Source organism: Nocardiopsis sp. B62, assembly GCF_018070675.1.
GTDB lineage: Bacteria > Actinomycetota > Actinomycetes > Streptosporangiales > Streptosporangiaceae > Nocardiopsis > Nocardiopsis prasina.
Genome location: NZ_JAGPXK010000004.1, coordinates 229,397 through 287,067, shown reverse-complemented (window position 1 = coordinate 287,067; position 57,671 = coordinate 229,397). Strand labels below are relative to the sequence as shown.

Genomic DNA, 57,671 nt, shown 5'->3' with positions numbered 1-57,671 from the left:
GGCGACGACGTGGTCTTCCCCGACGGCATGAGCCAGCTCACCGACCACCTCGCCCGTGGGCTGGACGTCCGTCTGGAGCACGTGGTCCTGGCGGTGTCCCACGACGACGAGGGGGTCGGCGTGCGGGTGGACACCCCCGACGGCGAGGAGACCCTGACCGCGGACCGGGTCCTGGTCACCCTGCCCATCGGGGTCCTCCAGTCGGGCCAGGTCGACTTCACCCCGGAACTGCCGGAGGACAAACGCGACGCCGTGGCGCGGCTGGGCAACGGTCTGCTGGAGAAGCTGTTCCTGCGCTTCGACGACGTGTTCTGGGGTGACGCCGAGGTCCTGGTCCACCTGGGCACCGAGGAGGGCACCTGGTTCCACTGGTACGCCGGTCAGAACGTCTACGGCCAACCCATCCTGGTCAGCCGCAACGGCGGCAACGCGGCGCGGTTCCTCTCGGGCATGGGAGACGGGGACGTGGTCGAACACGCCATGGCCTCCCTGCGCGGCATGTTCAAGAAGGCCCCGGACCCGGTGGACCACTACCTCACGCACTGGATGGACGACCCCTTCGCGCGGGGCGGGTTCTCGTTCACCGCCGTCGGCGCCGGGGACGGGGACCGCGTTGCCCTGGGAGACCCGGTCGGCGACCGCCTCTTCTTCGCGGGCGAGGCCACCGAGATCGAGCACACCGCCACCGTGCACGGCGCCCTGCTTTCCGGGCGACGGGAGGCCGACCGCATCCTCGACCTCGGCTGAACCACCACCGGAGCGTGCGTCCGCGCAGGTCGCACCCGGGTCCCGGGCGAAGTCCGTACACGGTACGATCAGCGGGAGGCCGTCCGTCCGGGCACCCGGTTCCGGTGGGGCACGAGGTGGCGGGCAACGACGGCCCCGCCCGTTATCGTTGGCGGTATGGGGCGATCCGGCGAAGAAGGCAGACACGAGGCGGGGGGCAGCGTGGCCAGCCCGGTGGTCAGTGACCGCATCTGGACGGTTCCCAACCTGTTGAGCATGCTCCGGTTGTTGGGTGTGCCGCTGTTCCTCTGGCTCATCCTGGTGCCCCAGGCCGACTGGTGGGCACTGCTCGTGCTCGCCCTGGCCGGGCTCAGCGACTGGCTGGACGGCAAGATCGCCCGGGCCTGGAACCAGGCCACCAAACTCGGACAGATCCTCGACCCGCTCGCCGACCGCCTCTACATCTTCGCGGCCCTGCTCGGACTGGTCCTGCGCGGCATCATCCCCTGGTGGCTGATGGGCATCCTGGTGCTGCGCGACGTCCTCATCCTCGGCGCGCTCCCGCTGCTGCGCCACTTCGGCTACGGGCCGCTGCCGGTCAACTTCGCGGGCAAGGCCGCCACCCTCTGCCTGCTGTACTCCTTCCCTCTGCTGTTCATCGCCGGATACGCGTCCCTCGTCGGAGATGTGGCCCGGATTACAGGTTGGGCCTTCGCGCTGTGGGGAACGGCTCTGTACTGGTGGGCCGGACTGCTCTACGCCGTACAGGGACTGCGTCTGATCGACCAGACCCGCCGCGACGAACGCGCTGATCACACGGGTTCCCCCACGGGTACCCGGGACAGCGACCCCGCACGCGGCAACGGCGTGGACCGTCCCGATCCGTCCGCTCCGGCGTCCGCTGACGGCGCGCCCGGTGCGGAACCCGAGGGCCCGGACGGACCGGGCCTGCCGGACCAGGGCCAGGCCGCGCCCTGATCCACCGAACGAACCGGCGGACCGGCTCACCAGAGTCCTGTCGGATCGAAAGGGAGTGTCGTCTCCGCAATGAGAACATGTCCCACCGCGCACGACCGTGCGCGTTCCGAGAAACCATCCTTCGCTGCGTCTCCTGACGGCCCCGCCGTTCGGAGGTGCGCGCGATGACCGCACCCGACTCCGCGCCCGTTCCCCCGAACGAGGGCGCACCCACCGCACCCCCCATGAAGGCCGTGGTGATGGCGGGGGGCGAGGGCACACGCCTGCGCCCGATGACCGCCAACCAGCCCAAACCGCTCCTCCCGGTCGTCAACCGACCGATCATGGAGCACGTACTTCGCCTGCTGCGCAAGCACGGGTTCACCGAGACCGTGGTCACCGTCCAGTTCCTGGCCACACTCATCCGCAACTACTTCGGTGACGGCGAGGAGCTCGGCATGAAGCTCCACTACGTCGCCGAGGAGGTGCCGCTCGGCACCGCGGGCAGCGTCAAGAACGCCGAGGAGCACCTGCGCGGCGAACCGTTCATCGTCATCTCCGGTGACGCGCTCACCGACATCGACCTCACCGACATGGTCCGGTTCCACAAGGAGCGCGGCGCCAAGGTCACGATCGCCCTCAAGCGGGTGCCCAACCCGCTGGAGTTCGGGATCATCATCGTCGACGAGCAGGGGCGCATCCAGCGCTTCCTGGAGAAACCCACCTGGGGCCAGGTCTTCTCCGACACCGTCAACACCGGCATCTACATCATGGAACCGGAGGTGCTCGACCGCGTCGCCGAGGGCGAGGTGGTCGACTGGTCCGGTGACGTCTTCCCCGAACTGCTGGAGGAGGGCGCACCCCTGTACGGGTACGTCGCCGACGGCTACTGGGAGGACGTGGGCACCCACGAGAGCTACCTCAGCGCGCAGGCGGACGTGCTCTCGGGCAAGGTCGACGTCGAGATCGACGGCTTCGAGGTCTCGCCCGGAGTGTGGATCGGCGAGGGCGCCGAGGTCGACGCCAGCGCCGTGCTCAAGGGTCCCCTGTACGTCGGCGACTACGCCAAGGTCGAGGCCGGGGCGGAGCTGCGCGAGTACACCGTCGTCGGCAGCAACACGGTCGTGCGGGCGGAGGCCTTCTGCCACCGCACCGTGCTGCACGACAACGTCTTCATCGGCCGGGGCGCCAACCTGCGCGGCGCCGTGATCGGCAAGAACACCGACGTGATGGCGGCCGCCCGGATCGAGGAGGGCGCGGTCGTCGGCGAGGACTGCGTCATCGAGTCCGAGGCGTACGTGAGCAACGACGTCAAGGTCTACCCGTTCAAGACCATCGAGGCCGGCGCGGTGGTCAGCACCAACGTCGTCTGGGAGTCGCGCGGGCAGCGCTCGCTGTTCGGCCCCCGGGGCGTGTCCGGGCTGATCAACGTGGAGATCACCCCGGAGCTCGCGGTGCGACTGGCCAACGCCTACGCCACCACGCTCAAGAAGGGCGCGATCGTCACGACCTCCCGTGACGTCTCACGGGCGGCTCGCACGCTCAAACGGGCGGTCATCAGCGCGCTCACCGCGGCCGCCATCGAGGTGCGTGACCTGGAGGTGGTCCCGCTTCCGGTGGCGCGCTTCCACACCTCGCAGAGCGGGATCAGCGGCGGCATCACCGTGCGCACCAGTCCAGGGGACCCCGAGTCCGTGGACATCATCTTCCTGGACGGAGAGGGCGCGGACCTCTCCTCGGGGGCCCAGCGCAAGCTCGACCGGGTCTTCTCCCGGGCCGAGTACCGCCGGGCCTTCCCCGGGGAGATCGGCGAGCTGTCCTTCCCGTCGCGCAACGTGGAGAACTACTCCCACGAGCTGCTGCGATCCGTGGACACCTCAGGGGTGGCCGAGGCCGAACTCAAGGTCGTGGTCGACTGCGCGGGCGGGACGGGATCGCTCATCCTGCCCTCCCTGCTGGGCAGGATCGGCGTGGACGTGCTCACGGTCAACAACCGGCTGGACGAGGCGTCGCCCACCGACACCGTCGCGAAGAAGATGCGGGACCTGGAGAGGTTGGGCGAGCTGGTCGCCAACTCCGGTGCCGACTTCGGCGTGCGCTTCGACCCGGTGGCCGAGCGGCTGTCCATCGTGGACGAGAACGGCGAGCTGGTGGACGGCGACCGCGCGCTCCTGGTGGTCCTGGACCTGGTCGCCGCCGAACGCGGTGGCGGGCGGGTGGCCCTGCCGGTCACCACGACCCGCGTTGCGGAGAAGGTGGCGCGTTCCCACGGTGCCGAGGTGCTCTGGACGGCCACCGCCACGGACGAGCTGACCAAGGCGGTGCGTTCCGAGGGCGCGGAGATCGTCTTCGCCGGAGACGGCCGCGGCGGCTTCGTCGTCCCCGAGTTCAGTCCCACCAGTGACGCGATCGCCGCCTTCGTGCGGCTGCTCGGTCTGGTGGCCCGGACCCGGCGCTCGCTCGGCCAGATCGACCGTGCGATCCCTCAGGCGCACCTCCTGCGCCGTTCGGTACCCACCCCGTGGGCGGTCAAGGGGAGCGTGATGCGCGCGGTCGTGGAGGCCGCCGGAGAGCGCGAGCTGGACACCACGGACGGGGTGCGGGTGATCGAATCCGACGGCAGCTGGGCGCTGGTCCTGCCGGACACGGCGGAGGCCGTCACCCATCTTTGGGCGGAAGGTCCTGATTCGGACACGGTGCAGCGCCTGCTCGACGAGTGGGCCGCGGTGGTGGAGCGGGCCGAGAGCTAGGGCTTGTCCTCGGATGCCTTCGCCGGTGGCGGCGGAGCCGACCTCGATGCGAGCGGCCGTTTCCCCCGCTGTGCGCTGCTACGCGAGTTTCGCGTTCTCGCGCAGCGGGGGCCCCACCCGGGTTCGACTCTCCGAGCCTCATCGGCGCGGTGAGAGGCAGCCTGGTGGTAACGCGGGGACACGGCGCCGCAGGCGCCCGTTGAGGGCGGTGGCGGGCGACGGGGGAAGGAATCATCCGAAGGACACGGCGTGGCGGCCCGGTCCCCGGGGTGTGTGGGCGCGGACGGAAGGGACGTCCGCGCCCACACGGTGTGTCCGCCCGCTGCCCCGGGGTGTTCGCGTCCTTCGTCGGGTCCGGGGATAAAGTGGACGAAGTCGCAGGTCCGGGCAGGGGAGTGAAGTTCGCGGAAATCCACCTCGGGTGACCGAGAACCAAACGCCCGGGAAGGGCATCTGTTCCAGAACAGGTGTCGGTCTCCCACGAGGTCTGTCACCGGCCGTGGCGGGGCCCCAGGTTCCTACGCGGCCGAACCCCGCGTCACGGGCGCCCCAGTGGGGTGTTCGCGGCGGGCCTGGGGGAGCGAAACCCTGTCTGGACAGGGATATGGTTTAAAGTCGAGTGTTCCCTGAGGCACCGTGTCACCACCCGCCACGGGAATCCCGGCAACGGCGGACATCCAACGGGGGTGACAAGGAGTCCTACTTGGGGGATGAGACCTAGCGACCGACCGCGTGAGGCGACCACTGCCGCGACAGTGGACCGACTCACCGTGTTCCGGACGGTGAGTGGGCCCCTGGCCCGCCCGACGCCCGGAACGCGCCACCGATCAGCCGAATCAAGCACCGCCCCGTGCGGTAGGAGGCCGAGCCGACCTATGTCGAGCGTTTACTGCACGCAGTGCGGTCACGCCGTTGCGGATGATGCCCGTTTCTGCTCCCACTGTGGAACACCCGTCCGCAGGGCCGAACAGCAGAGTCCACGGCCCAACGCCGGCGGCGACTCCGCGGGAGATGTCACCTCGACCATCTCCATCTCCGGTATACAGGCGCTGGAGGAGGAGGAACAGGGCGATGAACTCGGCGGCGACGACCCCGCCAGCACCGACGCCCTTCCGCCCGGAACAGCCTTGCTGGTGGTCCGGCGGGGCCCCAACGCAGGGAGCCGGTTCCTGTTGGACAGCGACGTGACCACCGCTGGCCGACACCCCAACAGCGACATCTTCCTCGACGACGTCACCGTCTCCCGACGCCACGTGGAGTTCTTCCGCCGCGGCAACGGCTTCGGGGTCCGGGACGTCGGCAGCCTCAACGGCACCTACGTCAACCGCGAGCCGGTGGACGAGGCCGAACTGGGTGGCGGGGACGAGATCCAGATCGGCAAGTTCCGGATGGTTCTGCTGACCAAGCCGCGCCGATGACGGTGCGCTGACCACGGTCGACGGGGGCGGGTGTGCCGATGAGGTTTGCGGCCCCCCGCCTCCGGACAGCTTTGTAACGAAGGGTGCCGATTTCGCCCTCGGGTCCTGATCCGACGGGGAGCAGGGACGAGCGCCCATCCGGCATGACGACTCGTGGGACGGAGCCGCTGTGAAACACATGGAGGTCGTCGGCGTCCGGGTTGAGATGCCCTCGAACCAACCGATTGTCCTGCTCAAGGAATCCGAGGGGGACCGCTACCTGCCGATCTGGATCGGTGGGGTGGAGGCCTCCGCGATCGCGCTCGCCCAGCAGGGTGTCTCGCCCGCGCGCCCGCTCACCCACGACCTGTTCCGCGACGTCCTGGACGCGCTGGACACGGCGCTGGAGACGGTGAACATCACCGGCCTGAGTGATGGCATCTTCTATGCCGAGCTGGTCTTCAGCAACGGTGTGGAGGTCAGTGCCAGGCCCTCGGACTCCATTGCCCTGGCTCTGAGGACCGGCACCCCGATCTACGCCCACGAGGACGTGATCGAGGAGGCCGGGATGCCGATCCCGGACGAGCAGGAGGACCAGGTCGAGGCGTTTCGGGAGTTTCTGGACAACATCTCGCCGGAGGATTTCGGGCAACGTGGTGCCTGAGGCGGTCGGGGCTCGCCCTTTGCGGGCCCCGCTGCCTTTCTCGCGGCCGTGACCTGCGGGTTCGTCGGTCGCACTGGTGATAGATTAGGTGAACGGAATGGTCGTGGAGGGCGTAGCCGAAAACGGTCCGGCGGGTTTCGGCCCGGCGGGGTCCGGTACCGCGGCTCCATTGGCGTGCACACTTGGCGACGCGCCGCGCGCCTTCGTTGACGCTGCCCTGCGGTCGTCCTACCGTCAGTGCTGTGAAACCCACGGCGCGCCCGTTCCCTGAGTGGACTCCCCTGTCGATGCCGCCGTGGGACGAGAAGCCGGAGGTCGGCGTGGCGGTAGCGAGCGGCAAGCGGGATCACCATGGCAGGCGGTCCGCGCTGCGGCTAGCGGGGCAGCAGGGCCTACTGTGCGAAGAGGACGTGATGGCGCTGCCTACGGACGTCGGGTATCGGGGTCCAGCGGCGTGTACGGCCGCCGGGATCACCTATCGACAGCTGGACTACTGGGCCAGGACCGACCTGGTGGTGCCCAGCGTGCGCACGGGAGCCCACAACGCCCCGCTGTACAGCCTTCCTGACATCCTGATGCTGAAGGTGGCCAAGCGGCTCCTGGACACCGGGATATCGCTCCAGCAGATCCGCACCGCGGTGGACCACCTGCGTGGCCGTCCCGCCGTCGACCTGTCCCGCATCACCCTCATGAGCGACGGCGTCAGCGTCTACGAGTGCACCTCGCCCGAGGAGGTCGTCGATCTCATGCAGCGCGGCCAGGGCATGTTCGGTCTGGCGCTGGCCAACGTCTCCCGCGAACTGGAGGAGGCGCTCGGAGTGGTCCCGGCCGAGGAGAGAGCCGACCTTCCCGCCGCGGCGCCCCAGGCCGTGGACGAACTGGCACTGCGGCGCAGGGAGCGCCGCACCGGGTGAACCCGTGCCGACACTGGTGAGTCGGCCGTGGTGAAAGGTGTGCCCTGACTCGGTGTCACGGGCCCGGATCGAGTACGGTCGTAGTCACAACGGGGATGAAAACCGACATTCGCCCTGCTTGTACACACATACAGAGCGTCAGCAGGCCGCTGATACCGCGCGGGAGAGACCTCGGCAACGGGGCGCCGACGGGGCAATACTCCCCAGTAACCTCTCAGGCACCATGGACCGCGCGGAGGAGGCCGCTCTGAAGCCTGGGCGCGGTCGTGCCCGGTGACAGAGGGGGAGACCGTGAGGAACACCGCCGACCCGATCGGCCCTGTCACCAGGAGGTCTCCGTGCCTGACCCGTCGAACGTCCCCACCCCGGGCGCCCCCGCCCGGGTGTTCGCGGACCGCCACATCGGACCCGCCCCCGCCGAGACCGCCGAGATGCTCAAGACGGTCGGCTACGGCTCCACCGCCGAGCTCATGAACGCCGCCGTGCCCGCGTCCATTCTCAGCTCCCCGGGGCGGAGCGCCACGCTCGACCTGCCCGAGGCGATCGGCGAGGCCGAGGCACTGGCGGAACTGCGCGAGCTGGCCTCGCGCAACAGGCTCGCCACGCCGATGATCGGCCGCGGCTACTACGGCACGCTCACGCCCCCCGTCATCCTTCGCAACATCATGGAGAACCCGGCCTGGTACACGGCGTACACGCCCTACCAGCCCGAGATCTCGCAGGGCCGCCTCGAGGCCCTCATCAACTTCCAGACCATGGTCTCCGACCTCACGGGCCTGCCCATCACGGGCGCGTCCCTGCTGGACGAGTCCACCGCCGCCGCCGAGGCCATGACCCTGGCCCGCCGCGTCAGCAAGGTCAAGAGCGACGTCTTCGTGGTCGACGCCGACGTCTTCCCGCAGACCCTCCAGGTCCTGCGCACCCGCGCCGAGCCCCTCGGCATTGAGGTCGTCGTCGCCGACCTCACCCGGGGCCTGCCCGAGGGCGACGTCTACGGTGTCCTGGTCCAGTACCCGGCCTCCAGCGGCGCGGTGCGCGACCCCAGCGCCGTCATCGCCGAGGCGCACGAGCGCGGCGCCCTGGCCGTGGTGGCCGCCGACATCCTCGCCCTGACCCTGCTGCGCAGCCCCGGTGACCTGGGGGCCGACATCGCGGTGGGCTCCACCCAGCGCTTCGGTGTCCCGCTCGGCTTCGGTGGCCCGCACGCCGGATACATGTCGGTGGGGGAGAAACTCCGCCGCCAGCTGCCCGGCCGCCTGGTCGGCGTCTCGGTGGACGACGCGGGCAAGCCCGCCTACCGTCTGGCCCTCCAGACCCGTGAACAGCACATCCGCCGCGAGAAGGCCACGAGCAACATCTGCACCGCGCAGGTGCTCCTGGCCATCATGGCCGGGATGTACGCCGTCTACCACGGCCCCGACGGACTGCGCGCGATCGCCCGCCAGGTCCACACCCGCACGGCAGCCCTGGCCGACACGCTCACCCGGCGCGGGTTCGAGGTGCTCCACGGGGCCTACTTCGACACCCTGCGCGTGCGCGTGCCCAGCGCCGCCAGAGTGGTCGAGCGTGCCCTGGAGGCCGGGGTCAACCTGCTGGGCGTCGACCAGACCACGGTCGGCCTCAGCGTGGACGAGACCACCACCGTCGCCGACCTGGAGAAGGTCCTGGCCGCCTTCGGGGAGGCCGACCGGGGCGCCGAACGCGGCCCGGTGACCGTGGACGGCGACGCCGACCACCTGCCCGCCGGTCTCGCGCGCGGCGTCGACTACCTCACCCACCAGGTGTTCAACACCCACCGCAGCGAGACCTCCCTGCTGCGCTACATGCGCCGCCTGTCCGACCGCGACCTCGCGCTGGACCGCACGATGATCCCGCTGGGCTCGTGCACCATGAAGCTCAACGCGACCGCCGAGATGGAGTCCATCACCTGGCCGGAGTTCGCGGGCCTGCACCCGTTCGCCCCGCTCGACCAGGCGGCCGGCAGCGTGTCGCTCATCCGCGACCTGGAGGGCTGGCTGGCCGAGGTCACCGGCTACGACGCCGTCTCCCTCCAGCCCAACGCGGGTTCCCAGGGCGAGCTCGCCGGCCTGCTGGCGATCCGCGGCTACCACCGCTCGCGCGGCGACGAGCACCGCGACGTCTGCCTCATCCCCAGCTCCGCGCACGGCACCAACGCCGCGAGCGCGGTCATGGCGGGCATGCGGGTGGCCGTCGTGGCCTGCGCAGAGGACGGCAACGTCGACCTCGACGACCTGCGCGCCAAGATCGCCAAGCACGGCGGCGAACTGGCGGCCATCATGGTCACCTACCCCTCCACCGCCGGTGTGTACGAGGACACCATCACCGAGGTGTGCCGCCTGGTCCACGAGGGGGGCGGTCAGGTCTACGTGGACGGCGCCAACCTGAACGCTCTGGTCGGCTGGGCTAAGCCGGGCGAGTTCGGGGCCGACGTCAGCCACCTCAACCTGCACAAGACCTTCTGCATCCCGCACGGCGGCGGCGGTCCGGGCGTGGGCCCGGTCGCGGTCCGCTCGCACCTGGCGGGCTTCCTGCCCAACCACCCGGGCCAGCCCGAGGCGGGCCCGCACACCGGTGTCGGCCCGGTCTCGGGCGCGCCCTTCGGCTCGGCGGGCATCCTGCCCATCTCCTGGGCCTACGTGCGCATGATGGGTGGCGACGGCCTGCGCGCCGCCACCGAGACCGCCGTGCTCTCCGCCAACTACGTGGCCAAGCGCCTGGAGCCGTACTACCCGGTGCTCTACACGGGTGCCAACGGGTTGGTCGCGCACGAGTGCATCATCGACATCCGGCCCCTCCAGAAGGCCAGCGGCATCAGCAACGAGGACGTCGCCAAGCGCCTGATGGACTACGGTTTCCACGCGCCGACCATGTCCTTCCCGGTCAACGGCACGCTCATGGTGGAGCCCACGGAGAGCGAGAACCTCGCCGAGCTGGAGCGGTTCGTCCAGGCGATGATCTCCATCCGGGGCGAGATCGACCGCGTCGTCAAGGGTGAGTGGGACGTCGAGGACAACCCGCTGCGGGGCGCCCCGCACACCGCCGAGGCGGTCACCGCCGACGAGTGGAACCGCGCCTACACGCGGGCGGAGGCGGTCTACCCGCTGTCGACGCTGCGCCAGGACAAGTACTGGCCGCCGGTCGGCCGGATCGACCAGGCCTACGGTGACCGCAACCTGGTCTGCTCCTGCCCGCCGCCGGAGGCCTTCGAGCTGTAGCCCGCGAGGTTCACGAAGGCACGGAGCCGAGTGCCCGCCTGAGCGTGTCAGGGGCGTCCACCCGAGAGGGTGGGCGCCCCTTGGCGTGTCTCCTGCGGGTCCGGGACGCGGCGGGGAACCGCCGACGAGGGCGACACCCCCACCGGGAGCCCGCGACGGCCGGGAGGGGGCGCGTTAGAGTTTGCACAGCCGCCGCCGAGGCCGGTCGCGGTCACGCCCGCGGCACGCGCTCCCCGTCGCGCGGGCCCGACACCCCCATGGAAAGCGGAACGAATGACCACGACGTCCGGACCTCCCGCGCGCTCTGGCCCCGCAGACCCCGCCGACCCCGCACCCCGGGCCACGGACCCCGACGACGCCGAGGGCACTTCCGTGCCCTCTCCGGAGGGCGCCCCGGACCTGTGCGACCAGGCTCAGGACCTCGCCGAGAGCGGACACCTCAAACGGGCCGCCAAGCTCTACCAGCGGGCCGTCTCTGCCAACCCCCCGCCCCGGGTCCAGGCCAGGGCGCTGCTCGGTCTCGCCGTGGTGCAGGACCAGCGTGGGGACCCGGCCGCCTCGAGGGAGGCCGCGCGTCGCGCCCTGGCCACCGGCGACACCCGTTACGCCCCTCGCGCCGCCTACCACCTGGCGCTCTCGCTGGAACAGGAGGGTGCGCACGGCGAGGCCGTCCGCGTCTGGCACCGTCTGCTGGACCTCGGCGGCCCCGCCTACACGGCCGTGGCCCGCTACGGACTGGCACGCGAGGCGGAGCTGCGCGGCGAGGAGGACGAGGCGGAGGAGCACTGGGAGGCGGCGCTGGAGCTACCGCCCGCAGACGCGGCGATCAGCCGACTGCACGCTGCCACCGTGGTGGAGGCCGCTGGCGACCTGGCCGGCCGACTCCTGGAACGGGGGCGGCCGGATGCCGCCGCCCTCGCGGTCGAGCGCGGCCTGAGCGTGGGTGACGACCCCGGGCTGCGGATGCTGCGCGCCGCCACCCACCTGGAGAGGGCCATCGCGGACGTGGGCACCGTGGTGGGCGCCGGACCGACCGAGGGGGAAGCGGGCACGCGTCCGCGACCGCGCACCTCGGGGGCTGCGGTGGAGCTGCTCGCGGGCCTGCTCTCCCTGAGAGGGGAGCCGGATGTCGCGGAGCGGGTCTGGCGCCTGGGGCTGGACAACCGTGACCGGGACACCGCCGACGCCGTACGGGCCCGGCTGCGGAGCCCCTTCGCCCAGGAGCCGCCGGAGGACGGTGGAGAACAGCCCGAACCGTGGTGGGAGGTCTACCTGGAGGAGGCGGTCGCCACCTCCAGCGCGCCCGCGTTGGCGGGGGAGCTGTTCGCGGTCATCACGCAGATGCACGCCCTGCTGGCCGTCCCGGTCGTCGAGGGCGAGTCCCGCCCGGCGGCCCTGCGCGCCGCCATGGAGACGGCCCTGCGCACACCGAGCGAGCTCGTGTGGGGGAGTTCCGTGCACGCCGACTTCCGGCGCCGACTCAGCGCGGCGATGGGTGAGGACGTCCTGCCGGAGCAGTGGCCGGACGGAGGCTGAGAGGACGGGCCCTGACCGGGCCCGCGTGACGCGCTCTCGGGAGCGTCGGGTCAGGCGGCGACCCGGGGGCGGTGCGGGGCCACGACAGCGCCGTCGGGGAGGAGCTCACCTGTGTCGTCGAAGAGGACGACACCGTTGCAGAGCAGACTCCAGCCCTGCTCCGGGTGACTGGAGACCACCCGCGCGGCCTCGCGGTCGGTGTCCTCGAAGGAAGGGCAGGCGGGTGAATGGCTGCACATGTCAGAGCCTTTCGTCGGGGTGCTCCTCGTTGAGCTGAGGCCAACAATAGTGGCTGACATCACATGATGTTGTCGGTTTAGGCCGACAACGTTCGTCGGCGTGTTTTGTTGACCCTCACCAAGTGGGACACGCCCCACCCCGGATCGGTTCTGTCCGAGGTGATCTCGTCCCGTCAGGCTTCGGCCGCACCGTTCCCGAAGACCGGTGCGGCCCATGGAAGCGCCCCGTCAGTAGCCGCCTCTGGTGCGGCGCGCCGCGGGACGGCCGCGCATCCCGGCCCCCGCCAGACCGCCGCGCTGGAAGGAGCGCACCAGCTCCCCGCCGAGGTTGACCCCGGCACCCAGCGCCAGCGCCACCATGACCGCCTCGGCGATGCTGAGCAGGCCCGAGACCGCCGTCCCCTGAGTGATCTCTATCAGGCCCCGGTACAGGATGCTGCCGGGCAGCAGCGGCGCGATCGACGGGATCAGATAGGGCAGAACCGGCCGTTGGGTACGCCGGGCCAACCAGTGCCCGACCACGCCCACCGCCATCGCGCCCACGATCGTGCCCACCACCGCGGGCACCTCCAACCACAGGCGCATCCCCGCGTAGATCAGCCAGATCATCACGCCCAGGGCACCGATGGTGGGCAGCATGCGCGGGGGCACCGCGAGGGAGATCGCGAAGGCCATGGCGATCCCGGCCGCGCCGATCAGGACCGGGACGTGCATGGCGGTCCCGGCCGAGGGCAGGTTCTCCAGGTCCAGGTCGATGCCCAGACGGGTGGCGGTGTAGGCCACGGAGACCACCCCGGCCACGATCGCGCCCAGGGTGAAGAAGGTCTCCAGCAGCCGCGCGGCCGCCGACACGTAACTGCCGCTGATCCCGTCCTGGAGGCTGGAGACCAGGGGACGCCCGGGAAGCAGCGCCATGATGTTGCCGGTGATGATCGCGCCCGCCTGGAGGCCCAGGTCCAGCTCGGTGCTGGCCCACAGCAGTCCGACACCGATGGAGGAGGCCACCACGGCCGCCGCCGTCATCTGGTAGAACTCGGCGACCCCCCGGTTGGCGAGGAAGACCGAGGTGCGGTCGCCCAGCACCGTGGCGAGGAAGGCGACGGTGGCCACGATCAGGCCACCGCCTACCATGAGGCTGGCGCTGGAGGCGATCAGACCGAAGCCCACGGCGATCAGCCAGTTGGGGTAGGGCATGCGGGCCCGGCGGATCTGCTCCAGGCGCGCGTTGGCGTCCTCCAGCTCCAGGAGTCCCAGTGCCGCCTGCTGCACCAGGGTGTGCAGCTCGTTGACGCGGAAGTAGTCGAGGGTACGGCGGCGGACCACCCGTTCCCCGGTGACCGGCGGGCTGTCTCCGCCGGGGTGGGTGGACAGGGAGATGGTGGTGAAGGTGACCGACACCTCCGAGCGGGGCAGGTCGAAGGCGACCGACAGGCTCAGCATGGCCTCGCTGACGGCCTCGGTGCCCTCACCGCTGGCCAGCATCAACTCGCCCACACGCAGGACGAGGTTGATCGCCCGGGCGTCCGGGAAGTTGACGTCCTCGTCGTCCTCCAGGTTGTCCGGGGTCAGCTCACGTTCGTGCTCCGCGCGCCAGTCGCGCATCCGACTGAGCATGAACTCCTCGCTCGGTGGTCCCGAGCGATCCCGCTTGCTTGGCATGGCTGTACTCCGTTTCCTCCCCGTCGCCCGCACCCCTGATGATCGGCGTACTGCCTCGGCAACCCCAAGGGGGACGCCGCGCCCGTGCGCGCGGTTCGCCCCCCGGCCGCGGTGGCGGCGGTGAGTTCGGTCACCGGATCATCCTGTCAATCGGCGTGCTTCGTCATGGTGGGCGACGCGCCGGGTCTCGGGCGCTCGCGGGGTTCGGTGACGGTGTTCAGGACGGAGGACCCGGGGCCCGCGACGCGCGCGCCCCGTCCTGTTCCGTGTGCTGTCCGGGGCGGACCAGGCCGCTCTCGTACGCGTGCACGACGGCCTGCACACGGTCGCGCAGGCCGAGCTTGGTGAGAATGCTTCCCACATGGGACTTGACGGTGGTCTCGCCGACCACCAGGTGTGCGGCGATCTCGCCGTTGGACCAGCCACGGGCGATGAGCCTGAGCACCTGCCGTTCGCGGACGGTGAGGGGGTCCTCGTCCGGTTCGGGGTCGGCCACGGGGGAGGGCAGGAGGGGGGCGAAGCGGTCAAGGAGGCGGTGCAGGACGGTGGGGGAGACCACTGAGGCGCCCCGGGCCACCACCTCGACGGCCGAGACGAGTTCGGTCGGGGGCGCGTCCTTGAGGAGGAACCCCGAGGCGCCCGCGCGGAGCACCCCGACGACGTACTCGTCCAGGTCGAAGGTGGTCAGGGCGAGGACGTGCACCCGGTGGCCGAGGGGACGGGCCCACTCGACGATCTGGCGGGTGGCCTCGATGCCGTCCATACCGGGCATGCGGACGTCCATGAGGACGACGTCCGGGAGCAGGCTGCGGGCCGAGCGGACGGCCTCGCGGCCGTCGGAGGCCTCGCCGACCACGGACAGGTGGGGGGACGACTCCAGGATCATGCGGAAGCCGGTGCGGACGAGCGGTTGGTCGTCGGCGAGCAGGACGGAGACGGATACGGAGTCGGACACGGCCCGATTCTCCCCCAAGTCGACGGTCCTCGGGGCCGTAAACGCTGTGACTCACCCGTGATCTGGGTCGGGGTTCCATCGCGCTACCCGAGATCGGGGGTCCCACTCCACTGGTCTACCCGTGTTCGGGGTGACCGGCTCCGGAAACCGAGGGGATCGGCAGCGGCGGCGGGGTACCGCCGAACTCCGGGCACAGGGCCTGGTGCTCGCACCACCCGCACAGTTTGCTGCGCCTGGGCTCCCAGGTCCCCGACCGTCCGGCCGCCTCGATCCGCGCCCAGATGGCCCCGATCTCCGCCTCGGCGGCGGCGAGCTCCTCCTCGGTGGGGTCGTACCAGCGCACCGAGCCGTCGCCCAGGTAGACGAGCTGGAGGCGGGCCGGCACCACACCCAGGTCGCGCCAGATCATCACCGCGTAGAAGAAGATCTGGAACTTGGCCTTGTCCTCGAAGCGCGGGTGCGGTGACTTGCCGGTCTTGTAGTCCACCACACGCATCTGCCCGTCGGGCGCCACGTCCAGCCGGTCGACGTAGCCGCGCAGCCGCAGGCCGGTGGGCAGCGAGACCTCCAGGCGCATCTCGCGATCCCGGGGCTCCAGACGCTCGGGGTCCTCCAGATCGAAGTAGCGCCGCACCAGGGCCCGGGCCGACTCCAACCACTCCGCCAGCCCCTCGTCGCCGGGGAAGAGGTGTTCGGCGACCTCGGGCTTGCCCTCCCGGATCCGGGCCCACTGGGGTTCCACCAGGCTCACCGCGGTGCGCGGGGTCCGGGTGTCGGCGGGCAGCTCGTACAGGCGCTCCAGGCACGCGTGCACCAGGGTCCCCCGCAGGGCCGCGGCGCTGGGCGCCTCGGGGAGGCGGTCGATGGTGCGGAACCGGAACAGCAACGGGCACTGGAGGAAGTCCGAGGCCCGGGAGGGCGAGAGGGCGGTCGGAAGGTGCGCGGTGGTCATGCCCCGAGCCTATGAGAGGAGCGCACCCGCCCGGAGCGGTTCGAGGGCGACGGGTACCGGGCGGTACGGCTCAGCCCCCACCTGCCGGGGACTCCGGTGGGACAGGCCCTAGTGTGGAGCCGTGAGCAGAGGCAGTGACCAGTCCCGACCCCGTCCCGACGAGCGTGAACGGAAGAGCCCCGGGTTACTGTTGGGCCGCCCCTTCGGAGTCCCGGTCTACGTCACCGCGTCATGGTGGATCGTCGCCGCACTGATCACCCTCGTCTACGGCGGGATCGTCGAGGCGCGCCTGGCCCTGGGCCCCTCCGCCTACCTCCTGGCGTTCGTCTTCGCGGTCCTGCTCTACGCCTCCGTGCTCGTGCACGAACTGGCGCACTCACTGGTGGCCCGCTGGTACGGACTGCCGGTGCGCCGCATCGTCCTGTACGTGCTGGGCGGGGTCTCGGAGATCGACCGGGAGGCACCCACCCCGGGCCGGGAGTTCTGGATCGCCTTCTCCGGCCCGCTGCTGTCGCTGGTCCTGGCGGCGGTGGCGTTCGTGCTCGCGCACTTCGCCGACCCGTTCAGCGTTCCCGGTGAACTGCTCTTCCAGCTGTGGATCGCCAACCTCCTCGTCGGCGTGTTCAACCTGCTTCCGGGGCTGCCGCTGGACGGTGGCCGCCTGCTGCGCGCCGGGGTGTGGAAGGTGACCGGGCGCCCGCACACCGGCAGCGTGGTCGCGGCCTGGGGCGGCCGCGTGCTCGCCCTCGGCGTGGCGGCGCTGCCGTTCCTCTTCGCCTGGAGCGCGGGCAGCACCCCGGGCCCGTGGGCGATCGTGTGGGGACTGGTCCTGGCCGGGTTCATGTGGATGGGAGCCTCCGAGGCGCTCAACAACGCGCGCGTCCGCGCCCGGGTACCCGGGCTGAGGGCACGCTCGCTGACCCGCCGCGCGGTGACCGTCCCGGCCGACACGCCGCTGGCCCAGGCCGACCTGCGGGCCGAGGAGGCGGGGGCGGAGACGGTCGTGGTCACCGACAGCGCCGGTACGCCCGTCTCCGTGGTGCACCCTGCGGCTGCCGAGGCGATCACCGACGCACGCCGGGCCTGGGTCCCGGTGTCGGACGTGGCGCGGGCGCTGACGGAACACTCGACGGTCTCCGCGGACCTTGAGGGCGAGGAGCTGCTGACGGAGCTCACCCGGTACCCGCTGCCCGAGTACCTGGTGCGGGAGGACGACGGCGCGGTGCTGGGCGTGCTGCGCGCGTCCGACGTCAACGCGGTGATGACCGGACGGGCCGTGGGAGGTCGGTGACACGCGGGCCGCAGGGGCGCGCCGGGGCCGGGCGTCGTTCGCCAGGACCGGGACCGGGATCAGCGGCGGGCCCCCTCGGGCCACAGGACACTGACGGGGCGGCCGATCCGTTGCGCGTAGGCCACCACGTCGGCCGTGCCGCCGGGGCCGCGGGCGGGCTCCCCGTCCCAGACCGCGACCAGCTGGTCGCACCGCTCGACCAGGAGGCGTCCCGCCGCCATGTGGGCGCGGGGGTCGGACTCGCCATGGGGTAGGGCGTGGACCAGGACGGCCTGCCCCAGGAGGCGGTCGTACACGGGGTGGTGCTCGTCCGGCAGCGCCTCCCGGTAGCCGGTCGCGGGGACGATCGCCTCCAGCGGGGCGCCCGTGGCCACGACCGCCTCGGCGAAGACGACGTCGGCGCCGTCCGCGAGGCAGGACAGGCCCACCATCTCGCATCCGTACGGTTCCAGGTGAGTCTTGACCAGATCGGCGACGGCGCCGCTGACGTCAGGGGTCAGGTTGCGGTGTCCGGTGATCCCGATACGAATCACATGCCCTCCCTGCTGCTCGCTTCGCCGACTTTCTACCCACTGATCGGGATACCGGTAACCAGAGAGGAAAGCCTGTCGTCGAGGTCCTCGACGCAGTGCGCCCGGGGCCCCCGATAGCGTCTGCGGAAGGAGCGGACCCGGCCCACCACGCGTTCGGAGTCGAAGCGCACCCCGGTGGTCAGCGCCTCCTGGGCGAGCCGGAAGGCCTCGTCCACGTCACCGGCCTCGGCGTGGGCGGATGCCAGCTCCACCTTGAGCAGCGCCGACTGCTTGACGTTGCGCGGCGCCGGGGCCACGGCCTCGGCGAAGGCGGCGCGGGCGTCGTGCGGGCTGCGCAGCCGGACCCCCACCAGTGCGCGATAGCCTGCGACCTTGGCCTGGTCGAAGGCGAACACCCACGGCCAGGGCGGTTGGGCGTTGTCCGGGCTGTCCACCTCGCGCTCGGCGCGGCGGATCGACCGGGCGGCGGAGACGTGGTCGCCCAGCCCCGCGTGGGCGAGCGCCCCGACGCAGGCCAGCCAGGCCCGGGCGGTGGGGTGGGCGGCGGGGCCCAGCACGTGTTCGGCCTCCCGGACCAGGCCGAGGCCGAGCTCGGGGTCCTCCGCGACGTCGATCTCGAAGGCGGCCAGGGAACCGAGCATGTAGACGTCCAGCAGACGCATCCCGGCCTGGCGGGCGCGGACCACGGCGGTCCGGTAGTGCATGCGCGCCGAACCCATGTCGCCCAGGTCGGCGCTGAGCCAGGCGGCGAACCCCGAGGCCTCGCTGGCGGCCGCGCTGAGCTCGGTGTGGAAGGTGGTCCCGCGCGCGTTGCCGAGCATCTGTTCGGCCAGATGGACGTGCGCGACGGCGCCGGGCAGCAGGTGCCGTGCCGGGGAGGTGGCGTCCATACGGCGCTGGCTGCCGGTGATGGAGCGCAGCGCGGGGGCGGTGGTCTCGTTGATGCCGTGGTACCCCTCGTACCCGCCCGGGGGACGTCCGCCGGTGATGCCGGAGGGGGCCATGGTGACGCTCCGTGCCGGATCCCGGCGTCTGGAGGGGTTGCGCCCCGTACCCGGCGGCTCCTCCCGCTCTCCCAGACCGAGCCCCCGAGTCCCCACGTCGTCCGGTTCCCTCGCGCCGTCCAGCGTCCCGGATCCGCGCACGGCGCCCGAGGTCCCTGCGCTCCCCGCCCCGCCGAAGCGCAGCAGGTGGAGGGGGATGTCCAGGCGCCGGGCGAGGTCGTGGACCTGGCTGACGGTGAGGGACTGCTGGCCGTTGACGACACGGGAGACCCAGCTCTGCGAGTAGGTCAGGGCCTGCGCCAGCTCGCCCTGGGACCACCCTCGCGCCGAGCGCACGCCCTCGATGACCGTCGGCATGTCACAGGTGGCCAGGGCGGCGGCCATCCGCGGGCGGGTCCACAGGTCCTGGGGCAGTTCACCGTCTCGTTGGGGCATGCAGCTTAGATTAGGGATTCCGTGAGCGCTTGGTGGCTATGTGTGAAAAAGAAAGTGTGATGCGTGATCCGCATACGGGTGCCAGTCCCGGCTCAGAGTGCGGCAAAGTTGGTGTGGTCGTTGGTTCGGCGTACGACGTGTCGCGCCGGACCCGGGAGGAAGGCAGGGAAGCGCACGTGACCGTTGAGACACCACCGGCGGGGAGTCCGAGCCTGGCCGGGAGTGGACGGGAGCATCGTGGTACCCCGCCCATGGGCGTGTTCGGCGCGCACACCCCGGTCGATCCGGTGTACCGGGTGGAGCTGGCCACCCTCGCCCTGCGCGGCCTGGCCGCCGAACTGCGGGCGCGCGGGGTCGAGGCCCGTGAGGACGGGGTGTTCGGCGTGGTCGACGCCGGACCGGCCACGCGGCCGCAGCGCGCCCTCCTGCGCCCCCACCGGGGTGACCTCTGGTGGTGGATGCGCTGGCCCTGCCAGGACGGCCTCCCCTCTGAGCTGCGCGGGGTTCCGCTCACCCCGGTGACCCGTACCTCCGACGCGGCCCGAAGGATCGTCGGCGCCCTCACCACCACGGCGGAGGGCGGCTGACGGACACGTCCGGATGCACGGCACGCGGCCGCCGCATCCGGACCCCAGAGCGGGCTGTGCACACGCACGGTCCCGGGTGTCGGAACGGTGTCCTGGGTGTGCCCGTGCCCCAGTCTCCCTCTGCGCGGGCCCCGGCCCCCTTCGACACCCGAAGCGGGAACGCCCCGCTGGTCACGCCTCCCGGCCGGTGCTCCCGGCGGGGGCGGCTGTGTCCACCCCTGAGGGGCCCGGCCTCTGCCCCGGGGCGGGGCCCCTCACCCCCTGATGGTCCGCCGCGGAGGACCCCTAGACCTCCGCGGCGGACAGGGCCGCCCCGACGATCCCGGCCGTGTTGCGCAGTTCTGCGGGCACGATCGGTGTGCGGATGTGCAGGTGGTGGAGGAACTTGTCGGCCTTGCGGCTCACCCCGCCGCCGACGACGATCAGGTCCGGCCACACCAGGTCCTCGATGGTCCGGTAGTAGCGCTGGAGGCGGTGCTTGGCCCAGTCGTGGTAGGAGAGCCCCTCCCGCTCCTTGGCGCCGGAGGAGGCGCGCGACTCCGCGTCGTGGCCGTCGATCTCCAGGTGGCCGAACTCGGTGTTGGGGACCAGGCGGCCGTTCACGACCAGCGCGGTGCCGATCCCGGTGCCCAGGGTGGTGAGCAGGACGGTGCCGCTCACGTCCCGGGCGGCGCCGTAGCGGTTCTCCGCCAGGGCGGCGGCGTCGGCGTCGTTGAGCACTCGCACGGGGCGGCCCGCGGCCTCGGCGAACAGGGCGCTGGCGTCGGTGTCGACCCAGCTCTTGTCCAGGTTCGCGGAGGTACGCACCACCCCGCCCTGGACCACCCCGGGAAAGGTGACGCCCAGGGGAGCTCCCTCGGTCTCGGGAAAGTGCGCGGCGATCTCGCCGACGATCCCGGCCACCGTGGCGGGATCCGCGTGCTCGGGGGTGAGGATCTTCAGGCGGTCCCGCAGGAACTCGCCGGAGACAAGGTCGACCGGTGCGCCCTTGATCCCGCTGCCACCGATGTCGATTCCCAGGCCCGTGGTCTGCTGTGACATGGGTCGTGTCTCCCGAGGTCCTCGTGTTCCGGATGGGCGTGGTGTGTGACCACACGCCTGATACTGCCCAACGGGCGGGCTTTTCGCACGCCCGCCCGACCCGGTCCGTGGGCCCCGGCCGTTCGTCGCGGTGCTCGGGGGCCGATACGCTGGGCGACTGCCCAGACCAAACGCGACGTGGGAAGACGAGAGCGACGTTGACCGGTATCCATGGCCGCCGCGGCCCCTTCACCGACGGCGACACCGTGCAGTTGACCGACCCGAAGGGTCGCATGCACACCATCACACTGCGCGAGGGTGGGACCTTCCACTCGCACAAGGGCAAGGTCGAACACGACGACCTCATCGGTGAGCCCGACGGCAGCGTGGTGCGTTCCAACACCGGCACGGCCTACGTGGCGCTGCGCCCCCTGCTCATCGACTACACGCTCTCCATGAAGCGCGGCGCGACCATCGTCTATCCCAAGGACGCCGCCCAGGTCATGGTCGAGGCCGACATCTTCCCGGGCGCCCGGGTGGTGGAGGCGGGCGCCGGTTCCGGCGCGATGTCCAACTGGCTGCTGCGCGCGGTCGGGGAACAGGGCATGGTCCACTCCTACGAGCGTCGCGAGGACTTCGCGAAGATCGCTCGCAAGAACGTCGAGAACTTCTACGGGGGACCGCACCCGGCGTGGAAGCTCACCGTGGGCGACCTGGTCGAGGAGCTCGACGAGACCGACGTGGACCGGGTCTTCCTGGACATGCTCGCGCCCTGGGAGTGCCTGGACGCTGTCGCCGGGGCGCTGATCCCCGGCGGGCTGGTGTGCTGCTACGTGGCCACGACCACCCAGCTGTCCCGCGTGGTGGAGGAGCTGCGGGCGGACGACCGCTTCTACGAGCCGCGCTCCTGGGAGACCATGCTGCGCACCTGGCACGTGGAGGGTCTGGCCGTGCGTCCGGACCACCGGATGATCGGGCACACCGGCTTCCTCGTGGTCGCGCGCCGTCTGGCCGACGGTGTGGAGGCCCCCGAGCGCCGCCGCCGTCCCGCCAAGGGCGCCTACGGCAAGGACTACGAGGCCGCCAAGGCGGCCGCCGACGCCGGTGCGAGGGCGGCCGCGCCCGCGACCGCCCCGACGGCGGACGCCGAGCCCGGCAAGGTGACCGAGGGCGGCAAGGTGAACGAGCCCGGCGAGGCGACCGAGGGCGGCGAGTAGGGACCGCGCCGCACCCGAGTGTGGAGGGGCCCGTCCGGAGACGATCCGGGCGGGCCCCTTCCGCGTGTTCGAGCGCGTCCGGAAAGGGCGGCGCCCTGTCGCCCGAGGTTGTCGCGACCCCTGGAAGGTGCTTGCCCCGACCCCGCCTCGGAGGTTACTTTCTCATTACGTCGGGCCCTTCGCTACCACTGTGACCTGGACGGACGCAAGATCCCCACATGAGGTCCGCGACACTCGTGCGGGGTTACAGGTTAGGAAACGGGCATGGGTAGGTAGGTTCCCGAGTAGTTCCTACAGGGAGGTGGCGGACGTGGCCGAACGTGAGGACGAGCGTCAGGGCGATCGGGACCGTGAAGTCGCTGAGCTCACGGCCCAGGTGGCCTACATGGAGAAGGAACTCGGCGTGGTCCGGCGCAAGCTCGCCGACTCACCCCGACATGTTCGTCTGCTGGAGGAGCGGCTGCGAGAGGCCCAGGCCAGTCTCGCGGGCGCCAACGGGCAGAACGAACGGCTCGTCTCCACGTTGAAGGAGGCGCGCGAACAGATCGTCGCGCTCAAGGAGGAGGTCGACCGGCTCTCTCAGCCGCCGTCGGGCTTCGGCGTCTACCTCGGCTCGCGCGAGGACGACACCGTCGAGATCTTCACCAACGGCCGCAAGATGCGGGTGAACGTCAGTCCCTCCGTGGACCTGGACCACCTGCGTCCCGGCCAGGAGGTCATGCTCAACGAGGCGTTCAACGTCGTCGAGGTGGAGTCGTTCGAGACGGTCGGCGAGGTCGTCATGCTCAAGGAGCTCCTTGAGGACGGCGAGCGCGCGCTGGTCATCTCGCACCACGACGACGAGAAGATCGTCCGCCTGGCGGAACCGCTGCGCGACGAGCCGATCCGGCCGGGCGACTCCCTGCTGCTGGAGCCCCGTTCCGGCTACGTGTACGAGCGCATTCCCAAGTCGGAGGTCGAGGAACTCATCCTCGAGGAGGTCCCCGACATCTCCTACACCGACATCGGCGGCCTCACCGGTCAGATCGAGATGATCCGCGACGCGGTCGAGCTGCCCTTCCTCCACAAGGACCTCTTCCGCGAGCACCAGCTCACCCCGCCCAAGGGTGTCCTGCTCTACGGTCCGCCCGGCTGCGGAAAGACGCTCATCGCCAAGGCGGTCGCCAACTCGCTGGCCAAGCGGGTCGCCGAGCGCACCGGCAAGGACGTCGGCAAGAGCTTCTTCCTGAACATCAAGGGCCCGGAGCTGCTCAACAAGTACGTGGGTGAGACCGAGCGGCACATCCGCCTGGTCTTCCAGCGCGCACGGGAGAAGGCCTCCGAGGGCACCCCCGTCATCGTCTTCTTCGACGAGATGGACTCGATCTTCCGCGTCCGCGGCTCGGGTGTGTCCTCCGATGTGGAGAACACCATCGTCCCGCAGATGCTCAGCGAGATCGACGGCGTGGAGGGGCTGGAGAACGTCATCGTCATCGGCGCCTCCAACCGGGAGGACATGATCGACCCGGCGATCCTGCGGCCCGGCCGCCTGGACGTCAAGATCAAGGTCGAGCGCCCCGACGCCGAGGGAGCCCGGGACATCTTCGGCAAGTACGTGACCGAGGACCTCCCTCTGCACGAGGACGACCTGGTCGAACACGGTGGTTCGACCCGGGCCACGGTGGACGCCATGATCCAGCGGGTCGTGGAGCGGATGTACACCGAGGGCGAGGAGAACCGCTTCCTGGAGGTCACCTACGCCAACGGTGACAAGGAGGTCCTGTACTTCAAGGACTTCAACTCCGGCGCGATGATCGAGAACATCGTCTCGCGCGCCAAGAAGATGGCTATCAAGGACTACATCGACCAGCAGTCCAAGGGGCTGCGCGTCTCCCACCTGCTCCAGGCCTGCGTCGACGAGTTCAGCGAGAACGAGGACCTGCCCAACACCACCAACCCGGACGACTGGGCGCGGATCTCGGGCAAGAAGGGCGAGAGGATCGTCTACATCCGGACTCTCGTGACCGGGAAGAAGGGGGCCGACTCCGGTCGGTCCATCGACACCGTCGCCAACACCGGCCAGTACCTGTAGCAAATCGTTCGGAGCGGGGCCCGCGCACGATTCGGCGGGTCCCGCTCCGCCGTTGGTGGGGGATTGCCGGACACAATGGGGGAGTGGCCCGGGAACCTCCGATCCGGATCCGGTTTGATTTTTCGAGAAGCCGGGAGAAACCGCCTGAACTGCGATGACACGCCCGTCGAAGCCCGGTGGAAACGCCCGGGAAGACGGCGCTTAGGCCACAATTGGCGCGGAAGCGTTCAAGACAGGTCCGTGGCGGATAACCTCTCATCATGAGTGTGCGGCGGATTATGGGTATCGAGACCGAATACGGGATCTCCGTGCCGGGAAACCCCGGAGCCAACGCGATGGTCACCTCCACACAGGTGGTCAACGCCTACCTGGCCGCCTCGGCGGCACGGGCCAGGAGGGCACGCTGGGACTTCGAGGAGGAGAACCCGCTGCGCGACGCCCGCGGGTTCGACCTGGCGCGCGAGGTCGCCGACCCCACCCAGCTGACCGACGAGGACCTGGGGCTGGCCAACGTCATCCTCACCAACGGCGCGCGCCTTTACGTGGACCACGCGCACCCCGAGTACTCGGCGCCGGAGGTCACCAACCCCCTCGACGCGGTGCTGTGGGACAAGGCGGGCGAGCGGGTGATGGCCGACGCGGCCGCCCGAGCCGGGGCCACCCCGGGGATCGAGCCGATCCAGCTGTACAAGAACAACACCGACAACAAGGGCGCCTCGTACGGGTGCCACGAGAACTACCTGATGAACCGGTCGACGCCCTTCGGCGACATCGTCCGGCACCTGATCCCGTTCTTCGTCTCGCGGCAGGTGATCTGCGGCGCGGGCAAGGTCGGGATCGGCTCCGACGGCCAGGGCAGCGGTTTCCAGATCTCCCAGCGGGCGGACTTCTTCGAGGTCGAGGTGGGCCTGGAGACCACCCTGAAGCGTCCCATCATCAATACGCGGGACGAACCGCACGCCGACCCGGACCAGTACCGGCGCCTGCACGTCATCATCGGTGACGCCAACATGAGCGAGGTCTCCACCTACCTCAAGCTGGGGACCACCGCGCTGGTGCTGTCGATGATCGAGGACGGCTTCCTCAGCGCGGACCTGTCCCTGGAGACTCCGGTGGCGGACCTGCGGGAGGTCTCCCACGACCCGGGGCTGACCCACCGGGTCCGGCTGCGGGACGGGCGCCGGATGACCGCGCTGGAGCTCCAGGGTGAGTACCTGGACCAGGCGCGCAAGTACGTGGAGGACCGCTTCGGCACCGACGTGGACCCCGACACCGCAGACGTCCTCGACCGCTGGGAGTCGGTCCTGTCGCGGTTGGCCTCCGACCCGATGGACCTGGCCACCGAGCTGGACTGGGTCGCCAAGCTCAAGGTGCTGGAGGGGTACCGGTCCCGTGACGGGCTGGAGTGGTCCCACCCCAGGCTTCAGCTCGTCGACCTCCAGTACTCCGACGTGCGCGGGGACAAGGGCATCTACAACCGCCTGGCCGCGCGGGGACGGATGCGGCGCCTCGTGGAGGAGACCGAGGTGGCCCGGGCCGTCACCGAACCGCCGGAGGACACCCGCGCCTACTTCCGGGGCCGGTGCCTGGCGAAGTACGCCGACGAGGTGGCCGCCGCCTCCTGGGACTCGGTCATCTTCGACCTGCCGGGCTACGACTCCCTCCAGCGCGTGCCCACCCTCGAGCCGCGCAGGGGAACCAAGGAGCACGTGGGCGGGCTCCTGGACGCCTCCGCCACCGCCGCCGAGCTGGTGGCCGTCCTCGCGGGCAACCGCAGGAAGTGATCGCGGCGCGGTGCCCCGGCTGCCCCTCCGGCGCCGGGCACCGCGCCCCGGCGTGACGGCGTCGGAGGCACCGCCCCCGTCGTGCGGGCGCCCGGTCCGTCAGTCGTGCCAGGTACCGTCCGCGCAGCGCATCGGTCGCAGGCTCAGCGCCGTCCACAGCTCCAGCCGCGTACGGGGGTCGCGCAGGTCGCGGCCGAGCACTCGCTCGGCTGTGCGTAGCCTGGCCCGCAGCGTGTTGCGGTGCACTCCGAGCTCCCGGGCCGTCTCCTCCACATGGGCACTGCTGTCCAGGTAGTGGCGCAGGGCGTGCGCCAGTTCCGTCCCGTTGCGCGCGTCATGCTCCACGACGGGTCCCAGCACCGCCTCGGTGAACGCCCTCGACCCGCTCTCGGGAACGGACGACCGCAACAGCGCCCAGGCGTCGGCCTCGTCCATGTGCCGGTACCCCTCGGCCGGGACGGCCCCGCGAGCCCGGGCCACCGCAGAGGCGAGTTCGCCCGGCCCCCGCGCACGGCACGCCCCCGCCGCGGACACGCCCTCGACCAGGGAGAGCAACCGTTCACCCGCGTGCGGACGGCCGGTGTCGGGAAGCACCGCCACCAGCACCTCACCGAGGTGGCACAGCCCGCTCGACCTGGCCGCCTCAGTGTCACCCAGCACGTCGACCAGGGCGTCGGCCGCGTCGTCCAGCGAACGCGGCTCGGAGGTACGCAGGCAGACGACCTCCCACGGTGGGGAGGGCAGCGTCAGCGGTACCCCCACCGTCTGCCCCAGCGCTGCCGCGCGCAGCAGCGGAGCGCGTTCGCCGAACATCGCCCGCCGAGCGTCGCGTGAGTGCAGCAGGTCCACGGCCAGCAGCGACGCGGCGTGGTTGGCCAGCACCCGGACGTTGGGCGAGGGATCGTCGCAGCGCAGCGCCACCCAGCCGAGGGTGCGCCCGCTGGTGCCGAGTGTCTGGAGGAGGATCGACGACCCGTCGTCGGCCAGGACCCGCATGCCCGGGGTGGGCGCCGCCCCCACCACCTCGGAGCGCACCAGCGAGTGCCAGCCCGGTTCGCGCTCGGGGACCGCCCGACTCGTCATCGCGTTGCGGTCGAGCAGCAGGCACTCACCTGAGGTGGCCGACGCCAGTTCGCGCATCACCCCGGCCGGGCCCGAGCGCAGGGCCGCCCGCGCCATGGCGTCCTGGGCCGCCAGGACACGGCCCTGTTCACGGGTGCGTTCGGCGGCGTAGTGGTCGGCGACGGTCTCCACCACGGCGACGAACGACGTCTCGCCCTCGACCCGCAGGACCGGGAAGCCCAGCCGGTCGCCCTCGTCCAGGACCTCGGAGGGGATCTCGCTCAGCCAGATGTCGATGGCGAACGCCAGGCCCGCGCACCCGGCTCCGTGGAGGCGCCGCACGTAGGCGCGGTGCCCCGCGGCGTCACCGCCCAGACCGAGCCCGGCCGTCAGCACGAGTTCACCGCCGCGGAGCCAGCGCACCGGGTCTGGCAGCTCCGTCACGTGCGCCCACCGCACCACGCGGTCCAGCCCGGCGAGCCCGGCCGAGGCGCTGACCTCCAGGTGCGGTGACGCGGTGATGTCGCGAACGGTGATGGCCACGGGCAGCCTCCCGCCTTCCCTCCTGCTGTGCGACCTGCACTTTTGTCACGTTACAACCTGTGCGAACCAACCCGACGTCGGTGGCCGGGGGGTGTCTACGGTCACAACAACACACCGGATCACATCGGTCGTGGTCGCCGACGACCACGCCAAGCGCCATCGGAGTTCCCATGTCAGAGCGGACCGCCCCCACGTCACCGCACCCCGCACGTGCGGCTGTGGCGGCCTTCGTCGGCACCACCATCGAGTGGTTCGACTTCTACATCTACGCGACCGCGGCCAGCCTGGTCTTCGCGACCCTGTTCTTCCCGGCCGACATCGACCCCATGGTCGGGTTGATGGCGTCCTTCGCCACCTTCTCGGTGGGCTTCTTCGCCCGCCCGCTGGGCGGCCTCCTGTTCGGCCACTACGGTGACCGGCTCGGCCGCAAGTCGGCGCTGGTCATCACCCTGCTGATGATGGGCGTGGCCACGTTCAGCGTGGGCCTGCTGCCCACCTACGAACAGGTCGGGTTCCTCGCCCCGCTGCTGCTGGTGGTGCTGCGGTTCGTGCAGGGCATCGCCGTGGGTGGTGAATGGGGCGGCGCGGTGCTCATGGCCGTGGAGCACGCCCCGGAGAACCGTAAGACCTTCTACGGTGCCTTCGCCCAGCTCGGCAACCCGGCGGGGGCGCTGCTGGCAACCGGCTCCTTCGGCCTCATCGCCGCCTGGGACACCGAGATCCTCTACGACTGGGGATGGCGCCTGCCCTTCCTCGCCTCGGTCCTGCTCGTGGTCGTCGGCATGGTCATCCGCTTCAAGGTGGAGGAGTCCCCGGTCTTCGACGCCGTGCAGGACGACCAGCCCCGGGGCCTCCCGCTCGGCTACGCCCTGCGCACCTCCTGGCGCACCCTCCTGCTTGGCGTGGGTGTCCTGCCGGTGGCCGTGGGCGGCTACTACATCGTCACCACGTTCCTCCAAGCCTACGGGGTCACCGAGGTCGGGATCAGCGAACAGGTCATCCTCACGGGTCTGAGCATCGCGGCCTTCGTGGAGCTGGTGGTCACCCTCGGGGTCTCCTGGCTGGGGGACCGCTACGGCACCGTCCGGGTCGTCACCATCGGCCTGGTGGGCGTGGGCGTGCTGGCCCTGCCGCAGTTCCTGATCCTGGAGACCGGCAGCACACTGCTCATCGTCCTCATGCTCTGCGTGATGCGCGTCGCCATGGCCACCGTCTACGGTCCCATCGCCCGCGTGCTCGCCCAGATGTACCCGCCCCAGGCCCGCTACACCAGCATCTCGATCGCCTACCAGACGGCGGGCGCGATCTTCGGTGGTCTGGCCCCGCTGGCCTGCACCGCCCTGTTCGCCGCCACCGGGAGCATCCTCTCCGTGGTCGGGCTCCTGATCGGCATGGTGGTGCTGAGCGTGGTCTGCCTGGCCCACGCGCCCCGCTACCAGGACTCGGACCTGCTCACCTCGGACTGACCCGTCCCCCCGCTCCCCAACCGCCCCGGTACCGCCGTCCCGCGGGACGGCGGTACCACCCACTCCTGAGGAGGATCCACCCGTGACCGGTCTGCTCATCCACAACGCCCGCGTCCTGACGATGGACGACACCAACCCGACCGCGCCCGCCGTGGCCGTACGTGAGGGCCGGGTCCGTCTGGTCGGCGGCGTCGAGGCTGCCCGGGCCGCGGCCGGACCCGGAGCCGTGGAAGTGGACGCGGGCGGACGGACCGTCCTGCCCGGCTTCATCGACCCGCACAACCACCTGCTCTCCACCGCCGAGTCCCTGGCGGCGGTGGACGCGCGCTACCCCCGGGTGGGCAGCGCCGCCGACCTGGTCGCCGCGATCGCGGCCGAGGCCGAGCGCACTCCGGCGGGCCAGTGGATCCGCGCGTTCTCCATGGACGACGCCAAGTATCCGGGCGGTCGGCCCACCCGTCGCCACCTGGACGAGGCCACCACGGAGCACCCGGTCATCGTCTACCACGTCTCCGGCCACCAGGCCGTGGTGAACTCCGCCGCGCTGGCCTGGAGCGGGATCGGCGAGGACGTGCCCGACCCGGCCGGCGGCTCCTTCGTCCGCGACGAGGGCGGACGGCTGACCGGGATGGTCACGGACGCGGCGATGGAACTCCTGCTGCCGCTGGCCGTGGACATCGGCTGCCACGGACCCAACTTCCACACGGCGCTGCCCACCGAGCACCTGCTCGGCTGGCTGTCCGACGCGGCCGAGCCGTACCTGTCGGCGGGTGTGACCACGGTGTGCGACCCGCAGGTCTCCGCCCGCGAGCTGCGGGTGTACCGGGCGGCGCGCGCCGCCGGAACCCTGCCGCTGCGCACCTTCGGCATGCCGCTCTCGCACCAGCTCGACTCCCTCACCCACGCCGGCCTCGCGAGCCCGTTCGGTGACGACTGGCTCCGCCTGACCGGGATGAAGTTCTACTCGGACGGCACCCTCCTGGGCGGGACCGCGAAATTCAGCGTTCCCTACGGTGAGCACGGCCAGTTCCCCGGGAGCCTCTACCATCACCCCGACCAGCTGGTGGACCTGGTGACCAGGGCCGCCAAGGAGGGGTGGCAGGTCGCGATCCACACGCAGGGCGACGCCGCGATGGAGCACACCCTGGACGCCATCGCCTCGGCTGCGCGGGTGTCGGGCCCGGACCCGCGCCCCCGGATCGAGCACTGCGGCTACCCGACGGTGGAGCAGGCCAAGCGCTTCACCGACCACGGGGTCATCCCGGTCAACCAGCCCAACTTCCTGTACGACAGCGGCGGCGACTTCCTGCGCCGCTTGGGGGACCGCGCGCACCGGCTCCAGCCCATGCGCGAGGAGATCGACCTGGGACTGCGCCCGGTGCTGTCCAGCGACTCCTTCGTCTCCAGCCTGCGTCCGATGGACACCGTGGCCAACGCGGTGTGCCGCACCACCCGGGAGGGGGCCGACATCGGTCGGGAGCAGGGCGTCACCCTGTACGAGGCGCTGCGCGCCCACACCCTGGACGCCGCGCACGCGCTGGGGGTCGAGGACCGTCTGGGCGCGCTGCGCCCGGGCTACCTCGCCGACCTGGTCGTCCTCGACGCGGACGTGGAGTCCCTGCCGCAGGACCGGCTGCGCGAGGTGAACGCCTGGCTGACGGTCCTGGACGGCGAGGTCGTCCACCGGGCGGCCTGAGGGGAGGGGGATCGGAGCCGGTCACGGGTGGGGCCGTGGCCGGTGACCGGTTCCCCGGAGCGGACGCGAGCGTCCCCGCCCGCTGCACGCGGACGGGGACGCCTGGTTTCTCAGGTCAGCGGACCGGTGGTCCGCCGGTAACGGGGATCAGGTGCGCAGACGGACGCCCCAGGAGTTCACCATGGGGGTGACCTCCTGGTAGAAGGTGGTCCCGCCGGTGCGGCAGTTGCCGGAGCCGCCGGAGGTGACGCCCTGGGCCTGGTTGCCGGAGATGTAGGAGCCGCCGGAGTCGCCGGGCTCGGCGCACACGGTGGTCCGCGTCATGTTGGTGACGGTGCCCTCGGGGTAGCTCACCGACTGGCCGCGGGCCTGGATGGTGCCGCAGTGCCAACCGGTGGTGGAGCCGGAGCGGCAGACGGAGGAGCCGATGGGCGCCTGGTTGTGACCGGCGACGGTGGCGTAGCCGCCGGTGTTGTAGCGGCTGACCAGGTTGGTCAGCGTGAAGTTGGACGTTCCGCGGACGAAGGCGGCGTCGTTGCCCGGGAAGATGGACTGCTCGAAGACGCCCCGGCCGTTGCCGATGGTCACCTGGGTGCCCACGCGGCCACAGTGACCGGCGGTGACGAACCCGGGCTGACCGGCGGCGTTGGTGGCCGCGAAGCCGACCGAACAGCGGCCGCCCATGGTGTAGGCCAGACCGCCGATGATGTCGGCGTACAGCTCGGGCTGCTCGGTGGTGGTCACCTCGACCGCCGAGGCGTCCACGCCGGCGTCGGCGAGCAGGCCGCCCACGTCGGCGCCGGAACCCTCCAGGACCTCCAGCACGACGGTGTCACCCGCGACGTCCGGGTACCAGCCGACCACGCCGGGAACGGCGTCGGCGGCGTTGAGCTCCTCGACGATCTCGTCGAGGCCCGTGATGCCGTAGGAGACCAGTTCGGTCCCGGCGCCGGTGGCCTCCACCGCCTCGGCCGCGGCGGAGTCGGTGACCAGGACGGTCAGTTCCAGGGTCTCGGTGTCGAAGACGGAGCCGCCGTAGGCGTCCCCGGCGGCCTCGGCCGCGGCCTCGTCGACCTCGAAGGCGGTGTCCTGGGCGGCCAGCAGTTCATCGGCCTCAAGCGGGGTCAGGCCGAGGTCGCGCTGGAGCGCCTCCTGCATGGAGACGGCGTCGGCCTCCGGGGTGGGTGACTGGGGGAGTGGTCCGGTGGCCGCGAAGGCTCCCGGGGCGGCGGACAGCACCAGGCCGAAGGCCAGGGCTCCCGTTCCGATGGCGGAGACAACGGGGGAGGGTCGCATGAGGTCCCTACTCTCCAGGGGGGATTAACGGGGGATCGGGGTCGAAACACTTCGGCCCCTGTCGTTCACCGAGACATTCGGTAAACAACGCCTAACCATAGGTGCACGTTTTGGTGAGGGAAAGACCGTCAGAACGGTGAAGCATTCAGAACGCGGTGGGGTCAACCGATGATCGGTCACGAGGTCGTCGCAGAACGTGGCGACGCGAGTGGCCACCTCGCGGTTGTCGGAGTCGATGCGCTACCGACCGAATCCGGCCGCGCGTCGCAAGGGGGGCATTCTGGCCACATGCGGACAGCGGTACCGGGTGCCAACCGTGTCCACTCGGACACACAGGCGTAACAGCAGTGGTCACGGCTTCGCTCGCGGCCTCCCGATCGTGCGCACAGCGCCCCCTTGTTCGACAGGCGGCGGTCTCGTGCGCCTCAGGCGGGCGACCGGGCGTGACCACGCGCAAGAGGGTGTAGAGGTCCGTGAACGGCAAACGCCCCCGCCCGCCGAACGGCGGACGAGGGCGCGGTCGCGCGGGAACCACTCGGTTCCCGAACGGGCCTAGCTGGTGACGAGGCTGAGGTTCCAGGTGCTCAGCGCCGGGCCGACCTCCTGGTAGTACGTGGTACCACCGGAGGAGCAGTTGCCGGAGCCGCCCGAGGTCATGCCCTGGGCCTGGTCGTCGGCGATGAACGAACCGCCGGAGTCGCCGGGCTCGGCGCACACGTCGGTACGGGTCATGTCGGTGACGGTGCCCTCCGGGTAGCTCACCGACTGCCCGCGGGCCTCGATGGACCCGCAGTGCCAGCCCGTGGTGGAGCCGGAACGGCAGACGGCCGCGCCGACCGGAGCCTGGCTGGAGCCGCCGACGGACTGGGTGCCACCCGAGCTGTACATGTTGACCAGGTTGGTGACGGTCCAGTTGGACGTCGAACTGACGAAGGCCGCGTCGTTGCCCGGGAAGATGGACTCCTCGAACACACCGGAGCCGCTGCCGTCCTCGCTGTCGGCGGAGGTGCCGACCGTGCCGCAGTGGCCGGCCGTCACGAATCCGTCGTTGCCGGAACTGTCGGTGACCGCGAATCCGACCGAGCAGCGCCCGCCGCCCATGTAGTAGGCGTCACCGCCGACGATGTCGGCGTACAGCTGCGGCGCCTCGTCGGTCTGCTCCACCTGGACGGCGGAGGAGTCCACGCCCGCGGCCTCGACGAAGCTCTGGGCCTCGGAGGTGTCGGTGGCCTCGATGACGACGGTGTCGCCGGCGAGGTCCGGGTACCAGCCGACGACACCCGGCTGGGCGCCGGCTGCGTCGAGCTCGTCCATGATCTCCGCCAGGCCCTCGGTGCCGTACGAGACCAGTTCGGTCCCGGCGCCGGTGGCCTCGACGTCCGACACGGCTCCGGCGTCCGTGAGCAGGACGGTCAGTTCCAGGGTGTCGGTGTCGAACACGGAGCCCGCGTAGGCGTCACCGGCGGCCTTGGCCGCCGCCGTGTCGATCCCGAGAGCGTCATTCTGGGCTTCGAGCAGGTCTTCGGCCTCGAACGGGGTGAGGCCGAAGTCCCTCTCAAGCGCTTCCTGCATGGTGGCCGCCTCGCCCTGGGGCGCGGGCTCGGTGGGTGCGGTGACGGCGGAGGCGCCGGGCGCGACCGAGAGCGCGAGCCCGAAGGCCAGTGCTCCCGTGCCGATCGCGGAGATGACGGGGGAGGGTCGCATTGATCCCTACTCTCCTTGGGGAATTGACGGGGGTCGGGGCTCGGCCACACCTGAGGGCGAGACCGGTCCCCGGGGTGAGTCCTTCCGGCGAGCCGGAGAACTCATTCGTCTACCGAGACGCTCGGTAAACGAATCCAAACCATAAGTGAACATCTTGGGCAGCGAAAGCCCATGAAATGGATAATTCACTCAGCTGACAAGAGGATCATCCGATCATTGGACTCAATAGGGGCATCACTCTGCGTCGCGTGGTGTCTGACCTCCTGTTTTGATGACTGGCTGTACGTGGATCACAAACCCGCCAGTAGAACAAGGGGAGTTGAGTGGCCGGATGCGGACACTGGAACCGGGTGCCATCCGTGATGGCGGCGCTACGTAGACGTACACAGCATGGTCAGGGCATCGCGGAGGGTGAAGATCATGTTCGACAAGTGAACATGTGTGCGCATGTCGTCATTGAGGTGGGAGCGAGGGTGCGACGTAGTGTCACGGGCGCGGTCCGGGCCGCGCTGGTGCCTCCCGACGAGGACACGCCCGGAGCGGAGTCGATCCTCGTGCCCGCGCCGCGCGCGCCCCGGCCGGACGATTCGAGGTAACTAGCGAGTATCGGGCCTGTGGAAGACGGTTGAGGAGGGGACCGTTGGGCCAAGATAAGGGCGAGGGCCCCGAACGGGAGGTAACGACAGATGGCGAATGACAACGGCGGCCAGAAGCACTCCTCGCGGCGTGACGAGGAGGTCGAGGAGACCGAGGCAGCGCCCGAGGCGCAGGAGCGCGACGAACAGCTGGACGAGGACGTCGACGACATCCTGGACGAGATCGACGACGTGCTGGAGAGCAACGCCGAGGACTTCGTGCGCCAGTTCGTACAGAAGGGCGGTCAGTGACCAACCGGTTCGCTGACAGCGCACCCGGCCGTCACCGGCCCCGGGGCGCACGGGACTAGGGTCGATCCCATCGGCCGGTACCACCCCCGGCCACCACGGGAACGACAGACAGACGGACGACAGGCGCCCCACCCGCCCCCGTGACGGGGTGGGGCGCGAGCGGAGGGAGTCGCGTGTTCGAAGGCTTCGAGGGCGGACGGATGTCGGCCGCTTTCATGAGTGCGGGGACCTCGTCCTTCACCGAGTTTCTCCGGGAGGTCAAGCCCGAGCTGCTGCCCGCCCACCACACCGGATCGGCCGGCGCCCCCGGCACGGCCGAGCACCTCACCCCGGACGCGACGACCATCGTCGCGCTCACCTTCCCCGGCGGTGTCCTGCTCGCCGGCGACCGGCGCGCCACCCAGGGCAACGTCATCGCCAACCGGGACATGGACAAGCTGTTCCGGACGGACGAGTTCTCCGCGGTGGCCATCGCCGGTTCGGCGGGGATCGGCATCGAGCTCGCCAAGCTCTACCAGGTGGAGCTCGAACACTACGAGAAGCTTGAGGGGCGCTCCCTCTCGCTCGAGGGCAAGGCGAACAAGCTGGCGCAGATGGTGCGCGGCAACCTCGGCATGGCCATGCAGGGCTTCGTCGTGGTCCCCCTCCTGGTCGGGTTCGACGAGAACACCGAACAGGGGCGGGTGTTCAGCTACGACGCCGTGGGCGGCCGCTACGAGGAACAGCGCTACTACTCGGTCGGATCCGGGTCGGTCTACGCCAAGGGCTCCATCAAGAAGCTCTACCGGGACGACCTGGACCAGACCACGGCGATCAGGGTCGCGCTCGAGGCGCTCTACGACGCCGCGGACGACGACTCCGCCACCGGCGGCCCCGACCTGCACCGCAGGATCTTCCCCCTCGTCGACGTCATCACCGAGGACGGGCACCGGAGGATCGGCGCGGACGAGGTCGCCCGCCTGGCGACGGAGGTCGTCGAAGGACGAGCCGCCGACCCCGACGGTCCGAAGGCCCGCCTGAGCTGAGGCCACCCGGGCCTCCACCCCAGACCTCTCCCGACAAGGTAAGGAACGATCCGCGGTGTCGATGCCGTTCTACGTCGCCCCCGAGCAGCAGATGAAGGACAAGGCGGACTACGCGCGCAAGGGCATCGCGCGCGGCCGCAGCGCCGTCGTCCTTCAGTACGAGGGCGGAATCCTGCTGGTGGCGGACAACATGTCCCGCACACTGCACAAGATCAGCGAGCTCTACGACCGCATCGGCTTCGCCGCGGTCGGGCGTTACCCCGAGTTCGAGAACCTGCGCCTGATGGGCGTGCGCTTCGCCGACGTACGCGGGTACCAGTTCGACCGCCGTGACGTCAGCGGCCGTCAGCTCGCCAACATCTACGCCCAGACCCTGGGCACCGTCTTCAGTGAGAGCCTCAAGCCCTGGGAGGTCGAGATCGTGGTCGCCGAGGTCGGTGACACGGCGGCCGAGGACGAGATCTACCGCATCACCTTCGACGGCTCCATCGTGGACGAACAGGGCTTCGTCGCGGTGGGCGGCTCCTCCGAGCACGTGTCCAGCCAGCTCAAGGACCGGTTCGCCGCGAACGCTCCGCTCAGTGCGGCGCTGAACGCGGCCACCCACGCCCTCGCGCACGAGAACGGCGAGGAGCGCGAACTGGAGGCGGCCAACCTGGAGGTCGCCGTCCTGGAACGCTCCAGGGAGCACCGCAAGTTCCGCCGCATCCACGGTGACCGCCTGACCGCCCTCATCGAGCAGGGCAAACGGGGCACCACCGGGGACGAGGCCGACGAGTGATCTGACAGCACAACGGTGCGGCGCCACCCGGGCGCCGCACCGGCCGGGCTGGTGTGGGCGACGCGGCCCCGTCGTCCACGCCACGGTGACGGAAGTTGGTGAGGCCGCGTGGAACGACGGATCTTCGGGCTGGAGAACGAGTACGGGGTCACGTGCACCTTCCGGGGGCAGCGCCGCCTGTCACCGGACGAGGTCGCCCGGTACCTCTTCCGGAGGGTGGTCTCCTGGGGGCGCAGCAGCAACGTGTTCCTGCGCAACGGCGCCCGCCTGTACCTGGACGTGGGCAGCCACCCCGAGTACGCCACCCCCGAGTGCGACAGCCTCGTGGACCTGGTGGCCCACGACAAGGCCGGTGAGCGCATCCTGGAGGGGCTGCAGGTCGACGCCGAGCAGCGCCTCCACGAGGAGGGCATCGCCGGGGACATCTACCTGTTCAAGAACAACACCGACTCGGCGGGCAACTCCTACGGCTGCCACGAGAACTACCTCGTCGGCCGTCACGGGGAGTTCGGCCGCCTGGCCGACGTGCTCATCCCCTTCCTGGTCACCCGGCAGATCATCTGCGGTGCGGGCAAGGTGCTCCAGACGCCCAGAGGGGCACTGTTCTGCGTCAGCCAGCGCGCCGAGCACATCTGGGAGGGCGTCTCCTCCGCGACCACCCGCTCACGCCCCATCATCAACACCCGCGACGAACCCCACGCGGACGCCGAGCGGTTCCGCCGCCTGCACGTGATCGTGGGCGACTCCAACATGAGCGAGACCACCACCCTGCTCAAGCTCGGCTCCACCGACCTCGTTCTGCGGATGATCGAGGCCGGGGTGGTCATGCGCGACTACACCCTGGAGAACCCGATCCGGGCGATCCGCGAGATCAGCCACGACATGACCGGCCGCCGCAAGGTACGCCTGGCCAACGGCCGCGAGGCCAGCGCCCTGGAGATCCAGCGCGAGTACCTGGAGAAGGTGCAGGGCTACGTCGACCGGCACGGCACCGACGCCGTCGGCAAGCGCGTCCTGGACCTGTGGCAGCGCACCCTGGAGGCGGTGGAGACCCAGAACCTGGAGACGGTCCAGCGCGAGATCGACTGGGTGGCCAAGTACATGCTGCTGGAGCGCTACCGGGAGAAGCACGACCTCACCCTCTCCTCTCCGCGAGTGGCCCAGCTCGACCTCACCTACCACGACATCCACCGCGAGCGCGGCCTGTTCTACCTGATGCAGAAGCGCGGTCAGATGGACCGTGTGGTGGGGGACCTGAAGATCTTCGAGTCCAAGTCGGTGCCCCCGCAGACCACGCGTGCCCGGCTGCGCGGGGAGTTCATCCGCCGGGCACAGGAGCAGCGGCGCGACTTCACCGTGGACTGGGTGCACCTCAAGCTCAACGACCAGGCGCAGCGCACCGTGCTGTGCAAGGACCCCTTCAAGTCGGTGGACGAACGGGTGGAGAAGCTGATCGCCGGGATGTGAGTCCGGCCGGTACCCAAGGCCCCGGAGGTCGGCCGGAGACGGCCACCCCCGGGGCCTTCGGCTTCCCTCCCACCTGCACGTTCGCTTTCGGTGGCCGCCAGTGCCGGTTTCCCGTGGGCCGAAATCCGGAACGGGTTGCTCCCAGGGGCTGGCCACACTCCGACTGTTCGGTAGTGTGACCCTGTCCTGAGCCGGAAATCAGAGGTTGTGACCCATGCACCGACGTGCTGCCGCCCTCGCGGTGCCACTGACCGCCATCGCCTTGGCGGTCTCCAGCTGCTCATCGCTCCCGGAGGACTGGCGTACCCCCGCCTTCCTCCGCATGAACGACGACACGCTCGACTCCCGGTTGCCCCAGGTCACCGGTGACGTCGGCGAGGAGCCCGAGATCGCCTTCCCCGACATCGAGCCTCCGGACGAGGAGATCTCCGGTGTCGTGAGCAAGGGTGCGGGTGAGGACGCCCTGGTCGGGGCGGACGACCTGGTCATCGCCAACGTCGTCCAGTACCAGTGGACCGCTCCGGGAGAGGGCGAGCCGGTTGAGGGCCAGTCCAGCTACGAGAACGGCGCCCCGGACCTGATCCGCATGGACCAGATGCCGGAGTACATCACCGAGACCCTGGTCAGCCAGCCCATCGGCAGCCGCGCGGTCTACGTCTTCCCGGCGCTGACCGAGGAGGAGAAGGCCCAGGCCGAGTCCATGGGGCAGCCCGCCCCCGAGGGCGCGAGCGTCCTGGTGATCGACATGGTCGACCGGTACAGCAAGGGTGCGGTCGTCCCGGGCGAGCAGACCAACGACGGCGGCGGCGACCTGCCCACGGTGACGCAGGAAGGGCACAGCCAGCCCCGGATCGAGGTCCCTGACGCCGAGGCTCCCGACGAACTCGAGGTCACCCCCCTCATCGAGGGTGAGGGCGCCGAGGTCGAGGAGGGCCAGCAGGTCATCGTCCAGTACACGGGCGTGCGCTGGGAGGCCGACGACAACGGCGAGAACGAGGTCTTCGACTCCTCGTGGAACCAGGGCGGCGTCCCCTTCGACACCACCATCGGCGCAGGTGCGGTCATCGAGGGCTGGGACGAGGGCATCGTCGGCCAGAAGGTCGGCAGCCGCGTGATGCTGGTCGTCCCCGGTGACCTGGCCTACGGGGAGTCCGAGGAGGAGGCCATGGGCGCCCCTGCGGGGACCCTGGTGTTCGTGGTCGACGTGCTGGGCGCCTACGACAACCCGCCGCCGCCCGAGCAGGAGCAGACCGAGGAGACCGCGGAGGACGCCGGGGGCGACGAGGTCGCCGAAGACCCGGAGGAGTCCGAGGAGTAGTCACCTCCCCACAGACGAGACGCACCGCCGCCCCCGCGCCCCGAGCCGCGGGAGCGGCGGTGCGTTCGTGTCCGGGGCCGTCCGGTCCCCAGCCTCGGCAGGCCGGTCCGGGCGGCGGAGGAGACACGCAGAGCGGGGCCGGGCTGCGGGGGAGCGGCGGCGGGCATGCGTAGAGTCGGTTGCCCACGGTGCGTATGGGGCGAGGGGGAACCATGCCAGACCAGCGGCGGTACTGCTACGTGTCGGGTCTGCGCCTGGGGGTTCCGGCCCTGGAGGAGCTCTGCGCGCAGGGGCGTCCACCGAGCCTGGTGGTGTCCTACCCGGCGGAGCTGGCGCACCGCTGCGGATACACGGACTTCGAGGAGCTCACCCGTCGCCACGGCCTGCCGCACCTGCGGGCGGCCGACATCAACACCGACGAGGTGCGCGACGCCCTCCGCGCCCACCGGATCGACCTCATGGTGGTCGCTGGCTGGTCGCAGTTGGTGCACGACGAGGTCCTGGCCTCGCTGCCGCTGGGCGGGGTGGGCCTGCACCCCTCCCCGCTCCCGGTCGGCCAGGGCCGCGCGCCCATCCCGTGGACCATCCTGCGTGACATGCGCTCCAGCGCTGTCAGCCTCTTCCACCTGACACGCGAGGCCTTCTCAGGCGACATAGTCGACCGAATCTGGTTCGATGTGGCCGAGGACGTCACCGCCACCGGCCTCTACGAGCGGACCGGGCAACTCCAGTCCGAACTCCTCGTGCGCAACCTGGACGCCCTCCTGACGGGACGCGCCCCCCGGCGCCCCCAGGCGGGCCACGGCTCGGTGTGGCCCCGGCGCCGCCCCAGCGACGGGCACCTCGACCTCTCGGCGGCCGGGCGGGACGTGGACCGGATGGTGCGCGCCCTGGCCGATCCCTACCCCGGAGCCTTCGCGATGTTCGGCGGAGCGCGCATCACCCTGTGCGGAGGCCGACTCTCCGAGGAGGCCGTGGGCGGGGACCCGGGGCAGATCGTCTCCGCCGGTCCGGGCCGTGAGTGGGGTGTGACCTGCGGGGACGGAAGCGTGTTCGTGCCCGAATCACTCCGGGTGGACGAGGGCGTGCGCGCCGAACCGACCTCCCTGGCCATGTTCCGGCCCGGGCGGTACTTCGACGTACCCTCCGAACACATGATGGCCGCGACCCGCCGCACCCCGCTCCCCGGCTCGGAACTGCCCTTCCTGGGAGCCCAGTACCGCGGGGACCACGACTCCGACCACCGGGTCGGTCAGGACGAACCGCGCGGCCTCAACCACCGATGAGCGTCGCGGCGTGGCGCCCGGCGGCGGCCGCGCTGAGGAAGGCCGCCCGGTCCTCGTCCAGCCCGCGCCCCATCGTGGACACCTTCACGGGAAGCGCGCGCACCTCGTCCTCCAAACCGCTCACGGACACCTCCACGAGTGTGTGGCGCTCGCCCAGGTTCCAGGCCTGGTCGCGGACACGCTCGCCGAAGAAGCCCGGCAGCCGGGGCACCACCACGTCGGCCGGGGCCAGGGCCACCCGCCCGTAGGCGGTCAGGCTGTGGTGGGACACCCCCCGGTGCCGCTCGCGGGGGTCGGCCTCGCTGACCCTCAGGCTGGCCACGGGACGACCACCGAGGACGGCGGCGGCGTTGACCGCCTCGCCGCAGGACACACCCGAGAACCCCCACGGGGTGCCGGTGCCCAGGTTGCCCGGGCCCTGGCAGACCACCGCGACCTCCGCGTCCAGCACGTGCCGGGCCGCGAGCAGTCCCGAGTGCACCGTGACCGCCTCCAGGTCACCGCCGAAGGCCTGACCGGTGGTCACACACCCGCTGAGCAGGCCGTCCTCCCTCAGCGCGCCCACGATCCGAGAGAAGGCGGCGGGCAGTGCGCCGCCGTCGAGCATCACGTTGACCACCCGCGTCCCGGGGCGCTCGACGCGCACCCCGGCCAGGACGGCGGGCAGAGCGGAGTGGAGGTCGGCCACGACAACGGGCATCCCGTCGATCCCCTCGGCCGCGCGCAGCGCCTCGTGGTGGGGAGAACCCTGCTCGTCCGCGCCCAGAACGGTGGCCTGGAGAGGCGTGTAGCGGGCCTTCACCAGGTGTCCGGGGCCCTCGCGGTCGTCAGGCAGGCGGTCGGGGACCGCCACCACCAGGGCGTAGCCGCCCGTACCCAGGCCCAGGTCGAGCGCCCCGGTGTTGAGCAGGACCAGATCCCCCACCTCGGGGGCGCCCACGAGGTCGGTGTAGGCCAGGGCCGTGCAGGTCGCGGTCTCTTCGGCTCCGTTCCCTCTGACCGGTACCGAGACCGCGCACACGCGGACCCCGGGCCAGGAGGGCAGGACCTGTAGGACTTCACCGCGGCGCCACCGGATCATGCTGGGCACGGTACCGTCGGACCTGAACCGAAGGTGGGAGGACGCGCCCTCGCGGCCCCGCCCGGTCCACCACAGCGTGCAACACAGCGGGCAAGGGGAGTGCGGACGATGTCGCGCAGGAAGACCGAACGGCAACTGAACCTGGTCATCTGCCTCCTGTCCACGCGGCGCCACCTGACCGCCCAGGAGATCAGGGCGACGGTTCAGGGGTACGCCGAGGCCGACACCGAGTCGGCGTTCAAGCGCATGTTCGAGCGGGACAAACGGGAGCTGCGCGACAGCGGTATCCCCATCCAGGTCGGCACCGGGGACGCCTTCAGCGGCGAGGAGGGTTACCGGATCTCCCCCTCCGACTACGAGCTGCCCGAGATCGAGCTCCTGCCGGACGAAGCGGTCGTGCTGGGTCTGGCCGCCCGCGCCTGGCGCCACGCCTCCCTGGGCGAGGCCGCCGCCAACGCCCTGTTCAAGCTCCGCTCGGCCGGGGTTCCGGTGGACACCGAGGCCGCTCCGGGGCTGACCCCCGCGATGCGCACCGACGAACCGGCCTTCGGTCCCGTGTGGCAGGCCATCCGGGACCGCCGTCCCATCTCCTTCGACTACCGCAAGCCCGGCGACAACGGGGCCCAGCGGCGCGAGGTCGAGCCGTGGGGCATCGTCAACCTGCGCGGCCACTGGTACGTGGTCGGCCACGACCGGCTCCGCGACGCCCGCCGGGTGTTCCGTCTCGGTCGGATGCGGGGCGGGGTCACCGTGGTCCGCACCGGCCCGGACGTCGTCGTTCCCGAGGGGGTGGACCTGCGCTCGGTGGTCTCCCAGCAGAGCGCGGTTCCCGAGCGCACCGCCACGCTGCGGGTGCGTACCGAGGCCGCCCACGACCTGCGCCGTCTCGCGCTGCGCGTGGTTCCGGGAGAACGGGACAGCACGGGCGACGGCTGGGACACCCTCACCCTGCCCTTCACCAGCACCACGGGGCTGGTGCGCAAGGTGGCCTCTCACGGCTCGCGCGCGATGGTGGTGGAACCCGAGCCGGTCCGCGCGGCGATGGCCGACCACCTGGCCGGGGTGGTCGAGGGCACCATCGCGGCGGAGGAGGCCGACACCGCCGAGGGGACGGACGGCACCGACGCGCCGGCGCGCGGTCCACGCTCCGCCGACCAGCTGCGCCGACTCCTCATGCTGGTGCCCTACGCGCTCGGTCGCGACGTGCGCGTGCCGGAGGTGGCCCGGCACTTCGGACTCAGCGAGAAGCAGGTGGTCTCCGACCTGAGCCTGCTGTGGATGTGCGGTCTGCCCGGGTACACCCCCGGCGACCTGATCGACGTCGACCTCGACGCCGCCCGCGAGACCGGCGAGATCATCATCGCCAACGCCGACACCCTGGCCCAGCCGCTGCGCCTGACCGCCGACGAGGCGGCCAGCCTGGTCGTGGGCCTGTCCCTGCTGGAGGCACTGCCCGAGGCGCAGGGGATCGAGGGCGGCGCGCTCAAGCGGGTGGGGGAGAAACTGCGTACGGCCGCGGGTTCTGCCGTGAGCGACCTGGCCGACGCCGTGCAGGTGCGGGTCGAGGTCGACGACCAGGTGGCCATGACCCAGCGGCGCTGCGCCGACGCCCTCAGCGGCGGCCAGCGCCTGCACCTGCGGTACCTGTCGGGGTACCTGGACCAGGTGACCGAGCGTGACGTCGATCCCATGGGCCTGGTGGTCCAGGACGGCCAGACCTTCCTGGAGGGCTACTGCCACCTGCGCGGGGACGTACGGCTGTTCCGCCTGGACCGGGTCCTGGAACTGACCGTGCTGCCCTTCGCGGCCCAGGTGCCCGAGGGGGTGGTCCGCCGCGACCTGTCCGCCGGGGTGCTCCAGCGCTCCGAGCGCGACGCCCTGGTGACGCTGGCACTGGAGCCCTCCGCGCGCTGGGTGACCGAGGACTACGTGTGCGAGTCGGTGACCGAGATGCCCGACGGGGAGGCCCGGGCCACCCTGCGCACCCCGGCGCCCGCGTGGGTGGCCCGACTGGCGTTGTCCCTGGGACGGGAGGGGCGCGTGGTGTCACCGGCAGCCCTCGCCAAGGACGTCCGTGCCGAGGCGGAGCGGGCTCTGGAGCACTACCGTGCTGTTCGAAACCGAACCGAATTGGTCGAGACCACTTCGTCTCCGGAGTGACGCGTACCCGTTCACCGGGGGGTGGGGTACAGGTCATGACGGAAGGGATATGGTGAACTCGTGATCGCCTTCGCTGTCCTCTGCGGCGTGTTCTGCGCAGGAGTGCTCGTCGTCGGCGCCCTCGGACTGAGGGTGCGCCGCGCGGCCTCCGCGCTGTCCGAAGGGGTGACACGGGCGGCGGGCGGGTACCACGCGAGCAGCGCTGACCTGCGTGAGCGCGTGCGCCATGGCGGTGCTGGGACATGACGGCCCCGCGGACGAACGCGCGTACCATCAGAGGCGCTTGGTCGCGCCCCACAGAGAGGTAGAACCATGGGACCGTTCAACGGACCTACCATCGCCATCCTGGTGATCCTGGCCATCCTGCTGTTCGGAGCCAAGAAGCTTCCGGACCTGGCCCGCTCCCTGGGGCGCAGTGCTCGCATCCTCAAGGCCGAGAGCAAGGGCCTGGTCGACGAGGAGAACAAGGAGTCCGAGGGCCAGCAGGGCGAGCAGGCACAGCAGAACCAGCAGCAGCCGCAGCAGCAGGCCCAGCAGAACCCGGCTCCGCAGCAGAACCAGCAGCAGCCGCAGCAGCAGGGTTACCCGCAGCTGCCCCCCGGTCAGCGCATCGTCAACGAGTCCGGTGAGCCGACCAACCAGACCTACAACAACTAGACCGTTTCGGTGGACCGGCGTGGTACCGGCGGGTGCCGCGCCGGTCGGCTGTCGCCAGCGGGGAGCGCCCGCCCCCGCGGCGGGCCCAAGGAGAAGAGAGTGACCGAAAGATGAGGTCCCGAAGCCGGTCGGCGAACCCGGATGCCCGGATGCCGCTCATGGACCACATGCGCGAGCTGCGCAACAGGCTGGCTAAGGCGCTGCTCATCCTGTGCCTGGGAGCTGTGGTCGGCTTCGTCTTCTACGACCAGATCTGGGACTTCCTCACCAGGCCCTACTGCTCGCTTCCCGCCTCCCAGGTGGTCGACGGCGGCGGCTGCTCCCTGATCGTCACCGGACCCTTCGACGCCTTCTTTGTCGCCTTCAAGGTCTGGATCTTCGTCGGTGCCCTGGTCACGGCCCCGCTCTGGCTCTACCAGCTGTGGGCCTTCGTGGCCCCGGCCCTGCACGGCAGCGAGAAGAAGTACGCCTACATCTTCGCCCCGCTGGCCGGGATCCTCTTCGTCTCCGGCGCGGCCCTCGCGTACTCGATCACCGCGCTCGCGCTCCAGATGCTCTTCGGGTTCCTGCCCGACGACGCCGACCCCTACCTCACGATCGGCGAGTACCTCAGCTACATGCTCATCATGATGAGCATGTTCGGCCTGGGCTTCGTCATGCCGCTGCTGGTGGTCCTGCTCAACATCGTCGGCATCGTCACCCACGAGGCCATCGCCAAGTGGCGCCGGGTCATCATCTTCTGCGCCTTCCTGGTCGCCGCGATCATCACCCCGGCCGAGCCGATCTCCATGCTCGCCCTGGCCGTCCCCCTCGTGATCCTCTTCGAGATCGCCGAGGTGTTCTGCTACTTCAACGACCGTCGCAAGAAGCGCCGCGACCCCACCAGCGAGCTGGACGACGACGAGATCTCCGAGCTGGACGACCAGCTCTCGGAGCTGGACCACTCTCCCACCCCGCTCGAGGAGACCGACTCCGACGGCGGTTCCGGCAAGCGTTCCTGAGCAGCTCGGTGACGCGCTAGGGTTCGGCCGGGGGCCTTCGGCCGCCTTCCGGGCCGGGCGCGGCCGCCGCCCGTCCGACACCGACCCGTCTCCCGCTGGGACACCAAGGAGCCTTCCCCCGAACGGGCTCCCGGACTAGGAAGTGCTGATGAGCGAGCAGACTGAGGCCAAGAGGGACCTGCCGCCCGAGGCCATGGGCAACGAGAAGTGGCACGACACCACGCACGCCGTGTGGTTGCGTTCCTCCCTGTCCAAGGAGGAGTCCGAGGCGGTCGTGGAGGTCGCCGAGTTCGACGACGGCTTCCGCGCGGTGCGGGACGGCAAGTCCCCGGAGAAGGGCACCCTGTTCTTCACGCCCGCCGAGTGGGAGGCGTTCGTCCTGGGCGCCCGTGACGGTGAGTTCGACATCCCCGAGGAGTACCTCACCGAGGAGGAGATCGCGATCCAGCGCGGCGAGACCGAGGTCGAGGCGACCTGGGTTCCCTCCCCACTGAACACGCCGGAGGCGATGGAGGAGTACCATCGCCGCCAACGTGAGGAATCCGAGCGGAAGTCCACGACCGAGGACGACTGACCGGAGCACCCACACCCGGGCGCGCGGGTGTACGGGCTCCTCACCTGACCCCGTACACCCTTCGTTCCCAAATGTGGGTAGCTAAGGACCGGCATATGTCCCCTCATATCGCCCTTCTGGTCAACCCGGCCTCAGGCCGTCGTCGCGCCGCCGTCATCGCGGTGAGGCTGAAGGAGGCCCTGCGCGCCCAGGGCGCGCGCGTTCACGTCTACACGGGCCGTTCGGCCGCGGACAGCCGCAGGCTGGCCAGGTTGGCCGCCGCTGACCGCCCCGACGCACTGGTCGCGGTGGGCGGTGACGGCCTGGTACACCAGGTTCTTCAGGGAGTCGTCGGCAGCGGCGTACCCCTCGCGGTCATCCCGGCGGGCAGCGGCAACGACGTGGCCCGCGTCTTCGGAGTCCCCAAGGGTTCTCCCGACGAGGTCGCCGAGGCGATCCTGGCCGGACGCACCCGTGCCAGCGACGTCGTCCGCCTGACCACCGCGGACGGCCGACAGCGGTACTACATGAGCGTTCTGGCCTGCGGTTTCGACGCCCGGGTCAACGAACGGGTGAACAACTTCCGGTTCGGGATGGGCCGGTTCGGCTACCTCATCGGGCTCGTCGCCGAACTCCGTTCGTTCAGGCCCATCGACTTCGAGATCGACGTCGACGACGAGCGGATCGCCGAACCCGGCATGCTCGTCGCCGTCGGCAACACCAGTGCCTACGGCGGCGGCATGCACGTGTGCGCCGAGGCCGTCCCCGACGACGGGCTGCTCGACGTGGTCTTCGTGAAGCACGGGTCGCTCGGGCGTTTCCTGCGCCTGTTCCCCCGGGTCTTCGCCGGCAGTCACCTGGGACTGGAGGAGGTGGTCTTCAAGCGGGGGCGCACCGTCACCATCCGGGGTGAGGCGGGGACCGCCTACGCCGACGGGGAACCGACCGGCGCCCCGACACTCGTGTGCGAGGTGGTGCCGAAGTCGGTCGAGATGCTGGACCTGACCTCATAGGCTGGGAATCCTATGAGTAGTCACTCCGAGCGTTACGCCGCCTTCCGCAGGCGCCAGAGCGCCTCCAGCTCCGCGATCGAGGCCTTCCAGGGGCTGTACGGGTTCGAGTTCGACCCCTTCCAGATCAGGGCCTGCAAGGCCCTGGAGAGCGGACACGGGGTGCTGGTCGCCGCGCCGACCGGCTCCGGCAAGACCGTGGTCGGCGAGTTCGCCGTGCACCAGGCCCTCAACGAGGGCACCAAGTGCTTCTACACCACGCCGATCAAGGCCCTGTCCAACCAGAAGTACAACGACCTGGTCCGGCGCTACGGCGCCGACCAGGTCGGTCTGCTCACCGGTGACAACAGCGTCAACGGCGAGGCGCCCGTGGTCGTGATGACCACCGAGGTGCTGCGCAACATGCTGTACGAGGGTTCGTCCACCCTGGGCGGGCTGGCCTATGTGGTCATGGACGAGGTGCACTACCTCGCCGACCGCTTCCGGGGCGCGGTCTGGGAGGAGGTGATCATCCACCTCCCCGAGTCGGTGCGGATGGTCGCGCTGTCCGCGACCGTCAGCAACGCCGAGGAGTTCGGCGAGTGGCTCCAGCAGGTGCGCGGCGACACCACGGTGATCGTCGACGAGAAGCGCCCCGTCCCGCTGTGGCAGCACGTGATGGTGGGCAGGCGCATCCACGACCTGTTCGTCGACGAGCAGCCGGAGGAGAGCGGCCCGGACGAGGAGGAGGAGGGTGGTGGCCGGAGCAGGCGCAGGCGCGAACGCCGCCGGGCCCAGCACCAGCGTCCGCAGGAGATCCAGGTGGGCGGGCGCAAGCTGCTCATCAACCCGTACCTGAGCCGCACAGCCGAGGACGACGCCCGCACCACCCAGCTGGCCAACCGGCGCAGGCACCCGCAGACCCGCGCCCGGGGCAACGTGCGTCCGCGCACCCGCTTCGCCCCGCCGTCACGGCCGATGATCATCGAGGAGCTGGACGCGGAGGGCCTGCTCCCGGCGATCACCTTCATCTTCAGCCGGGCCGGGTGCGACGACGCCGTGCGCCAGTGCGTGGCCTCCGGGCTGGTGCTCACCACCCCGGACGAGGCCGCCCACATCCGCGAGTACGCGGAGTCGCGGTGCGCGGACATCCCGCGCGCGGACCTGACCGTGCTCGGCTTCGACTCCTGGCTGCGCGCCCTGGAGGCGGGCATCTCCGCGCACCACGCGGGGATGCTGCCCACCTTCAAGGAGATCGTGGAGCACCTGTTCTCGCGCGGGCTGATCCGGGCGGTCTTCGCCACCGAGACCCTGGCACTGGGCATCAACATGCCCGCGCGCACGGTCGTGATCGAGAAGCTCGACAAGTGGAACGGCGAGACCCACGCCTCGCTCACGCCCGGCGAGTACACCCAGCTCACCGGCCGTGCCGGTCGACGCGGTATCGACGTCGAGGGGCACGCGGTCGTCGTGTGGCAGGCGGGGACCGACCCCGAGTCGGTGGCCAGCCTCGCGGGCACCCGCACCTACCCGCTCAACTCCAGCTTCCAGCCCTCCTACAACATGGCGGTGAACCTGGTCGGCCAGGTCGGCCGCCAGCGCAGCCGGAACATGCTGGAGGCCTCCTTCGCCCAGTTCCAGGCCGACCGCGCCGTGGTGGGCCTGGTCAAGCAGCTGCGCAAGCACGAGGAGGCCCTGGAGGGCTACGCCAAGGCGGCAGAGTGCCACCTCGGCGACTTCATGGAGTACGCGGCCCTGCGGAGGGCCCTGAGCGACCGCGAGTCCATGCTGGCCAGGAACCGTTCTGCCCAGCGCCGCGACGAGGCCCTGGAGAGCCTGGAGCGGCTGCGCCCGGGCGACATCATCCGCATCCCGGCCGGGCGCTACTCCGGGCACGCCGTCGTCCTGGACCCGGGGCTGCGCCACGATCTTCCCGCGCCCCTGGTGCTCACCGTCGACAAGCAGGTCAAGCGGGTCAACTCCAGCGACTTCCCGGTTCCGGTGCACCCCTCGGGGCGCATGCGCATCCCCAAGTCGTTCTCCGCGCGCTCACCGCGTTCGCGCCAGGACCTGGCAGCCACCCTGCGAAGCAAGCTCAAGGAGCGGGGCACCGACCCGTCCTTCGAGCGGGGCGGGCGCCGTGGTGCTCAGGAGGATCCGGAGATCCAGCGGCTGCGCGCCGACCTCAAGGACCACCCGTGCCACGGCTGTTCCGACCGCGAGGACCACGCCCGCTGGGCGGAGCGCTACTTCCGCCTCCAGAAGGAGACCGACGCGCTGCGCCGCCGCGTGGAGGGGCGTTCGCACGTCATCTCCCGCACCTTCGACCGGGTGTGCGGTGTGCTGGAGGACCTGGAGTACCTCTCCGGCGACGACGTCTCCGAGGACGGCGGCAAGCTCGCCAAGATCTACTCCGAGCTCGACCTGCTGGTCGCCGAGTGCCTGCGCCGGGGCGTGTGGGACGAACTGAACCCGGTGGAACTGGCGTCCTGCGCGGCCGCACTGGTCTACGAGTCGCGGCGGGGCGACGACGCCTACCCGAGGCTGCCCGAGGGGAAGGTCGAGGAGGCCCTGACCGAGATGACGCGGCTGTGGGGCCAGCTCAACGAGGTCGAGTCCCGCCACCGGGTGTCGTTCCTGCGCCAGCCCGACCTCGGCTTCGTGTGGACCGCGCACCGCTGGGCGCGCGGCGACCGGCTCGACGCGATCCTGCGCCAGTCCGACATGACCGCAGGCGACTTCGTGCGCACCGCGAAGATGCTCGTGGACATGCTCAGCCAGATCGCGGGGGCCGCCGCCGACCCGCATGTGCGCGGCAACGCCCGCAGGGCCGCCGACCTGGTCCGGCGCGGAGTGGTGGCCTACTCCTCGTTCAACTAGGCGTGGGGCGCCCCGGTGGTCGAACCGGGTCATACGGGGCGCCATCATGGGATACGCACGGGACCCCTCCGGGGGCCTGTAGTCCGCGACACATCCTGAAACGAGGCTTCGTCCATGCTGCGCACCCTCATGAACGGCAAGATCCACCGCGCGACGGTCACCCAGGCCGACCTGCACTACGTGGGTTCGGTCACCATCGACGCCGACCTGATGGACGCCGCCGACATCGTCGACGGCGAGCAGGTCCACATCGTCGACATCGACAACGGCGCCCGCCTGGTCACCTACGCCCTGGTCGGTGAGCGGGGGAGTGGCGTCATCGGGATCAACGGCGCCGCCGCGCGCCTGGTGAGCCCCGGCGACCTGGTCATCATCATCGGCTACGCCCAGGTGGACGAGCGGGAGCGGGCCGACCACGTCCAGCACGTCGTGCACGTGGACGGTGAGAACCGGATCGTCGCGCTGGGCAACGACCCGGCCGAGCCCGTCCCCGGCAGCGACACCGTGGCCGGACGCTGACCGACACGCACCACACGACGCCCGTGTGAGCTCACGGGCGTCGTTTGTGCGTGAGGGCGCGGACCGGGCCACCGACTCAGCGGCCAAACGCGCGGAAAGACCCTCAGAATGGCCGGTTCCGGCCTGGTCAGACATGCGGGTCCCGGGTATGTCCAGGGGCGCCATGGACGAACGGGACGAGGAGCGGCGCCGGGTCGCCGAACACATCGAGTGGCAGAAGCAGGGTGCTTGGGTCGTCCTCTGGGGCCCTTACACCCGGCGTTTCTGGGCGTTCGCCTGCTGGCCGGTCATCCCCGCGGGCGGGGTGGTGGTGCACGCCGACGACCCCGACCTGCTCTACGCGGAGATGCGCTACGTCGAGCGCGAGCACGACTTCCTGCGGTGGCGCTACGGGCGGGGCTGATCCACCGCTGGTCGAACGTGACCGCAGACCTGGCCCGAACCGGAGCCGAGGGCTACGATTCATCCGTTGGCCGGATGAATCGGAGAACCCACCTCGTGTCCACACAAACCAGCCGGAACGGGGAGCCCCTCACCGAGTCGGCGCGGTCCCGCCTGCAACGACGCACCGTCCTGGTGCTCATGCTCGCCCAGGTCGTCGGCAGCATCGGGATGGGCGCCATGCTGGCCGTGGGCGCGCTGATCGCCCTCGACCTGAGCGGTTCGGACTCGTGGTCGGGGATGGCCACCACCATGATCACCCTGGGCGCGGCCGCGTTCGCCCTGCCCCTGGCGTCGCTGGCCGCCCGGAGCGGTCGCCGCCCCGGCCTGGCCCTGGGCTGGTTTTTCGGAGCGCTCGGCGGGACCGTGGTCATCGCCGCCACGATCCTGGACCTCTTCGCCCTCTTCCTGCTCGGCATGCTCCTGATCGGCGCCGGGACCGCGACCAACCTCCAGGCCCGGCACGCCGCCGCTGACCTGGCCACGGAACGCACCCGGGGTCGCGACCTGTCCGTGGTGGTGTGGGCGACCACCGTGGGTTCGGTGGTGGGACCCAACCTCATCGGCCCGACCGGAGGCCTGGCCGTCCTTCTGGGCCTTCCGGACCTTTTGGGGCCGGTCCTGCTCACCACGGCCGGGTTCCTCGGCGGGGCCGTGCTCATCCTGGTCCTGTTGCGCCCCGACCCGCTGCTCACCGCGACCGCGGAGGCGGCCAGGGCCGACGCCGACCAGGGGAGGGCGCCCAGGGACGGGGTCGGGCTGGCCGACGCGCTGCGGGCCATCGGCCGCACCCCCTCGGCGCTCCTCGCGGTGGTGGGGGTCGTGGCCAGCCACACCGTGATGGTTTCGGTGATGACCATGACACCGGTGCACCTGACGCACCACGGCGCCGAACTCACGGTGATCGGACTGACCATCTCCCTGCACATCGCCGGGATGTACGGCCTCTCCCCGCTGGTCGGCTGGCTCGCGGACCGCTTCGGCCGCACGCCGACGCTCCTGGCCGGGCAGGTGATCCTGCTGGTGGCCGCAGCCGTCGCCGGAACGGCCGGGCACAGTGAGGCCCTGGTGACCACCGGACTGGTCCTGCTCGGGGTGGGCTGGTCCTTCGGGCTGGTCTCGGCCAGCGCGTTGTTGGCCGAGTCACTGCCCGCCGAGGTCCGCCCCCGTGCGCAGGGGTTCAGCGACCTGGCGATGAACCTGGGGGCCGCCTCGGCCGCCGCCGTGTCCGGCGTGGTCCTGGCGGCGGTGGGGTTCGGAGGGCTGAACCTGTTCGCCGCCCTGTTCACCGTCCCGGTGTTCGTGCTCGCCCTCCGGGCGCGGGGCAAACACTTCCGGACCTTTACCGGAAACGCCCGGTGAGCTCCGCTCCCGCCCTCGTTCGCACGGTTACGGTGCGGTTCTGAAGTGCCCGCCGGTTCGTTCGGCGGGACGGACCGTGCCGCTGGACGAAGGGGTGTTCTGGGTGAGTGATCGGGAGCCCGAGGAGGGTGCCGGTGAGCGGCCGGACCAGGATCCGGTCAACCACCACCCGCCGGAGGAGTGGCGCCCGGGGGACCCCGGCGATCCGATCGAGGGCGGCCCGCAGCCGCCCGGGGAACCCCGTCACGGCCCTGCTCCCGGCGGAGCCCACCGGCAGGGCACCCCGTGGTGGGGACAGCCGTCCTACGAGCCCCCTCCCGGGGGGCCCTATCCGGGCGGGGCACTGCACGGAGGTCCGCCTCCGAACGAGGGACCGCCGCCCCCGGAGGGACCACCCCCGCCTGGGGGGCCGCCTCCGGGCGGCCATCCGCCTGGTGGGCCTCGCTTCGACGGCCCGCCCTCGGTCGGGCAGCCCACGTGGCGGCAACCTCCTGGAGGCCAGGTGCCCGGGGGTTCGGCCTCGGAGGCCCAGTGGGGCGAGGGTCCCCCCTACGGTCCGCCTCCGGGCGAGCCCCGACCGTACGGCGGCGCATCGGACCCGGCGGGCTCCGGTGAGTACTCCCAGGGGCCCAGCGGCCCGGGGAGCGCGGGGTACGAGCACGAGGGGTTCGCGCCCGGCTACGGCAGCTTCCCGAACGAACCGGTCGACTACGGTGCCCAGGGCGGCTACGTTCCCCCTGGCGGTTACGGTCCTCCGGGTCAGGGCGGCTACGGCCCGCCGCCGTCGAAGCCGACTCCCTGGGGCAAGATCATCGGGATCGGCTGCGGGGTCCTTCTCCTCCTGCTGCTCGCACTCGGAAGCTGCGCGGCTGTGGCGCTGGTGCTGGCGGACCGAGGCGCCCCCAGCGGCGGTGGTGACCCGGGTGCCGAACGGAACGAGGACGGCGAGCCGAGCGACGAGGTGCCCTCGGAGGCGGACCTGACCGCCACCGCCACCGAGTTCGAGCCCAGCTCGCTCTACGTGGAGGGCGAGTTCACCAGCGTCGAGGTGACGGTCACCAACACCGGATCGGACGCCCTCGACGTCAATCCGCTCTACTTCCTCGTGGTGGACACCGAGGGGACGGAGCACAGTCCCGGCGACGCGATCGCGATGGACGCCAACGAACTCGGCGTGCAGACCCTGGACCCGGGGCAGACCGCCAACGGCGCGATCACCGTCGTCGGTGAGATCGAGCCGGAACGGGTGCTCTTCGAGCCCTACTTCACGGGCCCCGTGGAGGTCCCGGTGACCTGAGCGGCGGCGCCACGGGCACGCGGAGGGGTCCTGTCAGGGAGCGAGCGCGGGATCGCGCAGCCACTCGGACAGGGCCTCCTTGCGTTCGCTGTCGCACTTGAGCGGGCAGGTGGTGCAGTAGCCGTGCTCGGGATCGCCCTTGTAGTCGAAGCAGCAGGTGCCACGGACCGCCCAGGTGCCCCGGGGGTGGTCGGGAGCGAACGGGAACAGGCGCGGACGCTTGCGGGTGACCGCCCCCGCCTCGACCACCGCGTCGCCCAGCCGGGTGGCCAGCTCCCAGGCCTGTTCGGCGTCCTGGCCGAGGTAGCGGGCCGGGTTGAGCATGTAGAAGTGCATGGTGTCCAGGACCCAGCCCCACAGAGTGCGCTTGCCCGCGCGTGAGTGCGCGTGCAGGGTCTCGACCAGGGGTTCGACGGTGGCGAAGAGGGCCTCGGCGACCAGACGCAGCTGTTCGTCCTCGTCACGGGCGACCACGGTGTCGGGGTGGTCGGCCGCGGGGTCGTCCGGCAGGACCACGGTGCGCGGATCCACCACGGTGGGCGTGCCGAACCTGCTCCGGGCCGTGTCCCAGGGCAGGTACAGGGTGTCGGGGGTGAGCAGCGGGCCGCGTCCGGTGAGGTAGAGGCAGGCCGCCACCAGGAAGACGGGTTCGCGCAGGGTGACCCTCAGGAAGTTGGTGGCGGCGGGGAGCCGGTGGCCGGGACCGTGTTCGGTCCGGAGCTTGTCGAACAGGACCGGCAGCCAGCCGTACCCGGTCATCGAGGCGACGCTGTGGAACTGGACGCCGTCCACCGGTCGGCCGTGGAACCGCTCCGAGTCCGTGAACTCGGGCAGCGGCGCGAACTTCAGCCGCGCGCGGACGCCGAGGAGGGCGTCGAGCGGATCTGGAGTCACCTGGAAACCCTTCGTCGCGGAGCGGAACCGACAGGTCCGGAGCGTGCGGCCGTAGCGACCGCCGGACGGGATCGGGTTCACTTGCGCCTGTGAAGTGAGGCTACCCTAACCCGCCTGGCGGTGGCAATGCGTCAGCCTGGACGTTTGCCGAATCCTGGACACCGAGTGCCCCGGACCGTGACCGCGCCACGGGTGCGGCGGCCCGGCGCCTTCACGGACTCAGGGCACGGAACCGGCGCAGTGACAGCGGGACGCACACGGCCACCAGCAGCGCTGGCACGGCCAAGGCCAGGAGGAGCGCGTTCCGCGCCGCCCAGGTGTCCGAGGGCAGCACCGGGTTGCCGAACAGTTCCCGGGTGGCGGTGACCACGGCGGACAACGGGTTCCACTCCGCGATCGGGGCACGACTCCGAGCGCCGGGACCCCGGTCGGTTCCGATGAGCCGAGGGGCGGGCCCTACCCGCCCCTGCCGCGCTCAGCGCACCACGACCAGGTGGTGACGGGCCAGCGCGGCCACGACCTGGGCGCACACCGGCGCGTCCACACCGGCGCGCTCGGCCAGTCCCGCGACGGACAGCTCCCGGTGTCGGGCGAGCGCCTCCAGGACCGGCTCCGCCACCACGGGGAGCCGGTAGCGCTTCCCGGCGACGGTGACCACGACCCGCGCGTCCCCGCCCTCACCCTCCCGCTCCACCGGGGGAGGCAGGATCGGGACGAACTCCACTCGCGCGTGCTCCGGCGGCGCACCGTCCTCCACCGGCCAGGGCAGGGAGAACGACGTGCGCCTGGGGAAGCGCGCGTCCCGCTCGGCGAGGAAGGTGTCCAGGTCCAGGCTCTCGGCCAGCTCCGTGATCCGCGCGACCAGCTCGTGCCGGTGCTTTCGGCGCGAGTCCGGATCGGCGAACCGCGGCAGGTCCCGGCGGAACGCCTCCTCCTCGAACAGGCCGCGCACCAGGGCGTCGGCCCAGTCGATGCCGGTCGCGCGGGTGAACCCGAAGGTGAGGTGCATGCTCACCTCACCGGTTCCGGTCACCGTGTGCCACCAACCGCGCGGCACGTGGATCACCTGACCGGGCCGCAGCACCCCCTCCCACACCAGGTGCAGCTCACCGTCCGCGTCGCGGGGCGGGGTGTGCGCGTGGTCGGTGTCGTTCTTCATCGGGTACGGGCGAGAACCGGGACCGTGCACCTGCCAGTGCTTCGTCCCCTCCACCTGCACGATCACCGTGTCGTGGTCGTCCCAGTGGGTGTCGAATCCCCGGGACTCACCCCAGATCAGGTACAGGTTGGTCTGCGCCCGCTCCCGGGTCAGTCGCATGAGGTCGTCGGCGGCCGCACCGATCGGCGGGTGCATGCGGTCGATGCCGTCCAGCACCAGGCTCGCCCCGGCGCGCAGCTCCCGGTACAGCGACTCGGGGCGCACGATCCGGCGTTCGGTTCGCGAGACCCTGGCGCGATCGGTGTAGCGGTCCAGCGGCACCGGCGATCCGTCCTTGTGCAGCCGTAGCCGGGGCGGTTCCGGGGCGCTCTCGGCCAGCAGGCCGTTGAGGTCGTCGAAGGTCAGGAGCGAACGCACGGCGTCCGCGCCGAGGTCGGCGAAGACGAACTCCTCCGACAGACGGGTGGTGAGGGCGTCGCGGCCCACGACGTCGCACAGGGTTCGGGTGAACAGGCTGCCGGGATCGGTCACGGCTGTCCCCTTTCCGGGGGTCGGACGTTGCGGTTCGTGCGGGCGCGCGGATCGTGGAGGGGCCCTCCCGGACGCGCCGTGGCGGCGCGGCCCGGGAGGGCACGGATCAGATGAAGTCCGAGCTGGAGTCGGTGCCGTCGTTGTCGCCGCCCGCGGTGGTGTCGCGGGAGGTCACCTCCGCCAGATCCTCGACCTCAACCTCGATGGGGTCCATACCGCACCTCGCTTTCTGTGTGCCGTCGATCCTCTTGGCCAGGGCAGGGCCGGACGCCGTCAGCGTCCGGTGAGCCCCGTCTTGTGGGCCGCGAACGCGTGTGCGTCGGCGGCCAGTCCCACGGCCCTGCTCACCGCGCGCGGGCCGTGCCCGACGTCGCGTTCGTAGCGCAGCAGGGCGGCCGGGCGGTCCCCCTCCTCGCCCGCCGCAGCCAGCAGCGCCGCGCACATCTTGCGCGGGTGGGCGGCGTCGGTCCGGGTGTCGCCGTCGAACCCGGTGAGCAGGACGCTGGGATGTCGCAGCCCCGGTGTGCGCAGGGCGGAGTCCAACGCGCGGTGGTAGGGGGAGTAGGAGACCAGGGCGGCGAAGTCGTCGGGGTCGGCCGTGGTGCCGAACTCGCGGGTCCACATGCGGCCCAGCCCGAGGCGCTCGAACCGCACCATGTCCGCGAGCGGGGCCGAGGCGATCACCGCCGCGCACAGGTCGGGGCGGGCCGTGGCGGCGGCCAGCACGAGCAGACCCCCGGCCGAACCGCCCGAGAGGCACAGTTCGGAGCGCGCGCACCAACCGGAGGCCACCAGGGCGTCGGCGGCGGCGACCAGGTCCCGCACCGCGCGCGGCTTGTGGCGGCCCGACCCCTCCAGGTGCCACCGGCGTCCGGCGTCGCCCCCGCCCCGCACGTGTGCCACGGCGTAGCGGCCGCCGGACAGCAGCCAGGCCAGCACGGTCGCGCTGAACCCGAACTGCCGAGGGCGTCCGAAGCCGCCGTACGCGTGCAGGAGGGTCGGCGCGGAACCGTCGCCGCCGGAGGCGTCGAAGACGGTGACCGGCACGCGGGTGCCGTCGCAGGACCGGCACCACAGGACGGTGCGGACCACGGAGGAGGAACCCTCGCAACCGGTGCGTGTACCGGTGCGTGTTCGGGGGGCGGGACCGTCGGGGAGGGGCCAGGGTTCGGGCGCGGTCTCGCCCGGAGAGAGTCGCAGGACCCTCTGTTGGGTGGCCACGTCCGCGTAGCCGAGGAACACGGCGCCGTCCGGGGCGGCGACGGGCCCCGAGACCATACCCTCACCCGGCAGTTCCACGGTGTGCGAGCGGGCACCGGTGACGGCGTCGTGCACGGAGGCCTCGCTGATGCCCAGCCGTGTGCGGACCACCAGCAGCGCGGTGCCACCGGGCGCTCGGTACGGGCAGAAGGCGTCCAGGGTCGCACCGGGGTCCTCGGGGACCACCTCCCGCCAGTGCTCGGGCGAGAGCCGGTCGGCGGGGGCGCCGGGCTCCACCACGCACACGCGGCGGCGGGGCGCGTCCAGGGTGGTGCGCAGGTACAGCAGGCCGTCCGGGCCCGGGCGCACCTCGGTCTCGGCGTCGTGGTCCACCTGGAGCGGCACGAACCGAGGCCGCTCGACCGGGTGCGCGGCCAGGTCGGCCAGCCACAGGTCGGTGCGGTGTCCGGTGCCGTGGCTCTCGGTGAC

The 57,671-nt window shown here is 71.0% G+C and carries 46 protein-coding genes, 1 pseudogene and 1 riboswitch (2 of these 48 running past the window's edge); of the genes and pseudogenes, 32 read left to right on the top strand and 15 right to left on the bottom strand.

Annotated elements, in window-relative coordinates:
- The 8 genes from KBX21_RS06990 to KBX21_RS06955 all read left to right on the top strand — a co-directional run.
- On the top strand, positions 1–747 hold the 3' portion of the coding sequence (locus tag KBX21_RS06990) for an NAD(P)/FAD-dependent oxidoreductase (RefSeq protein ID WP_049566363.1). Its footprint begins 654 nt before the window's first position; 747 of the gene's 1,401 nt are visible here — the last part of the coding sequence; its start codon lies beyond the left edge, outside the window; its stop codon occupies positions 745–747.
- A gap of 201 nt (positions 748–948) precedes the next feature.
- Positions 949–1,704 carry a CDP-alcohol phosphatidyltransferase family protein gene (locus KBX21_RS06985; RefSeq protein ID WP_210841437.1) on the top strand — a complete coding sequence of 252 codons (756 nt, stop codon included), beginning with the start codon at positions 949–951 and terminating at the stop codon, positions 1,702–1,704.
- A 224-nt stretch (positions 1,705–1,928) separates the two neighbouring features.
- Positions 1,929–4,433 carry a mannose-1-phosphate guanyltransferase gene (locus KBX21_RS06980; RefSeq protein ID WP_049566564.1) on the top strand — a complete coding sequence of 835 codons (2,505 nt, stop codon included), beginning with the start codon at positions 1,929–1,931 and terminating at the stop codon, positions 4,431–4,433.
- An 875-nt stretch (positions 4,434–5,308) separates the two neighbouring features.
- On the top strand, positions 5,309–5,851 hold the full coding sequence (locus tag KBX21_RS06975; protein WP_049566369.1) for an FHA domain-containing protein: 543 nt from the start codon (positions 5,309–5,311) through the stop codon (positions 5,849–5,851).
- A gap of 169 nt (positions 5,852–6,020) precedes the next feature.
- Positions 6,021–6,494, top strand: a complete 474-nt coding sequence (locus KBX21_RS06970) for a bifunctional nuclease family protein (RefSeq protein ID WP_049566372.1) — start codon at positions 6,021–6,023, stop codon at positions 6,492–6,494.
- Positions 6,495–6,907: 413 nt separating this feature from the next.
- Entirely contained in the window at positions 6,908–7,408 is a 501-nt protein-coding gene (locus KBX21_RS06965) for a MerR family transcriptional regulator (RefSeq protein ID WP_049566375.1), read from the top strand.
- 150 nt (positions 7,409–7,558) lie between these two features.
- Positions 7,559–7,649: riboswitch (glycine riboswitch) on the top strand.
- A 97-nt stretch (positions 7,650–7,746) separates the two neighbouring features.
- Positions 7,747–10,644 carry an aminomethyl-transferring glycine dehydrogenase gene (gene gcvP, locus KBX21_RS06960; RefSeq protein WP_210841361.1) on the top strand — a complete coding sequence of 966 codons (2,898 nt, stop codon included), beginning with the start codon at positions 7,747–7,749 and terminating at the stop codon, positions 10,642–10,644.
- A 273-nt stretch (positions 10,645–10,917) separates the two neighbouring features.
- Positions 10,918–12,180, top strand: a complete 1,263-nt coding sequence (locus KBX21_RS06955; protein ID WP_210841360.1) for a tol-pal system YbgF family protein — start codon at positions 10,918–10,920, stop codon at positions 12,178–12,180.
- 50 nt (positions 12,181–12,230) lie between these two features.
- Here KBX21_RS06955 and KBX21_RS06950 read toward each other — a convergent pair whose 3' ends face one another.
- From KBX21_RS06950 to KBX21_RS06935, 4 genes are all read right to left on the bottom strand, one after another.
- The gene (locus tag KBX21_RS06950) at positions 12,231–12,419 is read right to left on the bottom strand and encodes a DUF5999 family protein (protein WP_017544800.1); all 189 of its coding nucleotides are present in this window, start codon (positions 12,417–12,419) and stop codon (positions 12,231–12,233) included.
- 228 nt (positions 12,420–12,647) lie between these two features.
- Positions 12,648–14,078 carry a threonine/serine exporter ThrE family protein gene (locus tag KBX21_RS06945; protein WP_234003817.1) on the bottom strand — a complete coding sequence of 477 codons (1,431 nt, stop codon included), beginning with the start codon at positions 14,076–14,078 and terminating at the stop codon, positions 12,648–12,650.
- A gap of 217 nt (positions 14,079–14,295) precedes the next feature.
- Complete coding sequence (locus tag KBX21_RS06940) at positions 14,296–15,033, bottom strand: response regulator transcription factor (protein WP_210841359.1); 738 nt, start codon at positions 15,031–15,033, stop codon at positions 14,296–14,298.
- Positions 15,034–15,148: 115 nt separating this feature from the next.
- Positions 15,149–15,985, bottom strand: coding sequence for a PD-(D/E)XK nuclease family protein (locus KBX21_RS06935; protein WP_210841358.1), 837 nt, complete (start codon positions 15,983–15,985; stop codon positions 15,149–15,151).
- A gap of 121 nt (positions 15,986–16,106) precedes the next feature.
- Here KBX21_RS06935 and KBX21_RS06930 point away from each other — a divergent pair, with 121 nt between their 5' ends.
- Positions 16,107–17,276, top strand: a complete 1,170-nt coding sequence (locus tag KBX21_RS06930) for a site-2 protease family protein (RefSeq protein WP_210841357.1) — start codon at positions 16,107–16,109, stop codon at positions 17,274–17,276.
- Between the two features lie 59 nt (positions 17,277–17,335).
- Here the strand turns inward: KBX21_RS06930 and KBX21_RS06925 are convergent, their stop codons facing one another.
- Together KBX21_RS06925 and KBX21_RS06920 are read right to left on the bottom strand one after the other, a co-directional pair.
- Positions 17,336–17,809 (bottom strand): hypothetical protein, encoded by a 474-nt coding sequence (locus tag KBX21_RS06925; protein WP_210841356.1) that lies wholly within the window; start codon positions 17,807–17,809, stop codon positions 17,336–17,338.
- 32 nt (positions 17,810–17,841) lie between these two features.
- Positions 17,842–19,197 (bottom strand): helix-turn-helix transcriptional regulator, encoded by a 1,356-nt coding sequence (locus tag KBX21_RS06920; RefSeq protein ID WP_210841436.1) that lies wholly within the window; start codon positions 19,195–19,197, stop codon positions 17,842–17,844.
- 302 nt (positions 19,198–19,499) lie between these two features.
- On the opposite strand from KBX21_RS06920, the gene KBX21_RS06915 reads away from it, so the two are divergent.
- Positions 19,500–19,835 (top strand): hypothetical protein, encoded by a 336-nt coding sequence (locus KBX21_RS06915; protein ID WP_199776449.1) that lies wholly within the window; start codon positions 19,500–19,502, stop codon positions 19,833–19,835.
- Between the two features lie 285 nt (positions 19,836–20,120).
- On the opposite strand, the gene ppgK is transcribed toward KBX21_RS06915, so the two are convergent.
- Entirely contained in the window at positions 20,121–20,876 is a 756-nt protein-coding gene (ppgK, locus tag KBX21_RS06910) for a polyphosphate--glucose phosphotransferase (RefSeq protein WP_210841355.1), read from the bottom strand.
- Between the two features lie 197 nt (positions 20,877–21,073).
- Here ppgK and KBX21_RS06905 point away from each other — a divergent pair, with 197 nt between their 5' ends.
- The 3 genes from KBX21_RS06905 (at position 21,074) to dop (ending at position 25,927) form a co-directional block, all read left to right on the top strand.
- Positions 21,074–22,072: a tRNA (adenine-N1)-methyltransferase gene (locus KBX21_RS06905; RefSeq protein ID WP_082206248.1), complete on the top strand. Its 999-nt coding sequence runs from the start codon at positions 21,074–21,076 to the stop codon at positions 22,070–22,072.
- A gap of 301 nt (positions 22,073–22,373) precedes the next feature.
- Positions 22,374–24,143, top strand: a complete 1,770-nt coding sequence (gene arc / locus KBX21_RS06900) for a proteasome ATPase (protein WP_082206249.1) — start codon at positions 22,374–22,376, stop codon at positions 24,141–24,143.
- 260 nt (positions 24,144–24,403) lie between these two features.
- The gene (dop, locus tag KBX21_RS06895; RefSeq protein ID WP_049566404.1) at positions 24,404–25,927 is read left to right on the top strand and encodes a depupylase/deamidase Dop; all 1,524 of its coding nucleotides are present in this window, start codon (positions 24,404–24,406) and stop codon (positions 25,925–25,927) included.
- Positions 25,928–26,026: 99 nt separating this feature from the next.
- On the opposite strand, the gene KBX21_RS06890 is transcribed toward dop, so the two are convergent.
- Positions 26,027–27,532, bottom strand: coding sequence for a PucR family transcriptional regulator (locus KBX21_RS06890; RefSeq protein WP_210841354.1), 1,506 nt, complete (start codon positions 27,530–27,532; stop codon positions 26,027–26,029).
- A 170-nt stretch (positions 27,533–27,702) separates the two neighbouring features.
- On the opposite strand from KBX21_RS06890, the gene KBX21_RS06885 reads away from it, so the two are divergent.
- Together KBX21_RS06885 and KBX21_RS06880 are read left to right on the top strand one after the other, a co-directional pair.
- Positions 27,703–28,998: an MFS transporter gene (locus tag KBX21_RS06885; RefSeq protein ID WP_210841353.1), complete on the top strand. Its 1,296-nt coding sequence runs from the start codon at positions 27,703–27,705 to the stop codon at positions 28,996–28,998.
- An 82-nt stretch (positions 28,999–29,080) separates the two neighbouring features.
- Complete coding sequence (locus tag KBX21_RS06880) at positions 29,081–30,694, top strand: amidohydrolase (protein WP_049566414.1); 1,614 nt, start codon at positions 29,081–29,083, stop codon at positions 30,692–30,694.
- 147 nt (positions 30,695–30,841) lie between these two features.
- Here the strand turns inward: KBX21_RS06880 and KBX21_RS06875 are convergent, their stop codons facing one another.
- Together KBX21_RS06875 and KBX21_RS06870 are read right to left on the bottom strand one after the other, a co-directional pair.
- The gene (locus tag KBX21_RS06875) at positions 30,842–31,990 is read right to left on the bottom strand and encodes a S1 family peptidase (protein WP_210841352.1); all 1,149 of its coding nucleotides are present in this window, start codon (positions 31,988–31,990) and stop codon (positions 30,842–30,844) included.
- 552 nt (positions 31,991–32,542) lie between these two features.
- Positions 32,543–33,694, bottom strand: coding sequence for a S1 family peptidase (locus tag KBX21_RS06870; protein ID WP_049566429.1), 1,152 nt, complete (start codon positions 33,692–33,694; stop codon positions 32,543–32,545).
- 686 nt (positions 33,695–34,380) lie between these two features.
- Here KBX21_RS06870 and KBX21_RS06865 point away from each other — a divergent pair.
- The 6 genes from KBX21_RS06865 to KBX21_RS06840 all read left to right on the top strand — a co-directional run bounded on the left by KBX21_RS06865 (position 34,381) and on the right by KBX21_RS06840 (position 40,458).
- Positions 34,381–34,581 carry a ubiquitin-like protein Pup gene (locus KBX21_RS06865; RefSeq protein ID WP_017544817.1) on the top strand — a complete coding sequence of 67 codons (201 nt, stop codon included), beginning with the start codon at positions 34,381–34,383 and terminating at the stop codon, positions 34,579–34,581.
- 173 nt (positions 34,582–34,754) lie between these two features.
- Positions 34,755–35,606 (top strand): proteasome subunit beta, encoded by an 852-nt coding sequence (gene prcB / locus KBX21_RS06860; protein WP_049566432.1) that lies wholly within the window; start codon positions 34,755–34,757, stop codon positions 35,604–35,606.
- 55 nt (positions 35,607–35,661) lie between these two features.
- The gene (prcA, locus tag KBX21_RS06855) at positions 35,662–36,387 is read left to right on the top strand and encodes a proteasome subunit alpha (RefSeq protein WP_049566434.1); all 726 of its coding nucleotides are present in this window, start codon (positions 35,662–35,664) and stop codon (positions 36,385–36,387) included.
- Between the two features lie 108 nt (positions 36,388–36,495).
- Positions 36,496–37,854, top strand: coding sequence for a Pup--protein ligase (pafA, locus tag KBX21_RS06850; protein ID WP_049566437.1), 1,359 nt, complete (start codon positions 36,496–36,498; stop codon positions 37,852–37,854).
- 214 nt (positions 37,855–38,068) lie between these two features.
- Positions 38,069–39,172, top strand: a complete 1,104-nt coding sequence (locus KBX21_RS06845) for an FKBP-type peptidyl-prolyl cis-trans isomerase (protein ID WP_210841351.1) — start codon at positions 38,069–38,071, stop codon at positions 39,170–39,172.
- A 212-nt stretch (positions 39,173–39,384) separates the two neighbouring features.
- Positions 39,385–40,458, top strand: a complete 1,074-nt coding sequence (locus tag KBX21_RS06840; RefSeq protein WP_049566443.1) for a methionyl-tRNA formyltransferase — start codon at positions 39,385–39,387, stop codon at positions 40,456–40,458.
- Here the strand turns inward: KBX21_RS06840 and KBX21_RS06835 are convergent.
- Positions 40,445–41,539 (bottom strand): DUF3866 family protein, encoded by a 1,095-nt coding sequence (locus KBX21_RS06835; protein WP_210841350.1) that lies wholly within the window; start codon positions 41,537–41,539, stop codon positions 40,445–40,447. The two genes, KBX21_RS06840 and KBX21_RS06835, sit on opposite strands and share 14 nt — an antisense overlap.
- 108 nt (positions 41,540–41,647) lie before the next feature.
- On the opposite strand from KBX21_RS06835, the gene KBX21_RS06830 reads away from it, so the two are divergent.
- From KBX21_RS06830 to KBX21_RS06780, 11 genes are all read left to right on the top strand, one after another.
- Positions 41,648–43,699 (top strand): YafY family protein, encoded by a 2,052-nt coding sequence (locus KBX21_RS06830; protein ID WP_210841349.1) that lies wholly within the window; start codon positions 41,648–41,650, stop codon positions 43,697–43,699.
- Between the two features lie 60 nt (positions 43,700–43,759).
- Positions 43,760–43,945: a hypothetical protein gene (locus tag KBX21_RS06825; RefSeq protein ID WP_082206250.1), complete on the top strand. Its 186-nt coding sequence runs from the start codon at positions 43,760–43,762 to the stop codon at positions 43,943–43,945.
- Between the two features lie 66 nt (positions 43,946–44,011).
- Positions 44,012–44,356, top strand: coding sequence for a Sec-independent protein translocase subunit TatA (gene tatA / locus KBX21_RS06820; RefSeq protein WP_049566451.1), 345 nt, complete (start codon positions 44,012–44,014; stop codon positions 44,354–44,356).
- 149 nt (positions 44,357–44,505) lie between these two features.
- Complete coding sequence (gene tatC / locus KBX21_RS06815; protein ID WP_210841435.1) at positions 44,506–45,357, top strand: twin-arginine translocase subunit TatC; 852 nt, start codon at positions 44,506–44,508, stop codon at positions 45,355–45,357.
- A gap of 148 nt (positions 45,358–45,505) precedes the next feature.
- The gene (locus KBX21_RS06810; RefSeq protein WP_026129308.1) at positions 45,506–45,931 is read left to right on the top strand and encodes a DUF397 domain-containing protein; all 426 of its coding nucleotides are present in this window, start codon (positions 45,506–45,508) and stop codon (positions 45,929–45,931) included.
- A gap of 95 nt (positions 45,932–46,026) precedes the next feature.
- Positions 46,027–46,923 (top strand): diacylglycerol kinase family protein, encoded by an 897-nt coding sequence (locus tag KBX21_RS06805; RefSeq protein WP_049566459.1) that lies wholly within the window; start codon positions 46,027–46,029, stop codon positions 46,921–46,923.
- 12 nt (positions 46,924–46,935) lie between these two features.
- Entirely contained in the window at positions 46,936–49,779 is a 2,844-nt protein-coding gene (locus KBX21_RS06800; protein WP_210841348.1) for an RNA helicase, read from the top strand.
- Positions 49,780–49,893: 114 nt separating this feature from the next.
- Positions 49,894–50,298, top strand: a complete 405-nt coding sequence (panD, locus tag KBX21_RS06795; RefSeq protein ID WP_210841347.1) for an aspartate 1-decarboxylase — start codon at positions 49,894–49,896, stop codon at positions 50,296–50,298.
- A gap of 163 nt (positions 50,299–50,461) precedes the next feature.
- Positions 50,462–50,701, top strand: coding sequence for a hypothetical protein (locus KBX21_RS06790; RefSeq protein ID WP_156208005.1), 240 nt, complete (start codon positions 50,462–50,464; stop codon positions 50,699–50,701).
- A gap of 179 nt (positions 50,702–50,880) precedes the next feature.
- Positions 50,881–52,101: an MFS transporter gene (locus KBX21_RS06785; RefSeq protein ID WP_247665374.1), complete on the top strand. Its 1,221-nt coding sequence runs from the start codon at positions 50,881–50,883 to the stop codon at positions 52,099–52,101.
- A 502-nt stretch (positions 52,102–52,603) separates the two neighbouring features.
- The gene (locus KBX21_RS06780; protein ID WP_210841346.1) at positions 52,604–53,398 is read left to right on the top strand and encodes a DUF4352 domain-containing protein; all 795 of its coding nucleotides are present in this window, start codon (positions 52,604–52,606) and stop codon (positions 53,396–53,398) included.
- Between the two features lie 33 nt (positions 53,399–53,431).
- On the opposite strand, the gene KBX21_RS06775 is transcribed toward KBX21_RS06780, so the two are convergent.
- From KBX21_RS06775 to KBX21_RS06760, 4 genes and pseudogenes are all read right to left on the bottom strand, one after another.
- Complete coding sequence (locus KBX21_RS06775; protein WP_210841345.1) at positions 53,432–54,292, bottom strand: (2Fe-2S)-binding protein; 861 nt, start codon at positions 54,290–54,292, stop codon at positions 53,432–53,434.
- Positions 54,293–54,503: 211 nt separating this feature from the next.
- Positions 54,504–54,695 (bottom strand): annotated as a pseudogene (locus KBX21_RS06770) (ABC transporter permease); the annotation flags it as partial.
- Between the two features lie 72 nt (positions 54,696–54,767).
- The gene (locus KBX21_RS06765) at positions 54,768–55,982 is read right to left on the bottom strand and encodes a JmjC domain-containing protein (protein WP_210841344.1); all 1,215 of its coding nucleotides are present in this window, start codon (positions 55,980–55,982) and stop codon (positions 54,768–54,770) included.
- Positions 55,983–56,255: 273 nt separating this feature from the next.
- Positions 56,256–57,671, bottom strand: the 3' portion of a protein-coding gene (locus KBX21_RS06760; RefSeq protein WP_210841343.1) for a prolyl oligopeptidase family serine peptidase. It continues 765 nt past the right edge of the window; 1,416 of the gene's 2,181 nt are visible here — the last part of the coding sequence; its start codon lies beyond the right edge, outside the window — the gene reads right to left on this strand; the stop codon is at positions 56,256–56,258.

Bases quoted from the DNA above. Each gene is read 5' to 3' on its own strand.
- KBX21_RS06805 (WP_049566459.1), top strand. From the start codon at position 46,027: ATGTCCCCTCATATCGCCCTTCTGGTCAACCCGGCCTCAGGCCGTCGT.
- KBX21_RS06980 (WP_049566564.1), top strand. From the start codon at position 1,929: ATGAAGGCCGTGGTGATGGCGGGGGGCGAGGGCACACGCCTGCGCCCG.
- KBX21_RS06790 (WP_156208005.1), top strand. From the start codon at position 50,462: ATGGACGAACGGGACGAGGAGCGGCGCCGGGTCGCCGAACACATCGAG.
- KBX21_RS06965 (WP_049566375.1), top strand. From the start codon at position 6,908: ATGGCGCTGCCTACGGACGTCGGGTATCGGGGTCCAGCGGCGTGTACG.
- KBX21_RS06975 (WP_049566369.1), top strand. From the start codon at position 5,309: ATGTCGAGCGTTTACTGCACGCAGTGCGGTCACGCCGTTGCGGATGAT.
- dop (WP_049566404.1), top strand. From the start codon at position 24,404: ATGAGTGTGCGGCGGATTATGGGTATCGAGACCGAATACGGGATCTCC.
- KBX21_RS06845 (WP_210841351.1), top strand. From the start codon at position 38,069: ATGCACCGACGTGCTGCCGCCCTCGCGGTGCCACTGACCGCCATCGCC.
- KBX21_RS06840 (WP_049566443.1), top strand. From the start codon at position 39,385: ATGCCAGACCAGCGGCGGTACTGCTACGTGTCGGGTCTGCGCCTGGGG.
- KBX21_RS06885 (WP_210841353.1), top strand. From the start codon at position 27,703: ATGTCAGAGCGGACCGCCCCCACGTCACCGCACCCCGCACGTGCGGCT.
- ppgK (WP_210841355.1), bottom strand. From the start codon at position 20,876: ATGTCACAGCAGACCACGGGCCTGGGAATCGACATCGGTGGCAGCGGG.
- KBX21_RS06810 (WP_026129308.1), top strand. From the start codon at position 45,506: ATGAGCGAGCAGACTGAGGCCAAGAGGGACCTGCCGCCCGAGGCCATG.
- KBX21_RS06800 (WP_210841348.1), top strand. From the start codon at position 46,936: ATGAGTAGTCACTCCGAGCGTTACGCCGCCTTCCGCAGGCGCCAGAGC.
- KBX21_RS06785 (WP_247665374.1), top strand. From the start codon at position 50,881: ATGCTCGCCCAGGTCGTCGGCAGCATCGGGATGGGCGCCATGCTGGCC.
- KBX21_RS06865 (WP_017544817.1), top strand. From the start codon at position 34,381: ATGGCGAATGACAACGGCGGCCAGAAGCACTCCTCGCGGCGTGACGAG.
- KBX21_RS06835 (WP_210841350.1), bottom strand. From the start codon at position 41,539: ATGATCCGGTGGCGCCGCGGTGAAGTCCTACAGGTCCTGCCCTCCTGG.
- KBX21_RS06955 (WP_210841360.1), top strand. From the start codon at position 10,918: ATGACCACGACGTCCGGACCTCCCGCGCGCTCTGGCCCCGCAGACCCC.
- KBX21_RS06950 (WP_017544800.1), bottom strand. From the start codon at position 12,419: ATGTGCAGCCATTCACCCGCCTGCCCTTCCTTCGAGGACACCGACCGC.
- KBX21_RS06945 (WP_234003817.1), bottom strand. From the start codon at position 14,078: ATGCCAAGCAAGCGGGATCGCTCGGGACCACCGAGCGAGGAGTTCATG.
- tatC (WP_210841435.1), top strand. From the start codon at position 44,506: ATGCCGCTCATGGACCACATGCGCGAGCTGCGCAACAGGCTGGCTAAG.
- KBX21_RS06935 (WP_210841358.1), bottom strand. From the start codon at position 15,985: ATGACCACCGCGCACCTTCCGACCGCCCTCTCGCCCTCCCGGGCCTCG.
- KBX21_RS06920 (WP_210841436.1), bottom strand. From the start codon at position 19,197: ATGGCCGCCGCCCTGGCCACCTGTGACATGCCGACGGTCATCGAGGGC.
- KBX21_RS06830 (WP_210841349.1), top strand. From the start codon at position 41,648: ATGTCGCGCAGGAAGACCGAACGGCAACTGAACCTGGTCATCTGCCTC.
- KBX21_RS06915 (WP_199776449.1), top strand. From the start codon at position 19,500: ATGGGCGTGTTCGGCGCGCACACCCCGGTCGATCCGGTGTACCGGGTG.
- KBX21_RS06870 (WP_049566429.1), bottom strand. From the start codon at position 33,694: ATGCGACCCTCCCCCGTCATCTCCGCGATCGGCACGGGAGCACTGGCC.
- tatA (WP_049566451.1), top strand. From the start codon at position 44,012: ATGGGACCGTTCAACGGACCTACCATCGCCATCCTGGTGATCCTGGCC.
- KBX21_RS06875 (WP_210841352.1), bottom strand. From the start codon at position 31,990: ATGCGACCCTCCCCCGTTGTCTCCGCCATCGGAACGGGAGCCCTGGCC.
- panD (WP_210841347.1), top strand. From the start codon at position 49,894: ATGCTGCGCACCCTCATGAACGGCAAGATCCACCGCGCGACGGTCACC.